The organism is Vibrio halioticoli NBRC 102217, from assembly GCF_000496695.1.
In the GTDB taxonomy this organism is placed as follows: domain Bacteria; phylum Pseudomonadota; class Gammaproteobacteria; order Enterobacterales; family Vibrionaceae; genus Vibrio; species Vibrio halioticoli.
In genome coordinates this window covers 1-48,719 of the sequence record NZ_BAUJ01000040.1, presented here as the reverse complement: position 1 = coordinate 48,719, position 48,719 = coordinate 1, and the positions used below count along the sequence as shown (strand labels likewise).

Here is a 48,719-nt window from a genome sequence, read left to right as displayed (position 1 = left end):
CGAAGGCATGGACATCACGCCGCCATCGGTTGCTTTAACCGATAACAACGGCGAAGAAGTGATCAACGGTGAAACTGAAACTGCAACTATCAGCGGATACTTAGGTGAAGGTGGTAAAGCGCTAGAGTCACTCATTATAACGGACAGTAGTAACAATCAAATCGTTATCCAAGCTTCCCAGATATCATTAAATGATATGGGGTATTACACTGTGACCAATATTGACGTCGCTGGTTTAGATGAAGGTGTATTAACCGTTACAGCAAACAGTATCGATATTGATGGAAACAAAGCAACAACCACAGACACGGCCTTGATGACTATCAATGATGCCCCGACAGCGAGCAGCGGGTCAGTGAGTTGTCTGGAAGATAGTGCTGTTATATTTCAATGGGCTGATTTCGGAGCAAATGATGCGGACACTTCGCAAGACAGCCTGTCAGTTGTGGTTAAATCATTGCCTCTCGATGGCGTGCTTCAAATTTACATCGAAGGAGAATGGTCTGATGTCAGCGTTGGCGATTCGATATTAAGTACCAAGATTGTTGCAGGAGAATTTAGATTTGTTCCGGATGAGAATGAATCGGGCGATGACGATTTTGATGTGTCTGGCCTTGGCAATCTCAAATCAGATTACGCGTCGTTTTTATTTTCTGTCAGTGATGGCGATAAAGAAAGCAGCACAGAGAGTTTATCGATTGATATTGCCGCTGTAGCGGATATGCCGAATCTGTTAGTGGCGAACGACAAAACTGAAGCGTCTATTGATTTTCAGGATACAGATCTAGGAAGACGCAATTGGAGTTCAAATATCGATATAAGTGATGTGTTTGGTGAAAATACATTAGGGACTTGGTATGCCAACGACGACAACAAAGTTGAAATCGGTAAAGAGTCCGTTTACCGCAAAGGGGCGAGCAAAACTAATTTGGTAATGGAGATCGAAGGAGATAGAGGTGATAACTCTATATTTACCGATATTCAGGTCACAGAAGGGCGTTATTACAGTTTCACCTTTGATGTTGCTGCGCGTCGTTGGGCTAACGGTGACAGCGATTTAGATGTCATTTGGGTAAAACTGGATGAACAAGGCCAACCAGTTATGGAGCAAGCCGTAACCTTGTATGAATTTAGGCCAACAGATAACAGTTGGGAAAGAGATATTCAGCTCTCATTACCCTCCGATAGTGAAGGTAGTTACCGCCTATTACTTCAATCGACAGACTCTAATAGCTATGGTGCATTGATTGATAACCTTATTTTAGAATCGAGTGATGCCTTTGGTGAGGTAGATACTTTCGTTGAACTATGGGATATCAGCGCAAGCTTAAACGATACTGATGGTAGTGAATCACTCACTGTTGAATTAAGCGGTCTGGTAGAAGGGACGCTAATAAAAGATGATTTAGGTAACTCTTATCTTGTTGGTAGTGACGGTAAGGCCGATGTATCGGGTTTTGAACTATCGAGTTTAAAAGCAAACGTACCTGAAGCGGGACATTATTCAGTTGAGGTGACCGCAACCGCAACTGAAAATAGCAACGGTGATAGCGCGAGCAAGTCCATCGTTTTACCATTGGTTATTTATTCTGAGCCCGTTTTAGACCCAGAAGACGGTGACGATGGTGACAATGACAATGATAATAACGGAGCATGGGGATTAACCCCAAAAAATGGCTTGTCTGTGACCGAAGGACAAATCAGTGGCCCAATAGCAATTAAACTTCTGGAAGGGGGAACAGTAAGGCTTGCCTCTGGCGCATCACTTACATTTACGTTTGCCTTGATTGGGTTTAGTGAAGGGCTAACAGCGCAAGATTTTGAGTTAAACCTTAGTACTTCAGCTGATTACACCTACAACTCTTTGGTAAATAGTGATGGCGAGATAGAAGTCACCGTACAAAATGTATCTGGCTCTGAAATCGTGGTGGGCCGCGGAAATTCTGATGACGGCTTACTTTCTATTGAAGTAGCCGCAAGCGCAGATAGTCAGATTGAAGATGAAGAGACGTTTACTTTGCATCTTGTTGAGGCAAGTATTGGCTCGCCGAAAGAGTCACAAGATGAAATTGATGTGACCATTATTGATGGCCCAGTGATTGCACAAAATAGAGTGTTTACTGATTCTGTTAATGAAATCATGGCAGGCTTAGGTGATGATATTTTGCAAGGCACATCAGAGCAAGACAACTTCATTTGGAAAAGTGAGATACTCGATAATAGTACCGACCTAATCCAAGATTTTTCGGTCGGTGAAGACGGTATTGTGCTCAATGGTATTTTAGAGCCAACTCAAAGCGACAGTATTGATGAACTACTCAATAAAATTGAGGTTAATGTGGTAGGAGATGATGTCACTTTAGGTATAGATCATGAAGGTGGCACACAAACTATCGTCATTCAGGATGCAAGAGAGCAGCTTGGAGATTCAATTGCCAATAATGGCAGTTTTGATGCGTCAGAGATCTTAAATCAGCTGATTGTAAAAGCGAATGACATGTAATGATTGAAAATAAAGGCCTGCACTTTTTATCAGGAGCAGGCCTTTAATTTTATGCGTTAAACGACTTTTGCCGCGAAACCTTTCAGGTATAAACCTTCCGGGTAAGCCGTATCAAACAAGTGATCGCTTGCTTGAGTAAAGGATTCCACAAATTTCACTTCACGACCGGCATCTAGCGCAGCATCGGCAATAATTTTTTGGAATAAACCTGACTCCATTAGCCCTGAGCAAGAATAAGTCAGCAAAGTGCCACCAGGTTTGAGTATTTGGATAGCCAGCATATTGAGATCTTTATAACCACGAGCGCCACTGGTTAGGTTGCTCTTCGAGCTAACCATTTTCGGTGGGTCCATGATAACTACGTCAAACTGAGTACCTTGGTCACGATATTCACGCAGTATTTTAAATACATCTGCATTCAGAAATACCGCTTTTTTGATGTTAAAGCCATTGAGCTCTGCATTTTGTTTTGCGATATCAAGTGCCGGTTGTGATACGTCCACATTGATAACACGCTCAGCGCCTGCTTTAAGCGCGTATAGACCAAACCCGCCAGTGTACGAGAAGCAGTTTAAAACTTGCTTACCTTTAACGTATTTCATTGAGTGTTGACGGCTGTCACGTTGATCAAGATAAAAGCCTGTCTTATGACCTGTTTTAATATCAACTTGAATTTTAACGCCATTTTCTTCAATCACGATAGGTTCGTTAGGCTCAGTGCCATGCAATAGCCCGGTAGTTTCTTCTAAGCCTTCTTTTTTACGCACGGCAACATCGGAGCGCTCGTAAATAGAGCACTCAGGGAAGCAGTGTTTGAGCGCTTCAACAATGTGTTGTTTTTGTTTTTCTGCGCCCGCGCTTAAAAGCTGACAAACCAAGTAATCTTGATATTTATCTATGGTTACGCCGGGCATTGAGTCTGACTCAGCGGCAATCAAGCGGTAGCCAGTCAGCGCACCTTGGGCGATGCATTCTTCTCTTAGCATTTGCGCTTGTTGAATGCGCTCAATAAAGAATGCCGTGTCGATCTCTTTTTTGGTAAAGCTCCAAATGCGAGCGCGGATTTGCGAGTTAGGAGAGTAGGCGGCTTTTGCTAACCATTGACCATTGTGTGCAAACACATCTACCGTATCACCCAGTTGTGGATCGCCGGTAACCGTTTCAATACCTCTAGAAAAAATCCAAGGGTGACGACGACGGACAGATTTGTCTCGGCCTTTCGCTAGTTTGATAGATGCGCTCATAAAAATGTAAGTCTCAAAGAAAATTTTGTGACATTGTCGTGTAACAACTCAGTAAAAGCAAATTAGAAACGATTATACTTGTCATCATTGCAAATAAGTTTGTTTTACCTGTCTATTTCACCAGTCTGTTTAACAGAAGCAAGGAGCAGTTATGTCATCAGTTTGCCGAAAATTTCTAGTCTCAGGCACAGTGCAAATGGTTGGTTTTCGTTATCACACCGCCCATCAAGGTTTAAAGCTTGGTTTAACGGGATATGCGAAGAATTTAAATGATGGCAGTGTGGAAGTGTTCGCGTGCGGCGCAAAGGAGCAAGTCGAGCAGTTGGCACAGTGGTTAAAAGTAGGGCCAAGAACGGCCTCAGTGGAAAGTTGCATCGCATCTGAGGCAGAATTTAAGCATTACGCAGGCTTTGATATTTTATAGGTGCTCAATACAAAGTACCTATAAAACAAAATCACGGCCAAGCACTCTTACAAACATTTTGCAGGTTTAGGTAAACCCGCCAGTTTAGTTGCTTGCTTCGCTGGGCCTTGTTTAAACAGTTTGAAAAGGTATTTACTGTTGCCTTTTTCTGGGCCGTGCGCCTTTTCGATGGCTTTGACGAGCATGCGCACCGCAGGCGAGGTATTAAATTCTAAGTAGAAGTCTCGCACAAAGTGTACAACCTCTAGATGCGCAGGGGTAAGCTCAATGCCTTCTTGCTCTGCTAAAATCGCAATCATGCCTTCTTCCCAATCTTTAAAATTAAGTAGATAGCCTTGAGCGTCTGTTTCTATGTTTTTGCCGTTGAATTCAAACATAGCCTGTTCCTAAGTGATACATCATTGCTTGAATTATCATTAAAAAACAAAAAGCCCGCAACTAGTGCGGGCTTAATAAGGTAAAGATTAATCAATATTAATCGTTATTCATGATACCTAGGATACTAAGTAGGCTGATGAATAGGTTGTAGATTGAAACGTATAGGGTGATTGTAGCTGAGATGTAGTTAGTCTCACCACCGCGAACGATTTGCTGTGTTGTTAGCAAGATTGCACCGGTTGAGAACAGTACAAACATACCGCTCATTGCTAGGTGAATCATTGGCATTTGTAGGAAGATGTTCGCGACCATACCGATTAGAAGAACCACAAAACCAGCCATTAATAGGCCACCTAGGAAAGATAGGTCACGTTTGGTAGTTAGTGCGTAAGCTGATGCGCTCATAAAGGCCAGTGCTGTGCCGCCAAGTGCGGTCACAATGGTGTCACCCATACCTGCACCAATGTACATGTTTAGGATTGGACCTGTGGTATAGCCTAAGAAGCCAGTGAATAGGAAAGTAAAAACTAAGCCCATGCTGTTGTTACGGTTCTTCTCAGTTAAGAACAGTAAGCCATAGAAACCAACAAGCATGATGATTAGGCCAGGACGGGGTAGGTTCATAGCCATAGAAACGCCCGCTACTACAGCAGACCAAAGCAATGTTAGTGATAACAAGAAATAGGTGTTACGCAAAACCTTGTTGGTTTGCAACACACTTTCTTGGGTGCGAGTGCGTGATACCAATGGACTGTTCATAGTGTTCCTCAAAAGACCTTTAAATAATTAGTATATATATGTGGCGAAAAGTTCAATTTTTCAAGTACAGCGTTCGCCTACGCCACCTGATAGTAAGCAAATTGTGTGTCTGAGTGAACCGCAAAATGTAACTAACGGTAAACAGCACGTTCATTCCATGTAAAAAAGGGTAGCAGTGCTACCCTTTATTTTACGTCAAATATTGGGTTAATGGTGCAATATTTGCGATAAGAAGTTCTGAGTGCGATCTGACTGCGGGTTTTCAAAGAAATCGATTGGATTATTTTCTTCAATGATTTCACCCGCATCCATAAAGATCACTCTATCGGCAACCTCTTTGGCAAAGCCCATTTCATGGGTCACACACAGCATAGTCATCCCTTCATCGGCCAGCTCAACCATTACATCCAGCACTTCACGTACCATTTCAGGGTCGAGCGCCGAGGTCGGCTCATCAAACAGCATCACTTGAGGGTTCATACACAAAGAGCGTGCAATCGCCACACGTTGCTGTTGTCCACCGGACAATTGGCCTGGGTATTTATCCGCTTGATCTGGGATCTTAACGCGCTCTAAATATTTCATCGCTACAGCATCAGCTTCTTCTTTAGGCATTTTTTTCACCCAAATAGGCGCAAGAGTGCAGTTTTCTAGCACGGTTAGGTGCGGGAATAAGTTGAAGTGCTGAAAACACATACCCACTTCTCGGCGAACGGCTTCGATGTTTTTAAGATCTTCAGTCAGCTCTGTGCCAGAGACAAAAATATGGCCTTTTTGATGCTCTTCCAAACGGTTAATACAACGAATCATCGTCGATTTACCTGAGCCAGAAGGGCCACAAATTACGATCTTTTCGCCTTTTTTAACACTTAGGTTGATGTTTTTTAGCACGTGAAACTCACCGTACCACTTGTTCATGTCCTCTAATTGGATCATGTAATCTTGTTGTTGCGTCATAATACGTCCTTGATAATTATCGTTTGTGACCGGTGTGAAGTTTGTTCTCTAGCCATATCGAATACCTCGACATGCCAAAACAAAATACCCAGAACACTAACGCGACAAATACATAACTTTCGATAGAAAAACCTAGCCATTCAGGGTCAGTATTCGCTGATTGACCAATACCCAGTACATCAAACATACCGATAATGAGTACTAAACTGGTGTCTTTAAATAAACCAATAAAAGTATTCACAATCGATGGAATGGTGATTTTAAGCGCTTGTGGAAGAATGATTAAACGCATTTTCTTCCAATATGAGAGCCCTAACGCGTCTGCGGCTTCATATTGCCCGCTTGGGATTGCTTGCAAGCCGCCGCGAACCACTTCTGCCATGTAAGCGGCGCTAAATAGCACCACACCCACCAGCGCGCGAATGAGCTTATCGGTTTGCATACCTTCTGAAAGAAACAGCGGCAGCATAACTGAAGCCATGAAGAGTACGGTAATCAATGGAACACCACGCCACACTTCGATGTATACCGTACACATACTGCGTATGATAGGCATTTCTGAGCGGCGACCTAGGGCTAACATTACCCCGATAGGCAGCGAAACCACGATACCGACTAACGCGATAATTAATGTGACTAACAAGCCACCCCATTTATGCGTTTCGACGACTTCTAAGCCAAATACACCACCATACAGCAAAGCGGCAATCATAAACGGGTAGATATTGACAAAAAATAGCCAAATCCATGTGCGCTTCGGGGTCTTTTCATACATTAACGCGGCAATGAAAATCGCCAATGTGGCGTAAAATAGGCGCGGGCGCCACAATTCAGCTTCTGGGTAAAACCCATACATGAATTGTTCCCAGCGAACACTAATAAACACCCAACATGCACCTGCACTAGTACAATCATCGCGGGTTGTACCAATCCAATCGGCATTAATAAACGCCCAACTTATTGTCTGACTGATTAGAAGAAACGCAAGGTAGCCCAAAATAATAGAAACAATCGAATTTATTGGCGTACTAAACAGATTTTTCTTCATCCACCCAACGACACCAACAGAATTTGACGGTGGTGGCAGATCTGGCTGAAACTGATGTGTACTCATATTATCTCTCCACCAATGCAACTTTCTTGTTGTAGATATTCATCACAAGAGAAGTGAGCAAACTCAAGGTGAGGTAAACCCCCATCGTCATTGCAATAATCTCTATCGCTTGTCCAGTTTGGTTTAACGTAGTTCCGGCAAATACCGATACTAAATCAGGATAACCAATGGCCATTGCGAGCGAGGAGTTTTTGGTCAAGTTCAAATATTGACTGGTTAACGGCGGAATAATGATGCGCAGTGCTTGAGGAATGACCACTAAGCGCAAGGTGCGACTGCGAGGTAAACCTAATGACATTGCCGCTTCTGTTTGCCCATGACTAACAGCGTTAATACCTGAGCGTACAATCTCCGCAATAAATGAGGCGGTATAAATACTCAGCGCCAACGTTAATGCGGCTAGTTCAGGGATAATGCTAATACCACCACTGAAGTTAAACCCTTTTAATTCCGGGAACTCTGCTGTGATAGGCATACCTGTCATAAAGTAGGTAATAGCGGATAGACCAACGATTAGAGCAAGGGAGATACGACCAACAGGTGTTTGTTGTCCGGTGAGTTTCTGTTTGTTTTTTGCCCAAATAGCAATCACAACTGAGGCTATAACGGCCAAGGCAAAGGCTGCGACAACCAATGAGCTGCCTTCATTAAACACGGGCGCTGGGAAAAATAGGCCGCGTACGTTTAAAAAGACGGCTTCGCCCAAGCTTAAACTTTGACGTGGAGAAGGCAGTGCCTGCAATACTGCAAAATACCAGAAGAAAATTTGCAGTAATAATGGGATATTACGGAACACTTCGATGTAAATTGCGGCTAGGCGACTGACTAACCAGTTGCTAGACAAGCGGGCGATACCCATGATGAAACCAAGAATGGTTGCAAATAGAATACCTAGGACAGACACCAATGCTGTGTTTAAAAGTCCGACGATGAAGGTGCGCCCGTAACTGAAGGTTTCATCATATTCGACAAGATGAAGACCAATACCAAATCCGGCTTCTTTGGAGAGAAAGTCGAATCCGGTTGCAATGCCACGTGCATCGAGGTTGCTCAAAGCATTGTTGACAATAGTATAGAAAAACCAAACTAGACCTAATACTGCGATAACCTGAAAGGCAATAGCACGAAAGGTCGGGTTATATAGAAGATTTGAGCTCTTTTTTCCTGAACTGGGTTCAGCTGGAGTTATTTTTGGTGGGGTCATACAACTAACCTTTAATTAAATCCATTTAAACAAAAGGGCGGCGAGGCCACCCTTAGGTTACAAAGACAGGATTAGCGCATTGGAGGCGCGTACATAAAGCCACCTGCATTCCATAGTGCATTTACACCACGAGTAATTTGTAGAGGTGAACCTGTACCCACAGTGCGCTCAAAACTCTCACCGTAGTTACCCACTTGTTTAATCACTTGGTAGCCCCAGTCGTCTTTAAGACCTAATGCAGTACCTTTTGGTCCATCAACACCTAGAATACGTTTTACGTTTGGATCTGATGATTTCAACATTTCATCGGCATTTTTCGAAGTGATGCCATATTCTTCGGCATTGATCATCGCATTTAGCGTCCACTTCGCCACGTTAAACCACTTGTCGTCACCTTGACGAACCACAGGGCCTAGAGGTTCTTTGGAGATAATTTCTGGTAATACGATTGCTGAAGAAGGGTCTTTAAGATTTAGGCGCAGTGCGTAAAGTCCAGATTGGTCCGTGGTAAGAACGTCACAGCGACCAGCGTCGAAACCTGCCGATGTTTGTGCGGCTGTATCAAATACCACTGGTTTGTATTTCATGCCACTAGCGCGGAAGTAATCGGCAAGGTTTAGCTCGGTTGTTGTACCTGATTGAACACAAACAGCGGCACCATCAAGCTCTTTCGCACTCATTACACCAAGGTCTTTTTTCACCATAAAGCCTTGTCCATCGTAGTAGTTTACGCCGACGAAGTTCAGACCCAGTGCGGTATCACGATGTTGAGTCCACGTAGTGTTACGAGACAGCACATCAATTTCACCAGATTGTAGGGCAGTGAAACGCTCTTTTGCGGTTAGAGGAACGTATTTCACTTTTGTTTTGTCACCAAGCACTGCAGCTGCCAATGCTTGACAATATTCAACATCAATCCCTTCCCATTGTCCCTTCGAGTTAGGGTTAGAAAAGCCTGGTAGGCCAGTACTCACGCCACAGGTGAGTGAGCCAGATGCTAAAACTTTGTCTAGCGTGCTATCGGCTGCTGAGGCTGAAGTGGCCATTACAGCAGTTGAAGCAGCTACTACGGAAGCTAGAATTGTGAGTTTATTCGCCATCTATTTGTTTCCTTTCTGTATAGTCCATGGGTGGTGATACATGATTCATCGTAGTTTGCACCTTTACATTGAATGTAAAATCGATTGTATGAATCACCAAATTGGGGCATATTTTCCTTGTCCTAATACAAAGTAGTTTAGGTTTCTAAGTATCTCAATTAATTGCAAATTATGAGTTACACCTAATTAACTACTCTAGAATGACTAAATGTTGCCAGTTTGTAAATAGTGCAACATTGCTTAACTTTGGTTAATCAGTTGGATTACATGTGAAATTCAAATAAACTAGTTGTTATTACTGTTTAATCTTCAATGCCTAGCTCGATAAGCTGACATTTAATGAATATCAGAGTAATCGCCTAATAAGAAAATTTCACGGGTAATGTATTGCACCAATTTAGTGAATTAGCTACGGATGATTGTTGTTAACAAAAAGGAAGAAAATGCGTTATTTCCCTCTATATTATGATTTGCTTCATAAGCCTGTACTTGTGGTTGGTGGTGGGGAAGTCGCCAGTCGAAAAATTGAAAGTCTGTTGAAGGCTGGAGCGTATGTCTCTGTGGTTTCCCCAAGGTTAGACCCGTTTTTATCATCATTGGCACAAGATAAGAAAATCAGTTGGATCAAAGGCTTTTATCAAGAACATTTAATCGATGAGTTTGTGCAAATTTGGGCGACCACAGATAACCCTGAACTTAATCATCGTGTACATCGTGACGCCAAATTAGCCGGTATTATGGTTAATGTTGTAGATGACACTGAGCATTGCGATTTTATTACCCCTTCAATGATCACTCGCGGACGAATACAAGTTGCCTTCTCTAGTGGCGGTGGATCTCCGGTTCTTATTCGTAACTTAAGACGCACCTTTGAAGCTGTACTGCCACAAAACCTGGGTTTATTGGCTGATTTCGCCACCAGTAAACGCAACGATATCAAATCCAAATTATCTGATGTCACTCAAAGACGTTTGTTTTGGGAATGCTTTTTTGAAGATAAAAGGGTGAAGGCGGCAACCTCGACTCATTCACTGCAGTCATGTTATGAACAAATGCTCGACGAGGATAATTTTGAACCTGCTTATTCGGTCACTTGGATTGAAACAGGCAAAGACTTTGAAATGCTAACCTTAAAAGCACTGCGCCTAATGCAGGCATCAGAAATGGTCTTGTATCATCAATCTATAGATACTGTATATATAGACAGTTGTCGTCGTGATGCGCAGCGTGAGAGTTGGAAAGAGGTGTCGGAGCTCAAAGTCTTGTTAGAAAAAGAGCAAAAAAATAACAGTGCGGTAGTGGTGTTATTGCCGTCTATGAGCAAAGCTTTACAGTCCGAATTATCATTGTGCTGCGGGACTGTTGACGTTCTCTCTTATGCACGTCAGCCGTTAGAACAAAAGTAAGTTTATTGTTGCACTGTTAACTATAAAAATAATCAATCGAGGAAAATATGTCATCGTTTAAAACTCGTTGTCCATCGTGTCATGGTTTAAACCGCGTTCCAACAGAGCGAGTCTCTGAGAGCCCAAAGTGCGGAAAATGCCAAACCCAACTGCTTGACGGGGCACCGATTGAAGGCACCAGTGATAATTTTGCCACGCTGATCAATAGTAAAGTGCCCGTTGTAGTGGATTTCTGGGCACCGTGGTGCAATCCATGTGTCGGCTTTGCGCCTGTGTTCTCTGCGGTTGCATCTGAGCGTGCAGGGCAATTGCGCTTTGTTAAAATTGATACTGAATCTCAGCAAGCATTGGGCGCACAATATGGGATTCGCAGTATTCCTACGGTCATGGTGTTTAAAGAAGGCAAGGTGCTGGATTCAGTTAACGGCGCTTTACCGAAATCTCAATTTGAGCAGTGGTTGAATCAAGCTATCAATAATTGAATAAACAATAATTGAATAAAAACGTCGTAACAGATACAAAAAATAGCAGGCATAAAAAACGAGGGATTAATTGCCCTCGTTTTTCTTTTAAAGCGCAGTAAATTTTAGAGCTAGTCTCTAAAGTTTTCGTATTGGAAAGGTTGTCCCAAATCTGAGCTTTTAATTAATGCGATAGCCGATTGTAAATCATCACGCTTTTTACCCGTGATACGCACTTTTTCGCCTTGAATACTGGCTTGTACTTTCAACTTAGCATCTTTGATGGTTTTCACTAATTTCTTAGCCATCTCTTTATCAATACCTTGTTTAAAGAGAACCGTTTGATACCAGTTTTTACCTGATGCATCAGGTTTTTGCGCATCCATAGTGTTCACGTCAACACTGCGTTTAGTCAAATTACCGCGTAAAATGTCACGCATTTGTTTTAATTGAAAGTCTGCTTCAGCGCTAAGTTTTACGGTTTCGTCTTTAAATTCAAAACTGGCTTTAACACCTCTAAAATCAAAACGGGTAGCGATTTCACGGTTTGCGTTTTCTACCGCATGGCGAATGTCGACTGTTTCGACTTCGGAAACAATGTCAAATGAAGGCATCTAATTCTCCTTAAAGTTGTGTTTTAACAGCGTCTGCTAGAATATCAAGCATTTCAATTGTGTGCTCCCAACCCAAACAAGGGTCGGTAATAGATTTGCCGTATTGCAATGCGTTTAGGTCGTCCATTGGTTGATTGCCTTCTTCGATGAAGCTCTCAGCCATGATACCTGCCACATATTGACTGCCAGATTTAATTTGCGAGGCAATCTCTTTGGCAACGTCTAATTGTTTACGGTGCTGTTTTTGGCAGTTAGCGTGGCTAAAGTCAACGATTAGACGTTGCGGTAAGCCCACTTCGCCGAGTGCATGACACGCTTTTTCTATTGACGCCTGATCAAAGTTAGGGCCAGTGTCACCGCCACGTAGGATAATGTGTCCGTGTGGGTTGCCCGATGTGCGGTACACCGTCATACGGCCATTTTTATCTGGCGAATAGAAGTAATGTGATGCTTTTGAAGCACGCACGGCGTCAATGGCAATTTTTACACTACCGTTAGTGCCGTTTTTAAAGCCTACCGGGCATGATAGAGCCGACGCCATTTCTCGGTGAATTTGTGATTCAGTAGTACGAGCGCCAATAGCGCCCCACGAGATAAGATCGGTAATGTATTGGCCTGTTACCATATCCAAAAATTCAGTGGCGGTAGGTAGGCCAAGATTATTAATATCAACCAACAGTTGACGCGCTTTATGCAAGCCAGCTTCAAGGGCATATGAGCCATCCAAATTTGGATCAGTAATTAAACCTTTCCAACCTATGATGGTACGCGGCTTTTCAAAGTAGGTACGCATCACAATAAACAGCTGATCTTTATACTGGTCTTGCAGCGCGGCAAGTCTACGAGCGTAATCAAGCGCAGCTTCAGTATCATGAATTGAACATGGTCCAACAATAACCAGACATCGTTTGTCTTCACCATCTAAAATACGTTCAATTTGCTGACGGGATTCTCTAATTGAAACAGCAAGCTCTGGTGTCAGAGGGTGTAGGTTAGATAATTCTGCAGGCGTTGGCATTGGCCCAAGAGGTTGGGTGCGCAATTCATCGGTTTTGAATGACATAGTTTTAAATCTTCTTCTTTCGAAATTGTGCTAAAGATAGCGGAATTATGAGCTGGAATAAACTTCAACCTTTAAAATCAATAAAATTAGCCTGCATTAATAAATAACTGCTCATTATTTACCCTTAAAACAGGGCTATTTACGTTTTTGTGCACTCGTTAAGCGAATAGAGCATGAATCGATCATTTTCTTGGCAGATTTTATCAATTGGCTATTTGAAACATTAAACGGTGGTGGTATTTTGATTCTAATAACAACTAGAGTCTAGGTAGGACGCAAATGCCAAATTCGGAATTACTTTTGGGCAACTCGCTGCAACAACGCAATGAAGGTGCTGAGCACGTATTACTGTCAATCGGTGATGTCATTCAAGAACGAATGTTTTTTCACCCGGCACTGATTGGTAGTGACTTAACGTTAAGTGATGCTGACCAAATGGCACTGGATGCTGTAGTTAATGGACAAGATCTGACAGAGTTTTATCAAGAAGTGCTGAATGAAACGGCGACTGAACTTGAATTAGCTCAATACAAACGTGTTCGCGTACAACTGAGTAACTGTGACAGCAGTTCTTTTTCGGCACTTATCGCAGGCAGTTTGGAAGAGTGTGAAACTAACCCTATGTTAGGAGCACGTGGCGTTTCTCGTTACGCATCGGATTTTTACAAGCCAAGTTTTGCTTTGGAATGTCAGTTTATTAAAGCGCTGCGTGAGAAAGAGATTAACGTAGAAGTGGTTGTGCCATTTGTGCGCAGTCTAAGTGATGCGGCTAAGGTTATCGACCGATTAGCAGAGCAAGGTCTTCCTCGTGGACTCAATGGCTTAAAAGTGCTGTTTGGCGCTGATACACCATCGGCGGTACTTCTTTCTGAACGTTTACTGAAATACTTTGATGGTGTGTGTGTGGATTTAGCTTCATTGACACAACTGACTTTAGGCATTGATCGTAACAACGAAGCAGTTTCTACTGGCTACAATGTGCAAAATGAAGCTGTATTGGAGCTGTTAGGTCAAGTATTAACTCAAGCTAATACAGCACGTAAATCTTCAATTGTACTGACTGAAGCGCTTGCAGAAGATATTAAGCTACAAGACTTTTTACTTGAATTCCCGCAATGTGACATTATCAACGTCGACTAATCACTTAAAACAGTACATGTGTAGCATGGGCCGATGATTTGTGTGAGTAAATCATTGGCCATATTCTTAACTGTGTTCTAATCAATAAAGTCCAGAAAAGGCTTTGTATTGTGTAACTAAGGCAATACAATCGTCGCGATATCGACTAATACGAGTAAAAAAATGATAAAAATTGGCCAACTTAACGCACTTACAATTACCCAAATCACTGATTTTGGCGTTTTTCTAGACGCATTTGATTATGGGAGTGTACTACTTCCTAAAAAACAACTCAGTGACGAGCCTGAAGTTGGTCAATCTATTAACGTGTTCCTGTACTTTGATTCAGATAACGCATTGTGCGCTACCCGCGAAAAACCAATTGCACAAGTGGGCGAGTGGGGTTTGATGGAAATCACCAGTATCAACAGCACTGGCGCATTCGTAAACTGGGGCATTGAGAAAAAAGATCTACTGATCCCTTACAGCGAACAGCGTGCCCGCTTCAATGAAGGTCAAACTATCTTAGTGTACGTTTATACCGATAATGCAAGTGGCCGTATCGTAGGCACCACTAAATTCAACAAGTGGTTAGATAAAACGCCGCAACATTATAAATCAAATCAACAAGTTGAACTGCTTATCGCTGAACGTAGTGATTTAGGCTACAAAGCGATTATTAACGGTGAGCATTGGGGCATGATCTTTAGCTCTGACGTGATTGGTAAACTGTTTATCGGTAAACGCCTAAAAGGTTACATCAAACAAGTACGTGAAGACGGCAAAATTGATTTATCGCTACAAAAAATTGGCGTGGCTAAGATGGATGATCTTAGTGAGAAAATTTTAGACTTGCTGGATAAGAAAGACGGTTTCTTGCCACTAAATGATAAGTCGACACCTGACGCTATCTTTAAAGTGTTTCGCACCAGTAAAGGTACGTTTAAGAAAACTATTGGTGGTCTGTACAAAGCAGGGCATATCACTATTGAAGCTGACGGTATTCACCGCGTTAAATAAGCGCATAGAATTAAATTGAAAGCAAAAAAATAGCCTAGGTTATCCTCACCTAGGCTTAGGGGAATGGCTCTGCTTTAGAGCCTGCGCTAATCGCACTATTGCACTAAGTTTAGTACACCGAGCGCGTCTTGCCATAACGCAAAGTCGCTCTCGGCACTAATTGATAGCATCTACCTGAATTAGAAAAGATTATTATCTCTTACCATTTCTCGTGGCAATCCATTTTTAACTCTATTGCCCACCCATTTGCCTAAACCTATTGTGACATTGTCATAACGCACTAAGATTTCGCCCTTGCCAGCACTTTGTAATGGACGAATGTCTCGACCCATATACCATTCACGTGCTTCTTCTAAGGTTAAATCGATAGCGTTTGTCTCGTTATGCTCACTCATGGCGACTACGCCTTGATGTTGCCAGCGATAGCCTTTCTTATGAGCTTCGGCAAGTTTAATGCCTATACGTTGAAAACGCATTTGACCTAATAAGGGTTCAATTAATTTTGGGAATAGCCATACTTCGTTGTCACGTTGCCAAAGTGAAAAACTACTTGGGATAGTAATGCCTAGTGTAGTGGATAACGATTTGGTTACGGCGTCACATTCTTTTGCTGATAACAATTGGAAAGGAAACTTACCTAAACGTTTTTTAACGGCAGGGGCAGTGACTGAAGCTGTCTTTTTAAATCGGGCAATAAAGAAGCCTTCGCAATCATAAACTTGCGGGTAAACGTGCAGATAACCTTCTTCGGTAGCAGAGAGCTCGGCTCCATCAAATAACTGTTGTAACGGCTCTACTTCAATGCAATCGGCAAAGGTGTCTAATAGATGCTGCACTACTTGTTGGTTCTCTTGCAGGTTTAAAGTACAAGTTGAATAGACCAAGGTTCCGTTAGGTTTTAGCGCGTGAAAGGCACTTTCGATCAGATCTTTTTGGGTGCTAGCAATTTCTTCCACCGAGGATAAACTCCAGTTTTTCATTGCATCCGCGTCTTTTCTTAATGAGCCTTCGCCTGAGCAGGGAGCGTCCAGTAAAATTGCATCAAAGGTTTCAGGAAGCCAAGAGCCAAACACGCGAGCATCAAAGTTGGTCATCGCCATGTTGCCGACGCCGCAACGCATCAAGTTGCCAAATAAAATCTTTACGCGGCTAGCGGAAAACTCGTTGGCAATCACTAAGCCATCTTTACCAATATGGCTAGCAATTTGTGTGGTTTTCGAACCAGGAGCGGCCGCCATATCCAGTACGCGAAATTCATCATTGACGTCAAGTTGCTCAAATAAGGCGGTAACGGGCATCATTGAGCTAGCTTCTTGAATGTAAAATAACCCCGCAAGATGCTGACTGGTGTTACCCAGTGAGGTGGAAGATTCATCCACATCGTCAAGCCAAAAACCCTCAGCACACCAAGGAATCGGTGTCAGTGTCCAACCCATTTCAGTGGCTTGTTGTTTAAATTCTTCAACCGATATTTTTAAGGTATTCACTCGAATACTGCGCTTTAAAGGGCGTCTGCAAGCCTCAAGCAGTTCGTCTAACTTAAGGTGACTAGGCATTTGTTGCGCGATAAGTTCAATAAACTCATCTGGGATATATACGTTCTGATGCAAGGTGGAATTCCTGTTGAGGGGAGCGAGCAAGGGAAGTGTAGCAATGCTGACGATGGGATGAAAGCGTTAAAGAGTGGCCTTTAACGCTTTATACGGATTGGGTTGAGCGCTGTTAATTCTGCGTTAGTGCGGCTTAGGAATAACAGTGCGCCATTCTAACCATTCAGGCTCTGCGGTTGCGTATAGATAAAAAGAGCGTTCAGGCTTGGCAATAGCCGACAAAGACGATGCTTCGGGGGTCGTAAATGCAATGCCGCCTTTTAATAGACTTTCTACTGTGCCCGCCTTTACTTTTGCGCCGCTAAGCCCGACCGAAATATCTAAGCCTGAAACATTCCAAAATAGGGAGTTTTCTCGAATCAAATACGCATAATCTTTATCGATATCTATACTGATGATCACTCGGTCGGCCAAATCGCCAAGGCGAACATCACTGACTAATCCCACTGGAATTTCGCGATATAAAATTGGAGTATTCGGCGCAATGGAGCCTTTGACTTTACTTTGTAGATAAAAACGAACCGTTTGTTTACCGGGTTTTTGCTGATAGAGGGTAAATTGACTTTGTCGCTGCGTACTGTGCGCAGGTTTCACTTCGATACTTGGTATTATTGCGCTGGCTAAATTCTTCACCCCAGACAAGCTAACCTCGGGGCTCACCACCCAAAAGGTAGAGCCTTTGACCGCAACTTTATTAACGTATTTAGGATAGATGCGGGCTAGCACCTCTACGCCTTGTTTATCAAAAAGGGGAGAAACCACGGTGACTTCGCCCACATCGACCCCTTGATACTTAATTTTACTGCCGTGCGTGATTGAAGCGTTTTCAGTAGCGTTTAAGCGAATAACTTTACCAAAGTGACGCGCTGCATCCTGATCCGGGTACAGCTTGTAGTGCTTACTGAGTTTATTTTCAACACCTGCAATGCTGTCAAAGGCAATGCCACCTTGCATAAGCCGTGCTAGAGGGGCAGCCTTCACTGACACCCCCGTTAATCCTGCTTCAATTTCCACCCCTGAATGGTTCCAAAATACGGTATCGGCTTTTATTAAATGTCGATATTGACTATCCAGTTTAATCGAGACTTCCATGCCGGAATGTCCAAGCTCATAATCGAGCACTTGCCCAACAACTAAGTTGCGATAGAACACTGGACTGCCAACGTTAACCGGAGGCAGTTCACTTGAAATAAGGGATAGGATTTGATGACCCGATGCACTATCAAGCGCCAACTGGGCTAACGATTCATTGTCATACAGGGCGTAGCTAGAATTAATCGATGGCTTGCCGTCTTCAATAAAGCTAATACTGCCAGCCAGTAAGTGTTGGATAGGTGGAATATCCACATTTAATGCGCCTGCGTCCAAACTCGCCGAGACGCCACTTGAGAAGTAAAAACGATTTTTAGAGCGAATCAAATCGCGATACTTAGCATCAATTAGGACGTTAATTTTAACGCCTTCTTTTTGTAGTTGTGACGACGTAACGTGTCCGACTTGAATACCTCGATATAGCACAGCAGAGCCGCTATTGAGACCGAAACTGTGTTTTGCCATTAATGACAGCGCTACATTACTGCTGTCTTGCACGTTCAGTTCATCTTGTTTAACGGCTTTAAAAGCGCGAGAGGCTTCACCTTCACCGGGTAACAAGGTGAGAAAGTTGCCGGTGACAAAGTTGCCTAGGTTGTCGATGCCACTAAGGGAAAGGGAGGCCTCTTCTAACAAAAACTGTGAGCCAGAATTTAAAAGGTCGTGATAAGCCGGTTCTATAGTGGCTTGCGCGACGATATCGGCGCGGTCTTTGCTTAATCTGATGTTAGTGATTTGACCAATTTCAATGCCGCGATAAATCAACGGTGCGCCTGACGGGTTGATGTTGTTGTCATCTGGCAGGGTAATCGAGATGGGAATGCCTCGTCCTGCGGTGGCAAGATCTGGATAGAGCCTGAATTCAGTATCCGAGTCCACTTTGTGTCCGCGAGCAGGTGAATCGACCGCTATGCCTCCGCCAATAAGGGCAGCTAAACTTTCGACGCTGACATCAACGCCATCAAAACCCACCTTGGCATTAATACCTGAGACATTCCAAAAGCGGCTTTCACTGGTAATTATGTGTTCATACTCTTCATCAATCAGCGCACGTAAAATGACAGACTTGCCTTCTTGATCAAGGTTAAAACTGTAGATCTCACCAATTGGGATTTTTCTAAATAAGATTTTAGAGCCGACATTGACCGAGCCTAAATCTTTACTGCGCAAGGTCAGTCGCAAACCTTCTATATTGCCACTGTGTAAATCTTGTGGCGCTTTTGGCAGAGCGTTGTAAGAGAGCGGCACTTTATTAAACCCAGTAGTCGCACTTTGTATAGCGATGTAATTGCCCGACACTAACGCATCTAACCCCGACACACCGGAAAGACTAGCGGTAGGTTTTACTAGCCAAAACTTAGTGTCTTCACCTAACAACTGTTTAGCATTGGGGTAGAGCTCGGCATCAACGTAAATACCATCCAGATTTGGCGCTAATTCCAGTTTTCTGACCATGCCCACTTCTAAACCTTGGAAGCGCAGTGTGGTACGCCCGGCAATTAAGCCTTGCGCGTTAGAAAAGTGAATACGGATATGTTGCCCTGATTCGCTAATGCTTTTGTACATTAGCCATCCGCCCAATAGTAAGGCAATGATGGGCAGCGCCCAAAGCGGTGAGAGTCCCGTTGAACGCTTAACTTTAGGAGACGGCAACGAAGAGTGGGTTGGCTCGGTCATGAAAAAGTATCACCAGTTGAATTAGATTGAGTTGAGTGGGTATCGTTATGGTTTTTCCATATCAATTTTGGATTTAATGCATCGGTTGCGAGCATGGTAAAAATGACGACAACACCAAAGGCTACTGCGCCATAACCTGGGGTAAAGTTCAATATTTGTCCGCGATCCACTAGTGTAAGCATAATAGACATCACAAAAAGGTCGACCATTGACCACTTTCCTATCCATTTAACGATGTAAAACAGCACCATACGTTGCTTGTGAAATACGCTGCGTTTGAAATGGATGCATAACAATAAATATAAGATCCCTAATATCTTAGCCACAGGCACTAGAATACTGGCGACAAAGATAATGATGGCAATCACCAACATGTCGTTATTAACCAGTGAAATAACGCCGGAATAAATGGTGTCTTCAAGCCTTGCACCATTGGCAAACAATATCGAGATGGGAATGACATTTGCAGGGATCAACGCGATGGTCGCGACAATTAAGAATGCCCAAGTGGCCTGTAGCGAGCGACTTTCATTAAATGCAATGGGGTGGTGGCAGCGAATGCAGCGCTTACCCACTTGTTGCACTAAGTGACATTGAGGGCAGTCTTGTAAATGATCGCTGATAGCGTCAATTTGTATTTTGGGTAGATTAGGGCGCGTAATACGCAAAGTCTGATCAAAGGATTGCCAATATTTTCTAGGGCTTACGCGTATCACTAAGGCAAGGCATACCAATTGTAATACGCCTAAAACCGGTAGCGATAAGCCAAATATCAGGTCGCTATAGTCGGTAAGTTTAAAGCAGCAAATGGCGATGCTGACGATATATACGTCAATCATCATCCAGTGCTTTAAATGATAAACACCGAACATACTCCAGCGCATTAACGAATAAAGTTTGAATTTAAGTGCAATGTTGGCAGCTACAACGCAGATACACAGGGTTATGGGCACCAGAAAACTGCAAAATAACACTAACAATGCGACAAAGGTAAATCCTTCATCCACCAGTAATACAACGCCTTCTAATAAGGTGGCATCAATGTGTTCACCAAACAAACGTATGGATAAGAAGGGAAAGAAAATCACTGGAATAAAAAGCAGTAAGCCGACTATCGCCAGTGCGACATCACCTGAGCATGTGTGACGATGACCGCGATAAAGTTGGGTGTCACAACGTGGGCAGTAAGCATTTTGATTATCGGCTATATGAGGGGCAGCCACCGTCATGCCACAACCCTGACAAAGTCTTAATTGCGAACTTGAATACTGTTCATCGTGCTGGATTGGTGAGTGCTTAGAATAGCTCATTGCAGATTTAGTCACTTACTTTCGTTGAAGGTTTATTGTTATAGTCAGTTTAGATTCAGCGATTAATGAGTTACAGTTTGCAGTATATACGCAATCTCTAAAGTTAAGTTTAAGAGAAAAGCGTATACAAAGGTTTGGTTACAATTTCAAAATAGGTGATTAAGTGAATATTAAAGACTACCAAAGGGTTATACAACAGGTTGAAGCGTTAATTGGCGATGAAACAAATATAATTGCTAATCTTGCGAACATCAGCGCTGTACTTAATATGGAATTGTCCGATATTAATTGGGTAGGCTTTTATCTTAAAGAAAACGACCAGTTAGTCTTAGGTCCATTTCAAGGCAATCCGGCCTGCATTCGCATAGAATGGGGTAAAGGGGTATGTGGTACTGCTGCAGCCACCAATACTGTGCAACGTATTGAAGATGTACACGCATTTGAAGGTCATATTGCGTGTGATGCGGCGAGTAATTCAGAGATTGTTATCCCATTTTCAATTGATGGTGAGGTGTACGGCGTATTGGACATCGATAGCCCTAAACACGGTCGATTTAGCGAAATTGATGAGCAAGGCCTAGTTTTGTTGATGGATATGGTCGAAAAATTGCTCAATAAAGCAATTAACTCTAAGTAAAATAACACTCGGGAGTGGTTTTTACTTGGCATCTCTTTATAATAGCGCAGAATATTATTGAGAATCTCGCGCACAAAGTCGCGTTTAATCAGGAACCCGCATGGAAAACACCGAAAAATTAAAAACCAGCAAAGAAGTGATTGCGTACATTGCTGAATGCTTCCCTAAGTGCTTTACTTTAGAAGGTGAAGCTAAACCTCTGAAAATTGGTATTTTTCAAGATTTAGCAGAACGTTTAAGTGAAGATGCGAAAGTGAGCAAGACTCAACTTAGAGCAGCGCTAAGACAATACACTTCTTCTTGGCGTTACCTTCATGGCGTCAAAACTGGTGCGGTACGTGTTGACCTAGATGGCAACGACTGTGGCGTACTAGAACAAGAACATGTGGATCATGCGCAACAAGCTCTTGCTGAAAGCAAAGCTCGCGTAGCAGCTCGCAGAAAAGAGCAAGCTGATAAAGCTCGTGAAGAGCAAAAAGCAAAACGTGCTCAAGCTAAAAAAGCCGCGCCAGCTCGTAAACCTAAACCACGAGTTGAGCAAGCGAAGAAAGCCCCAGTTGAAACACGTACATTGAACAACGATGAAATCACTGTTGGTAACAATGTAAATGTGAATATGGGTAAAGGCAACATGGCTGCGACCATCGTTGAAGTCAACAAGGATGATGTGCGAGTGCAACTCAATAATGGCCTACAAATGGTCGTTAAGGCGGAGCATCTTCGCGCCTAAAAGGAGCTTATCCTGCGAATGAAAATGCGTTCAAAGATTACGCTGATTGCAGCTAGCGTTATGCTAGCTGCGTCTGCACAGGCTGTTGAAGCTAAACTGTCGGTAAAAGATTTACCGGTTCTCACCCCTGAGCTTCAACACCAAACGGCTGCAAAACGAGTTACTTCTCGTTTTACTCGTTCTCACTACAAGCAATTTAAGCTTGATGACCAATTTTCAGCGGAGATATTTGATCGATATCTCAACATGCTAGATTTTAGTCGTAACCTCTTTACTCAATCAGAAGTCGACGGTTTCAAAACTGAACGTACCCAACTTGATGAAGCTCTCGTTGCCGGTGATAACACTATTGCTTTTGAGCTTTATAATATTGCGATGCGTAAACGCTTTGAACGTTATAGCTATGCTCTCTCTTTGCTCGACCACGAAATTAAGTTTGATGTGGATGAATCGATAGAGTTAGACCGCAGCAAAGAAGCTTGGCCTGTTGATGAAAAAGAAATTAACGACCTGTGGCGTAAACGCGTTAAATACGATGCGTTAAACTTGGCGCTGACAGATAAAAAATGGCCTGAGATCAAAGAGATACTGACTAAGCGTTATAACAACGCCATGAAACGAATCTCTCAATCTCACAGTGAAGATGTCTTTCAGCTGTATATGAACGCCTTCGCTCGCCAAGTCGACCCTCACACTAGCTATTTATCACCTCGCAACGCAGACTCATTCCAAGCGGAAATGAACCTTTCTTTAGAAGGGATTGGCGCTGTATTACAAATGACCGATGACTACACTGTTATTCGCTCACTTGTCGCTGGTGGACCTGCTGCAAAAAGTAAAGAATTGCACGATGGCGATCGCATTATTGGCGTAGGTCAAGAAGGCAAAGAGATTGTCGATGTAATCGGTTGGCGTTTAGATGACGTTGTCGAATTGATCAAAGGTCCAAAAGGCACCAAAGTCATTTTGCAGATTTTGCCTGAAGGTAAAGATGCGAAAAGCCGTGAAGTGACCATTGTTCGTGACAAAGTTCGCTTGGAAGATCGCGCAGTTAAATCTGAAGTGATTGAAAAAGACGGCAAAAAGTTTGGTGTACTTGAAGTACCTAGCTTCTATGTTGGTTTATCTAAAGATACCGATAAACTGATTACGGAACTCAAAGCCAAAAACGTTGATGGCATCATTGTTGATCTGCGTAACAACGGCGGCGGTGCGTTAACCGAAGCAACTGCGTTATCTGGCCTGTTTATTACTAGTGGCCCTGTGGTGCAAGTTCGTGACAGCTATGGCCGCATTAATGTGAATTCTGATAATGATAATCTGATCAGTTATGACGGGCCGATGACGGTACTGATTAACCGCTACAGTGCATCCGCCTCTGAAATCTTTGCCGCTGCTATGCAAGATTATGGCCGCGCCATTATTCTGGGTGAGAATTCCTTTGGTAAAGGTACAGTGCAGCAGCACCGCTCGTTAAATCATATTTATGATTTGTTCGACAATGAGTTAGGGTATGTGCAATACACTATCCAGAAATTCTATCGAATTAACGGTGGCAGTACCCAAAACAAAGGTGTGATCCCAGATATTCAATATCCAACACCGATTGATCCTGCTGAAACGGGCGAGAGCGTTGAAGACAATGCATTGCCATGGGACAGTATTGAACCCGCTAAATACAACACAATGACTGACGACACAGCTCTTGTTAAGCAGTTGACTGCACAACATGAACAACGTGTGCAAAAAGACATTGAGTTTGGTTTCATTAAAGAAGACATCGCTCGTTATAAAGAAGATAAAGATTCTAATGAACTGTCTTTAAACTTGAAGACACGCCAACAAGAATCGGATAAACGAGACCAAGAGCGTTTACAGCGAATCAACACTCGCCAGAAATCCCTTGGTGAAAAAGCCTTTAAGTCTTTAGACGATGTTCCAAAGGACTATAAAGCGCCAGATGCTTATCTTGATGAGTCAGTTGCTGTCATGGTAGATATGTTGTCGGATACAGCAAACTAATTCGTGTTTAACGGGTAGTACAACGTAAAATTAAAAAGTGGCTTTAGGCCACTTTTTTTGTGTCTGTGAATTATGCGATGCACAAATTCAGTGTGAGAGAGATCAAATTTTTCGCATATTTTCCTAACTCGCTCTAAGCTTATTAAGTGAACGCAAGTTGGGGATTGTGATGAAAAAATTATTATTGGTGTTAATCATGATGCTGTTGCTGCCGTTTAAGGTCAGTGCTGATAACAACCCAGAAGCCAGTTTCGATTATCCGTTTATCCTTGGTGAGTGGTATATCTCTAATACTGAACCCGATTCTAACCAAGAAGACTTTTTGGCGATTCGTTTGCGTTTAAGCTCTAATTATTCGTTTTCTATTGATATTCAAAAGCGAGATTATTCAGTAGAGCATTGGCAAGGCACGTATAACGCCAGTAATGACAGCATTATTTTGGGTTTAGATACACCAACGCCACAAGTTTATGCCTATACGACTACACACAACCGTCTCAATTTAAATGGCATTACGTTTTACAAAGCATTATCAACGCCATTAGCGGGGGTATGGTCGAGTCAAACATTATCCGGTGATGATTTACTGGCCAGTAATGTGCAAAAACTGGATCTTGTTTTACAGCCAGATTTTGTGTTCATGTCACGATCCAGTGGTATTGATGGTCAAGAGTCGATAAAGCGGGGCATTTATTATATTGAAGACGAGCATATTGTTTTGCTCTACGAAAACGGCGAAACCCAATCCAGTTACAATCTGCAAGATGACATCTTAACGTTGTCGGGGGCGGGTACAGATATGTATGCTGAGCTGGCAAGGGTGCGTTAATTAAAGTGAGCCCGTTGATTTTCGTTTACTCTGAATCACCATCACTCGTAACCTAGCGTAATAGCATATATAAAGGTGCTGCTCGGTCTAGGCATTGCGCTTTGGTGGTGCGATTACAAAGGGCTTAGATTTAAAGTTTGTAGCTGTTATTTGTAAGCTGGGAGTGTTGGCAAACTCATTTCTGCCCCGAAACCGTTTAGGGCAATTACTCTAGACCAGCCGTGGAACAATACGTATTCTAAAGTGTTTGTTAATCCTGTACTTAATAGTGAAAAGAGCGCATAACAAACGCTTCAATTCGATTCGTAACGCCTGGCACTTTTGGTGTGAATGTTGGTTTTTGTTTACGGTGGCCAATTGATGTTTCGTGGTGCGTTACTTACAACTTAAGCGGGCGTTGATGTTTTCTAGTTGATGCGATCCATTGCAGCCTTGTATACTTTTCCTTTGTCACGTTTTCCCACAGAAATTACGGTAACCGTAACTACAGAATCATTTACTTCATAAACTAACCGATAACCTGCTTGTCTAAGCTTAATTTTATATAATTCGTTACTGCCAGATAACTTGGCGCTTTCGATATGTGGATTAATTAAAATATCGGTTAACTTTTTTTTAAACTGTGATTGAATCGTCGCACCTAACTTTTTCCATTCTTTAAGTGCTGACTTTTTAAACTCTAACTCATAGGTCATTTAAACTAACCTTTACACTAGCTTCATTTTTACGTTGTTCAACAATGGAAAGTAGCTCTAAATCTTCAATATGATCCATTAAAAACTCATAAGTCTCTGCTGGTACGCAATAAAATGCAGGTTCATTTCTATTTAAAACCGCAATGGCTTCTCCGTGAGCACTCAATGCGACTTTCATAGGGTTTGCTTTAAGCTCGCTAATACTTGCAGCTGCTTCAGTTAATATTCTCGTTGTCATGCTTTACTCAGTACGTTTAAGTGGTCTTTAGTTAGGGCTAGTATAAACGGCGAAACATAACAAGTCACTAAAGCAGGACAATTAACAGTGGGTTTTTGCTCCTGTGTTGCTTATTTTAACCAACTATTATTTGCCTCTTAGTGAGTAATGCCGATCAGGTAAGAAATTTTTCAGATCATTTGAGCGATCCTTAAATTGCTTCAAAATCCAATATTAGGAAACTAATATCGAATTTTTTTATGTCTCTAGAATGCCAACTAGCCACTACCTTTAAGTCATGTAATACCTTCCATCAGTTTGACAGATACTCTGATATTCTTAGTCAAGAGCTTATTCAGCAAGGCTTTGAGAAAGCAGGTGTAGCAACGGTTCGAAGACGACGGTTACCTCTGGAGGCCGTGCTTTGGTCTGTTGTTGGTATGAGCCTTTTTCGTCAGCAATCAGTATGGGACATAGCTAACCAACTCGATATTGTCCTACCAAACAAACAGCGCTTTGTTGCTCTAAGTGCTGTCGTTCAAGCAAGGCAGCGGCTTGGCGAAGAAGGGTTAAACAAGTCTTTAAGACGATGGCAGCTCAAAGCTACAAAACTTCTAGCTTTGAAAAATGATGAGGATTAAATTTGCTTGCCGTTGACGGCGTTATGACATGCCGCCTAGTGAGCGAACGATGGTAATGCGAGAGCTTAATTCTATGGGAATAAATGACATGACTTTGTTCCCAGATTTTGATGGTTTGTGTCAGCATTTGAAAGAAGTGCACTTTACAAGCCAGCAACGAATGATACCGCCGCCACCGGTGCATGAAACCAAGGCATAACAACAATTAAACAGGGACTAAAACGCTCGGCATTATTGCTTTGAAGCAAAATTTTATGCTAATCGTTTTAGCCCGTTAATTGGACGTTGATATAACCCTGTTCTTGCCCAATAATGTGCACCACCACACGCTTCAACGCCAATAGACCGTTATATATACTGGGGTAACAATTTGGTCGACATTAATGCAGTACGACCAAATACAAGTAGAGCAGTTTAGTAATTTAAATGATTAGGCGAGTAAAGTGCTTGAGTTGAGTTCGCATATAACAATCGACTATGGCACGGTTTGCCTTACTCGAAGTAATCCGTAAATTAGCTGATTCACTAACACAGAATTGCCCAATAACGTGCTGGATTTTTGTGCCGAAGAGTACGTGATAGAACAAATTTTTGTCCCAGAAAAACGCCTCAATGTGTCTGAAGTTCGTGACTATACATTAAGGCGTTTGAGTTACGTTTGCTAGGTTAAAGCAACAGGAAAACACAATGGTTTGCCGCTCGGTGCCTTTTTAATGTCATTGTTAACAGTGTGGTTAATGGTTTTTTAACCGCAAATTAGCGTAATTTCGGCTAAAGATCGAAGATAAATACATCAAATGTAAATCTTTGTGTCAGAGATTTGTGAATACCGCATCAGAATACTTGTAATTGTGCTGATAAAAATAGAATCTAAGCTATTAAGAACCCCCAATTCAAAGGAAGTACGAATGCAAGATACAGCTTCTGCTCAGCCTGTAGCCAAATATCGTAAAGATTACACAGCGCCTTCTCATACTATCAGCACGCTTGACTTGCTGTTTAAATTGCACAACACCGAAACTTTGGTGACAGCAACCTCGCAAGTGACTGCCAACCAAGGTGCAACTGAACTTGCATTAGTCGGCGAGCAACTTTCATTACAAGCGGTATTAGTCGATGGCAATGCTTGGTCTGACTATGTACGTACTGATGAAGGTTTGACTATTTCAAACCTGCCACAATCCTTTGAACTGACAATTACCACACAAGTGGATCCTTCAGCGAATACTGCACTGGAAGGTTTGTACTTGTCTGACGGCGCATTTTGTACTCAGTGTGAGGCAGAAGGCTTTAGACGTATTACTTACTTCTTAGATAGACCTGACGTTCTGGCTAAATACACCACAACGATTGAAGCTGACAAACAAGAGTTTCCTTTCTTACTCAGTAACGGTAACAAAGTGGCGCAGGGCGATCTTGAAAATGGTCGTCACTGGGTTAAATGGCAAGACCCGCATCCAAAACCAAGCTACTTGTTTGCATTGGTTGCCGGTGACTTCGATCAACTAACGGATACCTTTACCACGTGTTCTGGTCGTGAAGTAGCCCTTGAGATTTTTGTGGATAAAGGCAACGTCGAACGTGCACATCATGCAATGCTCAGCCTTAAAAACTCAATGAAATGGGACGAAGAGCGCTTTGGCCTTGAATACGATCTTGATATCTACATGATTGTAGCGGTTGATTTCTTCAACATGGGCGCAATGGAAAACAAAGGCCTTAACGTCTTTAACTCTAAATTCGTACTTGCGGATCAATCTACTGCCACTGACAAGGATTACCTTGGCATTGAAGCTGTGATTGGTCACGAATACTTCCATAACTGGACGGGTAACCGCGTCACTTGTCGCGATTGGTTCCAGCTTAGCCTTAAAGAAGGTCTAACTGTATTTAGAGATCAAGAATTTTCAAGTGATCTCGGTTCTCGCTCTGTAAACCGTATTAACAATGTACGCATTATTCGTGGTCCACAGTTTGCTGAAGATGCAAGCCCAATGTCGCATCCTATTCGCCCTGAAAAAGTGATTGAGATGAACAACTTCTACACTTTGACTGTGTATGAAAAAGGCAGTGAAGTGATTCGCATGATTCACACACTTCTAGGCGAGCAAGCGTTCCAAGCGGGCATTAAATTGTACTTTGAACGCCATGATGGCACAGCTGCAACTTGTGATGACTTTGTGGCGGCAATGCAAGATGCATCTGGCGTTGACTTAAGCCAATTCAAATTGTGGTACAGCCAATCAGGCACGCCAACAGTAACTGTGACTGATTCGTATGATGCGCAAGCTAAAACTTACACATTAGACATTGCTCAGCACACGGCGCCAACCGCCACTCAGCAAGAGAAACAAGCTCTGCACATTCCGTTTGATGTAGAACTGTACCGTAATGATGGTAGCGTTATCACACCTATCATTGGCGGCAAAGAACATTCAACATTGCTGCATGTGACGAAAGACTCACAACGTTTTGTGTTTGAACAAGTCGACGAAGCGCCAACACCATCGTTGTTACGTGAATTTACCGCTCCTGTGAAACTTGAGTATCAATATACTGAGCAGCAATTAGTCTTGCTAATGAAGTGTGCAACCAACGAAGTTTCTCGCTGGGATGCAGGCCAAACCTTAATGTCACAGTATATTAAAGAAGCAATTACCAATGGCACTGAAATTAAGTTGTCTGCTGAAGTGCTTAACTCGTTTAGAGCATTACTTACAGATACCAGCCTTGATAGCGCTTTTGTTGCTGAAGCATTAACTCTACCACCTCATAGCGAAGTTAGCGGTTGGTTTGATGTGATTGATGTTGATGCAATTTCAAAAGCATTAACTGAGTTGAAACTGGCATTGGCAACAGGCCTTGAAAGTGAACTGTTGAACACTTACCAATCCTTTAGCAGCGAAAGCTATGACATTTCACATCCAAGCATTGCTAAGCGTTCATTGCGCAATACTTGCTTGAGCTACTTGTCGTATCTCCCAGCACATCAAGAGTTAGCCAAAGCACAGTTTGAAGCTAGCGATAACATGACCGACACTATGGGCGCACTGTCTGCAGCAAACCAAAGTGATCTTACTTGTCGTGAAACGTTAATGGATGCGTACAGCGAACGTTGGGCACATGACGGTTTAGTGATGGATAAATGGTTTATGTTGCAAGGGACTAAGCCGAGTCTTGATGCGCTAGCCGGTGTTAAAGCGTCGATGAACCACAGCGCCTTTAGCATGCAAAACCCTAACCGTGTACGTAACTTGATTGGCGCATTCTTCGCCAACCCATATGGCTTGCACGCTATTGATGGCAGTGGCTATCGTTTTGCCGGTGAGATGCTGCAAAAACTCAACAGCAGTAACCCGCAAGTGGCGTCACGCTTGATTGACCCTTTACTTAAATTTGCTCGTTACGATGACACTCGTAAAGCAATGATGCGTAAAGAGCTAGAGATTTTGCGTGACACGCCAGATCTAGCGAAAGATCTATTTGAAAAAGTAGAAGCCGCACTAAAGTAATAGGGCATAAATGTTTAGATGAAATAGATTTTTAGATTGCATGAGTCGATGAATATTCATGGCTAAAATCTTGACACTAGCACTTAACATTCTCATTGTTATGAAACCAAAGGCTTAGCATCACGCTAAGCCTTTTTTTGTTCTATATTCAAGGGAAAGATGTCCTTATTAACATCATCATCACATATCTAACATTTTTAGAGATAAGCACTTTATTTTAATCACTAAGATGAAATAAAAACCCTACAATGGCGTCAATAAGCAGCGATTTGTGCTTATCCCTAGTGAAACAGATACTTAGTTCTACCTATATAACAATATACATAACAATAAAAAATATTAGATGGAGTTTGCCCCATGAATGCACGTGAACCCTTAGTTCCTATATTGCTCGAAAAAGTCTATCAACTGATCAAAGACAAAGTGGATCCTAGCCATCAACAGGTTGTGACCAAACTGGCGCAACATTTGTTCAGTCATATTTCTCATGACGATCTTGCCTCTCGAAACGAATCTGATTTATACGGCGCTGTGGTGAGTTTGTGGCAACATTTAAAAGAGAAGGGCTTAGACGAACTATCGGTAAAAGTGTTTAATCCTTCCCTCAGTCGCAATGGCTGGCAATCAACGCACACCATTGTCGAAATCATCGTCCCTGACATGGCTTTCCTTGTCGACTCACTGAAAATGACACTGTCACGTATGGGGTTATCTAGCCATATCATGTTGCATGGACCTGCGAAGTTGCACCTGCAAAACGGCAAAGTGTTTGATATTAATAACAAAGAGTTAGAAGGTAAGCTGCAATCGGTTTTCCACATCGAGGTAGACCGATTATCAAGTCAATCTCAAATGGATGAATTGCAGGCCGAAATAGCCAGCGTGATGAAGGATACCCATTCGGTAGTCAGCGATTGGCAACCGATGAGTGAAGTGCTTAAAAAAGTGGTCACTCAAGTGAAGGGGCTTGAAAAAATCAAGGGCATTGATAAAAAGCACGTTGCAGAATCGTTGGAGTTTTTAAACTGGCTTGGCGATCATAACTTCACCTTGATGGGTTATAAAGAGTATCGCTTAATCGGTGATAATGATGAGCTAACATTACAACCCACTGAAGAACCAGGCTTAGGTTTGTTCTCTGATACCCGTCGTGTGCGGGCGACCAAGCTGACCAATTTTTCAGAGTCGGCACGCGAAGAAGCGACCAAGCCTTATATCCTTATACTCACCAAAGGCAATCGTCCATCTCGTATTCATCGACCGGCTTACAATGATTACGTTGGTATTAAAACCTTTGATAAAAAAGGTAATGTGATTGGTGAACATCGATTCACCGGTCTTTATACCTCAGCGGTGTATAACCAAAGCGTGGAACGTATTCCTCTTGTGCGAAACAAAGTGGCACGTATTTTACAAGGCAGCGGCTTCTTACCCGGTTCGTATTCGTTTAAAGCGTTGCATAATATTTTAGAAACTTATCCTCGTGATGAATTATTGCAAGCCAGTGAAGATGAACTGCTGCATATCGGGATGGGCGTGGTGCAAATGCAAGACCGCGATATGATTCGCTTGTTTGTGCGCAAAGACCCGTTTGGACGTTTTTTGAGTGCCATGGTGTATGTGACAAAAGAGCGTTACAACACAGAACTTCGTCGGCAAACTCAGCGCATTTTCAAACGCGCTTTTCATACCGACCAAGAGGTTGAATTCACCACCTATTTTTCTGAAAGCCCATTAGCCCGAACCCATTATATTGTGCGAGTCGATGATCAAGATCTTGATTATGATGTGAAAAGCATAGAGCAAGATCTAATGGAAGCATCTTCTACTTGGGGAGATCGTCTTAAACAAGCGATCGTATCAAGTCTAGGTGAAAGCCAGGGACTGCCATTAGCAAAAGGGTACATGGAAGCATTTCCTCGTTCGTATCAAGAAGCGGTCTTACCAAATGCGGCCGTGGCAGATATTGAACGTCTACAACAATTGAGTGAATCAAATCCTTTAGGGATGCTGTTCTATCGTCCTCAAGAAGAGTTGATGGATTCAAAAGTGGTTCACTTAAAGCTCTACCATAAAGACTCACCAATACATCTCTCCGATGTTATGCCTATGCTGGAAAACTTTGATTTGCGCATTATTGGCGAGTCGCCTTATCAAGTGGAAACCAAAAGCGGGCAAACGTATTGGATTTTAGATTTTTCTATGTTGCACAAAGGCAACACCGTTGTTGATTTCAATAAGGTGCGCGATCGTTTTCAGCAAGCCTTTGCCGGAGTGTGGCAAGGTCAGTTAGAAAACGATGGTTTCAACCGATTGATTCTGGGGGCTGGATTAACGGGCGTTGAAACAACGATTTTACGTGCCTATGCAAAATATATGCGTCAAGTGGGTTTTCCGTTTAGCCAACAATACATAGGCGATACGTTAGCCGCGCATCCGAAACTGGCTAACTTTCTGGTGAGCTTGTTTGAAAAACGTTTCTTGCCAAGCAATCAAGGTGATGAAGCTTCACAACTGAAAGTGGTGGAGAAAATCAATGCGCAACTTGAAAAAGTTGAAAGCCTTGATGACGATAGAATTGTGCGTCGTTATGTTGAGATGATTCGCGCTACGCTGCGCACCAACTACTACCAGTTAACCGAGCAAGGGGAATGCAAACCTTGCTTAGCATTAAAGTTGAGACCGAAAAATATTCCTGAAATACCTAAGCCGGTGCCTGAGTTTGAAATGTTTGTTTATGCGCCCGATGTGGAAGGCGTGCATCTTCGCGGCGGTAAAGTGGCTCGAGGCGGATTACGTTGGTCAGACAGGCAAGAGGATTTTCGCACCGAAGTGCTTGGCTTGGTTAAAGCACAGCAAGTGAAAAATACGGTGATTTTGCCTGTGGGCGCAAAAGGCGGCTTTGTGTGTAAGAAGCAGCACTTGATGACAGGTCGAGATGAGATTTTTGCCGAAGGTCAGCGTTGTTATCGCAAGTTTATTAGTTCGCTATTAGATGTCGCCGATAATATTGTTGAGGGCGAATTGGTTCCGCCGGCAAATGTTGTGCGCCACGATGAAGACGACTCTTATTTAGTGGTGGCCGCCGATAAAGGTACGGCAACCTTCTCTGATATTGCGAACAGCGTTTCCCAACAATACAACTTCTGGCTTGGTGATGCGTTCGCCTCTGGCGGATCAAATGGTTACGATCATAAAGTGATGGGCATTACCGCCAAAGGTGGTTGGGAGTCAGTAAAACGTCATTTCCGAGAACTAGGCATTAATTGTCAAACCACCAATTTTACCGTTGTAGGTGTGGGGGATATGGCTGGAGATGTATTTGGCAATGGCATGTTGCTGTCTAAACATATTTTACTGCAAGCGGCATTTAACCACTTACACATCTTTATCGATCCAAATCCAGATGCAGCAACGTCTTTCGCTGAGCGTGAGCGTTTGTTCAATACGCCACGTACAGGTTGGGATGATTACGATAAGGCGTTGATTTCTAAAGGCGGAGGCGTGTTCTCGCGCAAAGCTAAATCTGTGACCCTGTCACCTGAAATCAAAGCTATGCTAGACATAGAGGCTGATGTATTAGCGCCCAACGACTTGATCAAGCATCTTTTGAGGATGCAAGTTGACTTGTTATGGAACGGCGGCATCGGCACTTATGTCAAATCCAGTAAAGAAAGCCATGCCGATGTTGGGGATCGCGCCAACGACATTTTGCGCATTAATGGCAATCAGTTGCGGGCGAAAGTGGTCGGCGAAGGAGGCAACTTAGGCTTAACTCAGCTTGGACGTATTGAATTTGCCTTAAATGGCGGGTACGTCAATACCGACTTTATTGATAATGTGGGTGGCGTGGATAGCTCCGACAACGAAGTTAATATTAAGATCTTGCTTAATGGTTTAGTACAAAACAGTGACCTGACGTTAAAACAGCGCAATGAAATTCTCGATTCAATGGAGGCGGACGTGTCAGAGATTGTTCTGCATCATGCCTATTGTCAGTCAGAATCAATCTCTGTCACTGAAGAGCAAGGCATTGTGGGGATGAAAGAGCAGATGCGCTTTATCCATACCATGGAAAAAGCCGGGCATCTTGACCGTCAACTTGAATACATTCCCGACGATGAACAACTGCAAGAGCGTGAAAAGCAGGGTATTGGTTTATCAAGACCAGAGCTCTCAGTGCTGGTGGCGTATGGTAAAATGCTGTTAAAAGAACAGCTTGCCACTGACGCTATCGCCCAAGATGCGTATCACGCCAAACAGTTAGTGCAATACTTCCCTGATAGGTTACGCCGTAACTATAAATCTAGCATGGACTCACACCCACTGCGCACCGAGATCATTGCTACCGCATTAGCCAATGATATTGTCAATGAAATGGGATGCAACTTTGTGACTCGTCTGCAAGAAGAGACGGGCGCCAATGTAGTGGATATCGCCAACGCATTTGTGGCTTCTAAAGAGCTATTCAAATTCTCAGAAGTATTTAGCAGCATTCGCGAGCACGACAATCGCATAGACGCTAGCTTGCAATATCAACTGATGATTGTGATTCGCCGCACATTACGCCGTCTCACCCGTTGGATGCTAAGAAATCGTTCTCACAATAGCAGCGTCAAAGAATTGGTGGATCGTTTTAGATCCGATGTAGATGTTATCGTGGCTAAGTTAGATCAATTCTTAGTTCCCGATGAAGTCTTGCAACATCAAACGGTGGCCGATGAATGGATAGCGCAAGGCGTCGATAAAAAACTGGCCAATTATCTGGCGAGGTTGTCTAGCCTGTATTGTTGTTACGATATTTCTCTGGCCGCGAAAGAATGCGCAACGAGCATTGAGCGCACCGCTAAAATGTACTTCTACCTAGGGGATCGCTTATCTCTGCATTGGTTCTTAGATCAGATCAATAATAAGGTGGTGGATAACAATTGGCAGGCACTTGCGAGAGCGGCCTTTAGAGAAGATCTTGACTGGCAACAGCGTCAACTTACTGTGCAAGTGCTTAACTGTGGTTGTGGTGATAATCCGCCAGATGAAGAGGCCACTATTGATAATTGGATCAGCAATAACCAGTTAGCATTGCAGCGTTGGGAGAACACCTTAAACGAGTTCAAAGTGGGGAATGTGCATGAATTTGCTAAATTTTCTGTCGCATTAAGAGAGTTGATGCTTTTAAACTTGAATTGTGAAGCAACAAAGTAAATAATACAGCCCCGTTTACACGGGGCTTTTTTTATCGGAGGCACAATGCTCTACCGTCTTGCCAGAACTGGCTTATTTCAATTCAACGCCGAAAAGGCGCACGATCTTGCGATCAACTATTTACCTAAATTAACAGGTACACCGTTAGATCTGTTTTATCGTCAAAAATTACCAAATCGTCCAGTCGAATGTATGGGCCTAACGTTTAAAAACCCTGTTGGCTTAGCCGCGGGTCTTGATAAGAATGCGGAATGTATTGAAGCATTTGATGCAATGGGTTTTGGCTGCGTAGAAGTAGGGACGGTAACGCCACGTCCTCAACCTGGCAACGATAAACCTCGTATGTTCCGTTTGCTAGAAGCTGAAGGCATTATCAACCGTATGGGTTTCAATAACCTAGGTGTAGATGCTTTAGTGGAAAATGTGAAGAAGGCAAAATTTGATTGTATTCTTGGCATTAACATCGGCAAGAACAAAGACACGCCTATCGAAGAGGGTAACAGCGATTACCTAATTTGTATGGAAAAGGTCTATCAGTACGCTGATTACATTGCGGTAAATATTTCTTCACCGAATACTCCGGATCTGCGTACGCTACAATACGGCGATGCACTGGATTCACTGCTAGGTGATTTAAAAGCCAAGCAAAAAGAGTTGCATGAGTTACGTGGTAATTATGTACCGCTTGCGTTAAAAATTGCACCTGATCTGACTGACGATGAAATCGTGCAGATTTGTGATTCTTTGCGCAAACATGCTATCGATGGTGTTATTGCAACGAACACAACACTGGATCGTAGTATTGTTGAAGGCATGAAGCATGCAGAAGAAACCGGCGGTTTAAGCGGTCGTCCTCTGCAACTGCGCAGTACTGAAGTGGTTGCGAAACTTTATCAGGAACTGGGTGAAGATATTCCGATCATCGGTGTTGGTGGTATCGATTCTTTTGTGTCTGCAAAAGAAAAACTGCAAGCAGGCGCAAAATTGGTTCAAGTCTACTCAGGCTTTATTTTCCATGGACCAAACTTAGTGCGCGATATCGTGAAAAACCTGTAATCAAGTTGCAGTAAAACCAATTGTTTAGTGTAAAAAAAGGGGAGTCATTTCCCCTTTTTTTTTCGTTTTCTGTTAGTAGAATTATCAGAAAGTAACGTGGACCCCGTAAAACAGGGATGGTGTAGCGTCTTACTTAAACTGAGTTTAAAGACAGGACAGGGTTATGCTTAAGCTAAACGATACATGGAATTGGTACTACGATGAGGAGCAATCCTCGCTAATGCTTGAGATAAGTGAAGAGATGGTATTTCGCTCTAACTTACCTCGTAAAGTGCTTATTGAATCAGCTTTTAAACCACAAAAATTTTCTGTTGAAGATGCGGACATCTACCATGTCTTCCAAGACTCCGTAAAAGGCCTTCCACTTTCTATCCCTCGCCAAGCTGAGCTGGTACTCAAAGCCGTTGCCGTTAAACGCTTCCATAAGCCTGTACAGCCTAAAAGCTGGTTTTTTGATACTCAGTCCAATGGCTATCAACCCCAAGAGGGGGAGGTTGTAGAGCTGCAGAACGAATACAATACGGGTTACTTTATGGTTGTTGAAAGCTCAGATACTGCCAGTATTGTGGTCTCTGTGAATAGTGATGATTTCTATCTATCGGGCAGCAAGCACCTTTCATTCTGTCAACCCATCAAAGTGATGCACGACCGTATGCGCTCAGCAAATGCGCTGTTCTTCCAAGCACAGATACAGATGGTGTCTTAATCGTTAGCGTCATACAACTTAAATTTATATAGAAAGGCCGTTTTAGTTCTCACTAAAACGGCCTTTTTGTTACCTGTTACTTTTCTATTTCCTTCTTTTTTGAATCCATATCCTGCGCTGTAGTGGTGTGATTGACGACGCGTCTGAGTCACACATTCTTAATGTTTACCTGAATTAAACATCGTTAGTGTGACATCAGGTGTTGCAAGCGCACATTTTTTACATTCTTTTTTCCGTTTCACTGTCTTAATTTTGCGCAAAAGTAGGTAGATTTCCCTATATATTTCCCTGTTTCTTTTATTTTGTAAGTAACTTTCAGTCCTTTTAGGGCGCTGGTGTAGACCAATTTTAGCTTGAATAAGTATTCACTATCGCCAGTGAGCCTATAAATAGGTACTCATTTGGTTAAGGATGAAAAGGGAGTAATTCATGATGTAGAAAGTTAACCAACAGTTAGCTTTGCTGTAGAAATGAACAAATAGAGGGTTTTGATAGAGAAATTTCGGAATTTAAAACTATTACAGTTTATAATTAACGCCATTTTATTAGCAGCTTAGTGATTAACATGCATCAATACCTTGCCGTAACGGCCAATGGCTTAGAAAATCTATTGGTAGAAGAACTTAATAAATTGGGAATTGAAAACCCAAAACCCGTACAAGCGGGCGTGCGGTTTGAGGCAAATCTAGAACAGATCTATAGAGCGTGTTTGTCTTGCCGCACCGCATCGCGATTTGTACGAATTCTGTCTGAGTTTAAGTGTCAAGATGACATGGATTTATACTTATCATGTATGTCGATTCGTTGGCAGAACCACTTTGATGCAGGCAAATCTATTATTGTTGATTTCAACGGCACCAATGGCCAGATCCGCAATAGTCAATATGGTGCGATGAAGGTTAAGGATGCAATTGTGGATACCTTCACTAAAGCAAACCTACCTCGCCCTGAGATCAGTAAAGATCGTCCAGATCTTCGCATTCATGTTCGTTTACACAGAGACGACGCGATACTGGGCATTGATATGGTTGGTCAAGGTCTTAACCAACGTGGTTACCGCACCGAAGCGGGTCGCGCACCGTTGCGTGAAACTCTTGCTGCTTCTATTGTCATGCGTAGCGGTTGGGATACTCAGTCGCCGCTTATCGATCCTATGTGTGGTTCTGGCACCTTATTAATTGAAGCTGTAATGCTGGCCGCTAACGTTGCTCCAGGGCATGCGCGCACGAATTGGAGTCTGGAGAATCTTAAAGACTTCGATTACGGATTGTGGACTGAAGTGAAATCTGAGGCGAAAGTGGTCGGCCGCCGTGGTATTAACAAATTTGAAGTTCCCGTGATTGGTTACGATAACGACCCACGAGTGTTGGAAACGGCTAAGAAAAACGCAGTACGTGCCGGTATTGACGGCTTGATTGATTTTAGACTTGGTGATGCGACTCGTATTACTGCCCCTAAAGACGCAGGGACAGGCTCTATTATTTGTAACCCTCCTTACGGTGAGCGACTAAGCACAGAGCCTGGTTTGATTGCACTGTATTCCGAGTTTGGTGCCCAATTAAAAGCTGAGTTTGGCGGTTGGAATGCGTCTATTTTCTCAAGTTCTGACGAGCTATTAAGTTGCCTACGCATGCGTGCGGACAAACAATATAAAGTAAACAACGGTGCATTAAACTGTTTACAAAAGAACTACGGCATTTCAGATAAGCCAAGAGCAGCTGGAAACGGCAGTGACTCACAGCCTACACAAGCTGTTGTAGCGCCTGATTTTGCTAACCGTCTGAAGAAGAACATCGCTAAAATTGGTAAATGGGCGAAACGCGAGCAACTCGACTGCTACCGCATCTATGATGCGGACTTGCCTGATTACAATGTGGCTATCGATGTGTATCCCGGTCATCTAGTAATTCAAGAATACGCTGCGCCAAAGACTATAGATCCTGAGACTGCAAAACGTCGTCTTACTGACATCATTCGCGCTAGCATTCAAGTGACTGGCGTGGAAGCGAACAACGTGGTACTGAAGGTTCGTCAAAGACAAAAGGGCACCAATCAATATCAAAAATTAGCGCAAAAATCGCATCAGATGGAAGTGTCTGAATATGGCGTTAATCTTAAAGTAAACCTGTTTGATTATTTAGATACCGGTCTGTTTTTGGATCACAAATTGACCCGTCGTAAAATTGGTCAAATGGCGGCAGGTTGTGATTTCTTAAATCTATTTGCTTATACGGGCAGTGCTACTGTACATGCAGCGGTTGGCGGCGCTAAGTCGACCACCACTATTGATATGTCGAACACTTACCTTGATTGGGCTAAAGAAAACTTAGCCATCAACGGCATTAAGGGTAAGCAACACGAGTTTATCCAAGCGGATTGTTTACAATGGCTTGAAAAAGCAACGGGTCAATATGATTTGATCTTTATCGACCCACCGACGTTTTCTAATTCAAAACGTATGAAGCAAACCTTTGATATTCAACGCGACCATATTCAGCTTATGACTCACCTAAAACGCTTGTTGCGTCCACAGGGCACTATTGTGTTCTCCAACAATAAACGTCAGTTTAAAATGGATATGCAAGGGCTAGCGGAACTGGGTTTACAAGCACAGAATATTTCTGACAAAACATTACCTTTGGATTTTGCCCGCAATAAGCACATCCACAACTGCTGGTTAGTATCACTGGTGGGCGATACTGAGTGAAAGTAACTCTTTACAGTACCGAAGGGTGCCATCTTTGTGAGCAAGCGCATAGCTTGCTTAATCAAGTTGGCATTGAACCTCAGACTATCGATATTGCGTTTGATGACGCACTGTTTGCGCGTTACGGTGTCACGATACCTGTGGTTCAATATAATAACCAAGAACTTAACTGGCCCTTCGATTTACAACAATTACAACAATGGTTAGACAATAATGGCATTACTTACCATTCATAATGGTCAATTGGCTTTCGGTGATATCCCTCTGTTGGATAACGCTGATTTTCAGCTACAAGAGAACGAACGCGTTTGTCTCGTGGGACGCAACGGCGCCGGTAAATCCACCTTAATGAAGGTGATTGCAGGCAACGTGCAAATGGACGATGGCAATATGCAGATAACCCAAGATGTGGTTATCTCTCGCTTAGAACAAGATCCACCGCGTAATCAAGAAGGCACCGTCTATGAATACGTGTCTGAAGGTTTAGCTGAAATCGGTAAACAGCTTAAGATCTACCAAGATCTGTTGGATCTGGTGGCGGAAGACCCAAGCGAAAAAAACATTAACCGTTTATCTAAGGTTCAAGAAACCCTTGATCATAGCGGTGCATGGCGTTTTAAAAGCCGCATTACCAATGTCTTGGAAGCCTTAGCGCTAGATCCTCACACTTTATTGACGGATTTATCGGGTGGGTGGCAACGTAAAGCGGCGTTAGCGCGCGCTTTGGTGTGCGATCCTGATGTATTGCTGCTTGATGAGCCAACCAACCACCTTGATGTGACCACCATTGAATGGCTAGAAACCTTTTTGAAAGATTTCCGCGGTTCAATCATCTTTATTTCGCACGATAGAAGCTTTATTCAATCAATGGCGACTCGTATTGTTGATCTTGATAGAGGGAAACTTTCGTCATTCCCAGGTAACTATCAGCAATACTTAATTGATAAAGAAGAAGCGATTCGCGTTGAAGAAGCGCAAAACGCCGAATTTGATAAAAAGCTTGCTCAAGAAGAGACTTGGATACGTCAAGGCATCAAAGCACGCCGTACTCGTAACGAAGGCCGCGTTAGAGCACTGAAACAATTACGTCGTGAGCGTAAAGATCGCATTGAAGTGCAGGGCAAGGCTAACATACAGATCGATGATGGTACGCGCAGCGGCAAAATTGTCTTTGAAGCTGAGAACATTAGTTATGCCATTGATGGTAAAACGATTATTAACGACTTTAGTTTCTCAGTGATGCGTGGCGATAAGGTTGCACTCATTGGACCTAACGGTTGTGGTAAGAGTACTTTGCTTAAACTGATGCTTGGCGACATTAAACCGGATTCAGGACGTTTGCATTGTGGTACTAAGCTGGAAATTGCTTATTTTGACCAATACCGTGAAGCGCTTGACCCAGAAAAAACCGTAATTGATAACTTAGCTGACGGCAAACAAGAGGTTACTGTGGGCGGGCGTGAGCGTCATGCGCTCAGCTACTTACAAGATTTCCTATTCTCACCAAGACGTGCGCGTTCTCCGGTAAAAGCCTTGTCTGGTGGTGAGAAAAACCGTCTGTTATTGGCGCGAATTTTCCTTAAATCGAACAATTTATTGGTTTTAGATGAACCAACCAACGATTTAGATATCGAAACATTGGAACTTTTAGAAGATTTACTTGCCAACTATCAGGGTACTTTACTTTTAGTGAGTCACGACCGTGAGTTTGTCGACAATACAGTCATGGCAAGTTGGATTTTTGAAGGTAATGGTCGTATCGAGGAGTTCGTTGGCGGTTACCATGATGCGCAGCAGCAGCGCGCTCAAGTGAAAGCCTCTCGTCAGGAATTTGTGGCAAGCAAAAGTGACGTAGTGGTTACAGATAAAGCAACTAAGAAATCAAGTAGTAAACCAAGTCGCAATAACAGCAAAAAGTTGTCGTATAAGTTGCTACGTGAGTTAGAATCGCTACCACAACTTCTAGAACAACTTGAAGAACACATTGAAAGCCTACAGGAACGAGTCAATGACTCCACTTTTTTCTCTCTTCCTGTAGAGGAAACACAGCCTGTGCTTGAGGAGTTAGCTTCCAAGGAGCAGGAACTAGAAATAGCATTTGAGCGCTGGGAAGAGCTTGAAGCAATGCAGCAGGAATAACAGATTTTGAACCGTAGTCGTATCTTTAAACTTACAGCCGTAGCCAGTTTGGTTATGGCTTCGTATGGCGCTAATGCCAACCTTTATAATGTTGTGCAGGTGACTGTTCCAGCTAATCTTGGCGCTGAATCTTATGCCAGCGCAATAGACGAGAACGGCAATGTGGCTGGCGATACCCGAGACGGTACTGACGGCATTCCTTACCGTGACGAAGCGCCTTTTGGGGTGGATAACACTTTCACTTATCAGAACTGGACCGATCTAGAAAGTTATTGTTACCGCGAGTTAGGCTACAACAGTTGTGAGAACTGGGCCGAACGTGAATGGCATGGCATCAATAATAAAGGTGGTTTAGAGCGCGAGCGTGATGCGTTTTATCAAAGTAACTATCAAGCCAATGCGAAAGGCTTTTCAACCGTTTATACTAGCAATACCGATGCTGCAGCGAACGCTACCACGTCAGGAACCTCTACTCAGTTATTCACCACCGAGCCTTCATCTACCTACCAACCTGGTGGTGGTACGTGGGTGGCTAACTCTAATAATGTTGTGGTCAACAAATTCAGTGTTGATGGCGATGTTATGGGCACGACCAGCAGTGGTTATTACGACTTCGGCAATTACGGTTTAGCATTTAGAGAACGCGGTTTTGTGGGCGATAGCATATTACTTCCAGCGGTAACCAATAACGGCAAGCCTGTTAGTGACATTGTCACTAAAATGGGCCGTACTATGGCATTTGATTCATTTACTTATGATAGTAAGACCTATGTAGTCGGCAGTGCGTCAGTTACGCCATTTGATTATAACGATGGTGGTAAAGACTTTGATGGTCGTGATGTAGGCCGCTGCATGCCTGGTGGTACAGCGATCGATGATCCTGGTGCGGAGAGTTATTGTCAGAACTTTGCGTTCTCTACCAAAGGGTTTGTTTGGGATGTATCTACGCCAGACAAAGGTGTTGCGGTCAGTAGTTGGGTTAATATGACTGCGGCTGAAGAGGATTCAGGAATTCGCGATGCTAAGTCTTATATGTCTAGTGTTCGCGGCGCCGTAGTACCAGATAACACTCTAATTGCAAATGAAGACGGCACCGATCCTGAAGAAACTAAATATAACGGCAAGCCTGTTTTAGTGGGTTACAACACGGATCGTGATGATAACAACCTAATGATGCAAGCTGCGATTTTTGTTCCTGATGAAGACAGTGGTGACTTTGATATCACGCAATCTGAAGCGTGGAAAACCGTATTTATTAACGGCGCTAAAGTGAAAAGCGGCAGTGATTTCATCTATTCCAATACCAAAGCGACCGATATCAATAACAACTTGCTTGTGATTGGTGAATCAAAACGCAGCGGTTATATTCCGGAAAACGGTGCTGCAGCCAACCGAATGTTTATCGCTGATGCCAGTCAAGACACGCCTACGGCGACATACTTTGCCGATACCGGAGAGTCAATTTTCTTTAGAGGCTCTGGTGGTGAAGCGCAAGCGGTAAATAACTACAATGAAATCGTAGGTACTATCGATGCAGAAACAGCGCGTGAATACGGCGGTAAACAGCGTAGACACCGTGGGTTTATTAACCCTTATGATTTTAATGGCACCCATGACGCTCGTCGTAAATTGTTTGAAAACCGCGCTTGGTGGTTAGATGATTTAACCAACGACGAAGTTGTGGATGGCACCAATAACCATTACCGCATCATAGCGGCATCAGATATTAACGACAAAGGTGAGATTTCAGCCACCGCTTTATATTGCGCCGGTGGTTACGACAATACCGGACATAATGCTTATTGTGGTGAAGGGAAAGGTGTTGAAACCATTGTTGCAGTTAAATTAGAGCCTACCGTTGATCTTAATGATGATACCGCAACTGCAACTATTACTCCGCGTAGCGTAGCTGAAGAGCAGATCTCTCGCCAAGGTGGTAGTTTAGGACCTTGGATGATTGGATTATTGGGATTATTAAGCTTGCGTCGTCGCGTTAAGCAGTAGCGTTACGTCAGATTTTAAGATAAATATCGAAGGACAATATCACAAATTTGATATTGTCCTTTTTTTGACCTTGAGAAAAGCTCGTTTTTGAACGAATCTTATATAGGGTGCATTGCATACACACATTGTGTATGACAATAAATCGTTTCGTAATTCAACAGCCGTTTGTTGTTCAAAGAAACCATCCACCCATTTGTTTATCGAAAGGTTAGAGGATTTAACTATGAAGAGACAAAAACGCGACCGTCTTGAGAGAGCACAGTCCCAAGGTTACAAAGCGGGGCTTAATGGTCGCTCAAGTGATACTTGCCCATATCAACAGACAGACGCTAAATCACAATGGTTGGGAGGTTGGAGAGACGCGAAAGGTGACCTAGAGTCCGGTCTTTATAAATAACCTGAAGAGCAGACCCCGTTTGGGGTTTGTTTTTACAACTCTAATGCACTATAACTAAATTTCTATAAACAAAAAATATCCAACTTCAACTACTTACGGTAACCATACGATTCAATAGGGCTAAAAACAAAAAAGCCACGATATAAATCGTGGCTTCAAAACGTTCTCTTTTTTAAAGAGATTAAAACTTAGAAGTGTCTTTGAATAGACCCACTTTAAGGTCTTTTGCAACGTAGATTTCTTTGCCATCTACCAGAACACGACCGTCAGCCATGCCCATAACCAGTTTACGGTTAACAACACGCTTCATGTGAATTTCGTACGTTACTTTTTTCGCTGTTGGCAACACTTGACCAGTGAATTTAACTTCACCAACACCCAGTGCGCGTCCTTTACCTTCACCACCAATCCAGCCAAGGAAGAAACCAACCAATTGCCACATAGCGTCAAGCCCAAGACAACCAGGCATTACTGGGTCACCAGGGAAGTGGCAATCGAAAAACCATAGGTCTGGAGTAATATCTAATTCTGCAGTAATAAGACCTTTGCCAAACTCACCTTCGGTTTGTGACATTTTAGTCACACGGTCCATCATCAGCATATTAGGCGCAGGTAATTGTGGACCTTGAGGGCCAAATAGTTCACCACGGCTTGATGCTAATAGGTCGTCACGATCATATGAGTTTGCGATATCGCAAGGTTTTTGTTGCATTGTATTGAGTCTCCAGATTTTTTGAACCTGCATCTTATGTGATGCAGTATGGTACTTACAACTCCGATCAGTCTCTAAACAGCGTTCTTTTTAAGCGTTCAAGCAAACTTTCGCCTAAATCATGCTGATTGAGCCTGTCGATGCGTTCTGCAATTTTGTTGAGAATCGTATCTTCGCAGTCGCCGCTAAATTGTTGTCCGGTGATAATAGGCAGAGCTTGATGTACGTCCTCTACGCTCCAAATATGGAACTTGCCTTGTTTTATCGCCTCAACTACGTCTTTATGTAAGGATAGATGACGTAGATTCGATTTGGGTAAGATAACACCTTGCTCGCCCGTTAACCCTTGGTGAGCGCACACATAGAAGAAACCTTCAATTTTTTCATTAAGTCCGCCGACAGCTTGCACACGGCCAAACTGATCAACTGCGCCGGTCACAGCGATATTTTGCTTAATTTCATAACCTGATAACGCACTGACAAATGCACACAGCTCTGCCAAGGAAGCACTATCTCCATCAACTTCGCTATACGATTGTTCAAATACAATTGACGCTGAATATGGCAGTGGTTCATCTAAATCCAGTGCGCTACTGAGAAATGCCTGCATAATCATCATGCCTTTGGCATGTAGATTGCCGCCGAGTTCAGCTTTGCGCTCAACGTCTGATACGTCGCCGTCACCAAAGTGAATAACACAGGAAATTCGAGCAGGTTCACCGTAAGAAACCGGGTGTCCCGGCATATCAACCACGGTCAGGCCATTAACTTGACCTACTTGTTTACCTTCGGTTTGAATCAATACCTGTCCATCGAGAATATCGTCTAGCGCTCGATTAGGCAGATACGATTCACGGTAGTAACGCGCATCTAATGCAGCATCTATATGCTTTGATTCAATGCAATCAGAAGAGGATTCAATAGAGGCTTCAATTAGTAATGATTGAATCCATGATGATGACAGTGGAACAAAATGCTGCTCTTCACAAACTCGAGCACCTGCAGTCAGGAAATGATAAATAGCGCCAGCCGACATGTCAGGCAGTCCGCCACTGTGCGCTACACTGGCCACATAACCTAAATAAGCGGCAACGGTTGTCGCATCAATACGTACATCCATTTCCACTTCAGTATACATAGTGTGTGAAGATGAGAACGCAGGGTCTAAATAATCAAGATCAGCTAGTTGACTGCGATCGCCAACCACCACAACTCTTACTGAGCTAGTAAAACGTTGATCTGGTGCATAACCCATTTTGCTAGTGTTGATCCGTGACACAGCTTCGCCCGCTAGCAATGAACGAATAGCAAGTAGAGTAGTGGGTTGTACCAACAGAGCGTTTGCTGAGATAAGTAGGTAACCATTGTGTTGCTGCTCAAGCAAACCTATGGTCGATTGCACCTCACCAGAGCTTGTTACAATGTAACTACCAAGTAATTCTTCTGCTGCAAGAGTTTCACTGTGTAATACAGGTAATTCTGTCAATGAAGACAGTACCGATGTGATTTCCTTACGTGATAAAACAGTATCTGAACTGTTGATAGCCAGCAATGGGGCTTTTTGTCCGAGAACAACAAATCGTTTTAACGTGGCCGCTAAGCGTGGCTGCAATGCAATAAAAGGCGTTTCAGTGTATTGAAACAATCTACGACTTGAGTCTATATCGTGTTGAGGTGTAGCGAGTCGCCAATCTATGGATTTCATAAATGCTTACTAAAATATACTATGGCGCTAGTATACCTAAGGTAATAAAAGATAACCCGAAAAATAGTGCTTTCGCGCTTTATTGAAGGTCAATTTTACGACACGTTGCATCATTTTGTGCTTTATCACAAATATCAGAAGTCATCGCATTGTCAAAATCGTCGTCTAGGGTTACGCTGTCACCGTATGCCTTTAAATGAATGGACTTAACTTTAGACTCATGAAATATCAACAGCTAGAAAACCTAGAATGTGGTTGGAAATGGAACTACTTGGTCAAAAAATGGAAAGAAGGAGAAACAATCACTCGCCATATTGACAGTAGTGCTGATGCTGCCGCAGTTGAACTACTGCGCGCAATTGAACACGAACCGGTTCAAGTTTTAGAGTGGATTGATAAACATATGTCCATCGAGCTTGATAATAAGCTCAAACAAGCCATTCGAGCTAAGCGAAAGCGTCATTTTAACGCTGAGCAAGTTCATACACGCAAGAAATCCATCGATTTAGACTACCGCGTTTGGGAAAAACTCTCTTATAGAGCTAACGAATTAGGCTGCACCTTATCAGATGCCATCGAATACTTGCTCAGCGAAGCCCAACGCAGCGAAAAAGCCAACGAGAAAGTGAATCTCCTTAAAGAAGATCTCAATAAACTCTTAGCCGACTAATCATTATCTATTAAGTAGGAGATAAGCATGTTGTACGTCATTTTAGTTGCGGCCGCATTAATTTTTGCGATCATTCTTTACGACAAACCTAAAATGAAATTGGTCTTTAAAGACGGTGAAGTCACTTCACATTCCGGAGAAGTAGATAAAACGTTTCTGCATAGATGCAAAGACATAGCCAAACAGCATCCATTTAATGGCACAGTTAAAATCTACAAAACAAGAAAACAGTTTCGAGTGAAGTTTTCAAAAAGCGTACCGAACAAGACGCGCCACATTTTACGTAACGCATTGCCAAACTCAAAAGCTCAAACCAAAAAACGCTAGTTGAATATAAAAGAACAAAATACGAGAAGCGAATGTGCAGTATAGAGTTAAGGAAAAAATAAACACGTACTGCACAACATAGCTCAAATAGGTTCATTTCAAAGGTAGAGATAAGTCAGTAGAGATAAGTCAAAGGCAGATATAAGCTAGATAACTGATTTATAACCAATATATTCACTTTGTGTCAATCCAATTTAAAAATGTCCCTCTATTTTTCTAATTAGAAATGTCACTTTTTAAAGATTGACTATTCTTTGGTATTGGAGGATTTGAATAACTCAGGATTGGTTAGAACTGGATTAATAGCCCTGAGTTGTTCTTTTAAAGCTCGTTGTTGGGCTTTTCGTCTTGGTGATTTTTTACTTCTACTGCGTTTTTGTTGTTCATCAAAGTCATCTTGTTTTTGCTTAGCAAACTTCAGTACATTGCCTAAACGTTTGTTATCGACTATTTGAGCTTGATTTACATTTTCTAACTTATCGAAGATTTTGAAGTTAAGCTTTTTGTAGCCATAACAAATGGCAATATGTCCATCTGGATAGTCGAGTACTTTCACTGTTTCATGAACCAATCGAGCGTTTTCTTCAGTGTTTTCAATTAGGTAAACAACCTTGTCATACTGGAATGTCAGTGCATTTGAGAGCTTTCTTGTTTCTTGCCAACTAAAGATATCATCAAGTTCTTCAGAAGATTCGCGAACCTTACGGTGCATGTCTTTTGGGTAGTTTGCAGGCTTACTAAAACGGCGGTTAAAGA

The 48,719-nt window shown here is 42.8% G+C and carries 39 protein-coding genes and 1 pseudogene; 23 read left to right on the top strand and 17 right to left on the bottom strand.

Features of this window, described 5'->3' with window-relative positions; all coding sequences use genetic code 11:
- Positions 1–2,503, top strand: a 2,503-nt coding sequence (locus tag VHA01S_RS18495; protein ID WP_023404702.1) for a hypothetical protein, incomplete at its 5' end; no start/stop codon positions are given.
- A gap of 56 nt (positions 2,504–2,559) precedes the next feature.
- On the opposite strand, the gene VHA01S_RS12315 is transcribed toward VHA01S_RS18495, so the two are convergent.
- On the bottom strand, positions 2,560–3,747 hold the full coding sequence (locus VHA01S_RS12315; RefSeq protein WP_023404701.1) for a class I SAM-dependent methyltransferase: 1,188 nt from the start codon (positions 3,745–3,747) through the stop codon (positions 2,560–2,562).
- A gap of 151 nt (positions 3,748–3,898) precedes the next feature.
- Here VHA01S_RS12315 and yccX point away from each other — a divergent pair, with 151 nt between their 5' ends.
- Positions 3,899–4,171, top strand: coding sequence for an acylphosphatase (gene yccX, locus VHA01S_RS12310; RefSeq protein ID WP_023404700.1), 273 nt, complete (start codon positions 3,899–3,901; stop codon positions 4,169–4,171).
- Positions 4,172–4,218: 47 nt separating this feature from the next.
- On the opposite strand, the gene VHA01S_RS12305 is transcribed toward yccX, so the two are convergent.
- From VHA01S_RS12305 to VHA01S_RS12280, 6 genes are all read right to left on the bottom strand, one after another.
- Complete coding sequence (locus tag VHA01S_RS12305) at positions 4,219–4,548, bottom strand: TusE/DsrC/DsvC family sulfur relay protein (protein ID WP_023404699.1); 330 nt, start codon at positions 4,546–4,548, stop codon at positions 4,219–4,221.
- A 97-nt stretch (positions 4,549–4,645) separates the two neighbouring features.
- Positions 4,646–5,308, bottom strand: a complete 663-nt coding sequence (locus VHA01S_RS12300) for a Bax inhibitor-1/YccA family protein (protein ID WP_021713143.1) — start codon at positions 5,306–5,308, stop codon at positions 4,646–4,648.
- A 207-nt stretch (positions 5,309–5,515) separates the two neighbouring features.
- Positions 5,516–6,265 carry an amino acid ABC transporter ATP-binding protein gene (locus VHA01S_RS12295; RefSeq protein WP_023404698.1) on the bottom strand — a complete coding sequence of 250 codons (750 nt, stop codon included), beginning with the start codon at positions 6,263–6,265 and terminating at the stop codon, positions 5,516–5,518.
- Positions 6,266–6,281: 16 nt separating this feature from the next.
- On the bottom strand, positions 6,282–7,379 hold the full coding sequence (locus tag VHA01S_RS12290) for an amino acid ABC transporter permease (RefSeq protein WP_023404697.1): 1,098 nt from the start codon (positions 7,377–7,379) through the stop codon (positions 6,282–6,284).
- A 1-nt stretch (position 7,380) separates the two neighbouring features.
- The gene (locus VHA01S_RS12285) at positions 7,381–8,583 is read right to left on the bottom strand and encodes an amino acid ABC transporter permease (protein ID WP_023404696.1); all 1,203 of its coding nucleotides are present in this window, start codon (positions 8,581–8,583) and stop codon (positions 7,381–7,383) included.
- Between the two features lie 71 nt (positions 8,584–8,654).
- Positions 8,655–9,683: an amino acid ABC transporter substrate-binding protein gene (locus tag VHA01S_RS12280; protein WP_023404695.1), complete on the bottom strand. Its 1,029-nt coding sequence runs from the start codon at positions 9,681–9,683 to the stop codon at positions 8,655–8,657.
- A gap of 443 nt (positions 9,684–10,126) precedes the next feature.
- On the opposite strand from VHA01S_RS12280, the gene VHA01S_RS12275 reads away from it, so the two are divergent.
- A complete protein-coding gene (locus VHA01S_RS12275) occupies positions 10,127–11,089 on the top strand; it encodes a precorrin-2 dehydrogenase/sirohydrochlorin ferrochelatase family protein (protein WP_023404694.1) in 963 nt (320 codons plus the stop codon).
- Positions 11,090–11,136: 47 nt separating this feature from the next.
- Complete coding sequence (gene trxC / locus VHA01S_RS12270; RefSeq protein ID WP_023404693.1) at positions 11,137–11,571, top strand: thioredoxin TrxC; 435 nt, start codon at positions 11,137–11,139, stop codon at positions 11,569–11,571.
- Between the two features lie 110 nt (positions 11,572–11,681).
- On the opposite strand, the gene VHA01S_RS12265 is transcribed toward trxC, so the two are convergent.
- Positions 11,682–12,164, bottom strand: a complete 483-nt coding sequence (locus tag VHA01S_RS12265; RefSeq protein ID WP_023404692.1) for a YajQ family cyclic di-GMP-binding protein — start codon at positions 12,162–12,164, stop codon at positions 11,682–11,684.
- A gap of 10 nt (positions 12,165–12,174) precedes the next feature.
- Positions 12,175–13,227, bottom strand: coding sequence for a 3-deoxy-7-phosphoheptulonate synthase (locus tag VHA01S_RS12260; RefSeq protein WP_023404691.1), 1,053 nt, complete (start codon positions 13,225–13,227; stop codon positions 12,175–12,177).
- Positions 13,228–13,506: 279 nt separating this feature from the next.
- Between VHA01S_RS12260 and VHA01S_RS12255 the strand changes: the two genes are divergently transcribed.
- Together VHA01S_RS12255 and VHA01S_RS12250 are read left to right on the top strand one after the other, a co-directional pair.
- Positions 13,507–14,367, top strand: coding sequence for a putative PEP-binding protein (locus tag VHA01S_RS12255; protein WP_023404690.1), 861 nt, complete (start codon positions 13,507–13,509; stop codon positions 14,365–14,367).
- A 162-nt stretch (positions 14,368–14,529) separates the two neighbouring features.
- Positions 14,530–15,366 (top strand): CvfB family protein, encoded by an 837-nt coding sequence (locus VHA01S_RS12250; protein WP_023404689.1) that lies wholly within the window; start codon positions 14,530–14,532, stop codon positions 15,364–15,366.
- Positions 15,367–15,545: 179 nt separating this feature from the next.
- Here VHA01S_RS12250 and rsmF read toward each other — a convergent pair whose 3' ends face one another.
- The 3 genes from rsmF to VHA01S_RS12235 all read right to left on the bottom strand — a co-directional run bounded on the left by rsmF (position 15,546) and on the right by VHA01S_RS12235 (position 21,055).
- Positions 15,546–16,976 (bottom strand): 16S rRNA (cytosine(1407)-C(5))-methyltransferase RsmF, encoded by a 1,431-nt coding sequence (gene rsmF / locus VHA01S_RS12245; protein WP_023404688.1) that lies wholly within the window; start codon positions 16,974–16,976, stop codon positions 15,546–15,548.
- Positions 16,977–17,099: 123 nt separating this feature from the next.
- Complete coding sequence (locus tag VHA01S_RS12240; protein ID WP_023404687.1) at positions 17,100–19,745, bottom strand: MlaD family protein; 2,646 nt, start codon at positions 19,743–19,745, stop codon at positions 17,100–17,102.
- A complete protein-coding gene (locus VHA01S_RS12235) occupies positions 19,742–21,055 on the bottom strand; it encodes a paraquat-inducible protein A (RefSeq protein ID WP_052029619.1) in 1,314 nt (437 codons plus the stop codon). The genes VHA01S_RS12240 and VHA01S_RS12235 overlap by 4 nt, the downstream gene beginning before the upstream one ends.
- A gap of 163 nt (positions 21,056–21,218) precedes the next feature.
- On the opposite strand from VHA01S_RS12235, the gene msrC reads away from it, so the two are divergent.
- The 4 genes from msrC to VHA01S_RS12215 all read left to right on the top strand — a co-directional run bounded on the left by msrC (position 21,219) and on the right by VHA01S_RS12215 (position 25,273).
- The gene (gene msrC / locus VHA01S_RS12230; RefSeq protein WP_023404685.1) at positions 21,219–21,692 is read left to right on the top strand and encodes a free L-methionine (R)-S-oxide reductase MsrC; all 474 of its coding nucleotides are present in this window, start codon (positions 21,219–21,221) and stop codon (positions 21,690–21,692) included.
- 100 nt (positions 21,693–21,792) lie between these two features.
- On the top strand, positions 21,793–22,422 hold the full coding sequence (proQ, locus tag VHA01S_RS12225; RefSeq protein ID WP_023404684.1) for an RNA chaperone ProQ: 630 nt from the start codon (positions 21,793–21,795) through the stop codon (positions 22,420–22,422).
- An 18-nt stretch (positions 22,423–22,440) separates the two neighbouring features.
- Positions 22,441–24,444, top strand: coding sequence for a carboxy terminal-processing peptidase (gene prc, locus VHA01S_RS12220; protein WP_023404683.1), 2,004 nt, complete (start codon positions 22,441–22,443; stop codon positions 24,442–24,444).
- A 169-nt stretch (positions 24,445–24,613) separates the two neighbouring features.
- Positions 24,614–25,273, top strand: coding sequence for a hypothetical protein (locus tag VHA01S_RS12215; RefSeq protein ID WP_023404682.1), 660 nt, complete (start codon positions 24,614–24,616; stop codon positions 25,271–25,273).
- 407 nt (positions 25,274–25,680) lie between these two features.
- Here VHA01S_RS12215 and VHA01S_RS12210 read toward each other — a convergent pair whose 3' ends face one another.
- Both VHA01S_RS12210 and VHA01S_RS12205 read right to left on the bottom strand, forming a co-directional pair.
- Entirely contained in the window at positions 25,681–25,968 is a 288-nt protein-coding gene (locus tag VHA01S_RS12210) for a type II toxin-antitoxin system RelE family toxin (protein WP_023404681.1), read from the bottom strand.
- On the bottom strand, positions 25,958–26,206 hold the full coding sequence (locus tag VHA01S_RS12205; protein ID WP_023404680.1) for a type II toxin-antitoxin system Phd/YefM family antitoxin: 249 nt from the start codon (positions 26,204–26,206) through the stop codon (positions 25,958–25,960). Before VHA01S_RS12205 ends, VHA01S_RS12210 begins: the two co-directional genes overlap by 11 nt.
- Positions 26,207–26,445: 239 nt before the next feature.
- On the opposite strand from VHA01S_RS12205, the gene VHA01S_RS12200 reads away from it, so the two are divergent.
- The 11 genes from VHA01S_RS12200 (at position 26,446) to rmf (ending at position 44,549) form a co-directional block, all read left to right on the top strand.
- Entirely contained in the window at positions 26,446–26,826 is a 381-nt protein-coding gene (locus VHA01S_RS12200; protein WP_023404679.1) for a transposase domain-containing protein, read from the top strand.
- A 28-nt stretch (positions 26,827–26,854) separates the two neighbouring features.
- Positions 26,855–27,025 carry a hypothetical protein gene (locus VHA01S_RS18165; RefSeq protein WP_217995352.1) on the top strand — a complete coding sequence of 57 codons (171 nt, stop codon included), beginning with the start codon at positions 26,855–26,857 and terminating at the stop codon, positions 27,023–27,025.
- A 709-nt stretch (positions 27,026–27,734) separates the two neighbouring features.
- The gene (gene pepN, locus VHA01S_RS12195) at positions 27,735–30,338 is read left to right on the top strand and encodes an aminopeptidase N (protein ID WP_023404678.1); all 2,604 of its coding nucleotides are present in this window, start codon (positions 27,735–27,737) and stop codon (positions 30,336–30,338) included.
- 357 nt (positions 30,339–30,695) lie between these two features.
- On the top strand, positions 30,696–35,540 hold the full coding sequence (locus VHA01S_RS12190; RefSeq protein WP_023404677.1) for an NAD-glutamate dehydrogenase: 4,845 nt from the start codon (positions 30,696–30,698) through the stop codon (positions 35,538–35,540).
- A 45-nt stretch (positions 35,541–35,585) separates the two neighbouring features.
- Entirely contained in the window at positions 35,586–36,596 is a 1,011-nt protein-coding gene (gene pyrD / locus VHA01S_RS12185; protein ID WP_021715082.1) for a quinone-dependent dihydroorotate dehydrogenase, read from the top strand.
- Between the two features lie 163 nt (positions 36,597–36,759).
- Positions 36,760–37,302, top strand: coding sequence for a cell division protein ZapC (locus VHA01S_RS12180; RefSeq protein ID WP_023404676.1), 543 nt, complete (start codon positions 36,760–36,762; stop codon positions 37,300–37,302).
- 565 nt (positions 37,303–37,867) lie between these two features.
- Entirely contained in the window at positions 37,868–40,009 is a 2,142-nt protein-coding gene (gene rlmKL, locus VHA01S_RS12175; RefSeq protein ID WP_023404675.1) for a bifunctional 23S rRNA (guanine(2069)-N(7))-methyltransferase RlmK/23S rRNA (guanine(2445)-N(2))-methyltransferase RlmL, read from the top strand.
- Positions 40,006–40,245, top strand: a complete 240-nt coding sequence (locus VHA01S_RS12170) for a glutaredoxin family protein (protein WP_023404674.1) — start codon at positions 40,006–40,008, stop codon at positions 40,243–40,245. The genes rlmKL and VHA01S_RS12170 overlap by 4 nt, the downstream gene beginning before the upstream one ends.
- Entirely contained in the window at positions 40,223–42,148 is a 1,926-nt protein-coding gene (locus VHA01S_RS12165; protein ID WP_023404673.1) for an ABC transporter ATP-binding protein, read from the top strand. Before VHA01S_RS12170 ends, VHA01S_RS12165 begins: the two co-directional genes overlap by 23 nt.
- A 6-nt stretch (positions 42,149–42,154) precedes the next feature.
- Positions 42,155–44,152, top strand: a complete 1,998-nt coding sequence (locus tag VHA01S_RS12160) for a DUF3466 family protein (protein ID WP_023404672.1) — start codon at positions 42,155–42,157, stop codon at positions 44,150–44,152.
- Positions 44,153–44,375: 223 nt separating this feature from the next.
- Entirely contained in the window at positions 44,376–44,549 is a 174-nt protein-coding gene (gene rmf / locus VHA01S_RS12155) for a ribosome modulation factor (RefSeq protein WP_023404671.1), read from the top strand.
- Between the two features lie 181 nt (positions 44,550–44,730).
- Here the strand turns inward: rmf and fabA are convergent, their stop codons facing one another.
- A complete protein-coding gene (gene fabA / locus VHA01S_RS12150) occupies positions 44,731–45,261 on the bottom strand; it encodes a bifunctional 3-hydroxydecanoyl-ACP dehydratase/trans-2-decenoyl-ACP isomerase (protein WP_021715089.1) in 531 nt (176 codons plus the stop codon).
- A 67-nt stretch (positions 45,262–45,328) separates the two neighbouring features.
- Positions 45,329–46,966 carry a S16 family serine protease gene (locus VHA01S_RS12145; RefSeq protein WP_023404670.1) on the bottom strand — a complete coding sequence of 546 codons (1,638 nt, stop codon included), beginning with the start codon at positions 46,964–46,966 and terminating at the stop codon, positions 45,329–45,331.
- A gap of 220 nt (positions 46,967–47,186) precedes the next feature.
- Between VHA01S_RS12145 and matP the strand changes: the two genes are divergently transcribed.
- Both matP and VHA01S_RS12135 read left to right on the top strand, forming a co-directional pair.
- Entirely contained in the window at positions 47,187–47,636 is a 450-nt protein-coding gene (gene matP, locus VHA01S_RS12140; protein WP_023404668.1) for a macrodomain Ter protein MatP, read from the top strand.
- 27 nt (positions 47,637–47,663) lie between these two features.
- Positions 47,664–47,963, top strand: a complete 300-nt coding sequence (locus tag VHA01S_RS12135; RefSeq protein WP_023404667.1) for a DUF3634 family protein — start codon at positions 47,664–47,666, stop codon at positions 47,961–47,963.
- A 247-nt stretch (positions 47,964–48,210) separates the two neighbouring features.
- Here VHA01S_RS12135 and VHA01S_RS18490 read toward each other — a convergent pair.
- Positions 48,211–48,719 (bottom strand): annotated as a pseudogene (locus VHA01S_RS18490) (ISNCY family transposase); the annotation flags it as partial.

Bases quoted from the DNA above. Each gene is read 5' to 3' on its own strand.
- VHA01S_RS12315 (WP_023404701.1), bottom strand. From the start codon at position 3,747: ATGAGCGCATCTATCAAACTAGCGAAAGGCCGAGACAAATCTGTCCGT.
- yccX (WP_023404700.1), top strand. From the start codon at position 3,899: ATGTCATCAGTTTGCCGAAAATTTCTAGTCTCAGGCACAGTGCAAATG.
- VHA01S_RS12305 (WP_023404699.1), bottom strand. From the start codon at position 4,548: ATGTTTGAATTCAACGGCAAAAACATAGAAACAGACGCTCAAGGCTAT.
- VHA01S_RS12300 (WP_021713143.1), bottom strand. From the start codon at position 5,308: ATGAACAGTCCATTGGTATCACGCACTCGCACCCAAGAAAGTGTGTTG.
- VHA01S_RS12295 (WP_023404698.1), bottom strand. From the start codon at position 6,265: ATGACGCAACAACAAGATTACATGATCCAATTAGAGGACATGAACAAG.
- VHA01S_RS12290 (WP_023404697.1), bottom strand. From the start codon at position 7,379: ATGAGTACACATCAGTTTCAGCCAGATCTGCCACCACCGTCAAATTCT.
- VHA01S_RS12285 (WP_023404696.1), bottom strand. From the start codon at position 8,583: ATGACCCCACCAAAAATAACTCCAGCTGAACCCAGTTCAGGAAAAAAG.
- VHA01S_RS12280 (WP_023404695.1), bottom strand. From the start codon at position 9,683: ATGGCGAATAAACTCACAATTCTAGCTTCCGTAGTAGCTGCTTCAACT.
- VHA01S_RS12275 (WP_023404694.1), top strand. From the start codon at position 10,127: ATGCGTTATTTCCCTCTATATTATGATTTGCTTCATAAGCCTGTACTT.
- trxC (WP_023404693.1), top strand. From the start codon at position 11,137: ATGTCATCGTTTAAAACTCGTTGTCCATCGTGTCATGGTTTAAACCGC.
- VHA01S_RS12265 (WP_023404692.1), bottom strand. From the start codon at position 12,164: ATGCCTTCATTTGACATTGTTTCCGAAGTCGAAACAGTCGACATTCGC.
- VHA01S_RS12260 (WP_023404691.1), bottom strand. From the start codon at position 13,227: ATGTCATTCAAAACCGATGAATTGCGCACCCAACCTCTTGGGCCAATG.
- VHA01S_RS12255 (WP_023404690.1), top strand. From the start codon at position 13,507: ATGCCAAATTCGGAATTACTTTTGGGCAACTCGCTGCAACAACGCAAT.
- VHA01S_RS12250 (WP_023404689.1), top strand. From the start codon at position 14,530: ATGATAAAAATTGGCCAACTTAACGCACTTACAATTACCCAAATCACT.
- VHA01S_RS12240 (WP_023404687.1), bottom strand. From the start codon at position 19,745: ATGACCGAGCCAACCCACTCTTCGTTGCCGTCTCCTAAAGTTAAGCGT.
- VHA01S_RS12235 (WP_052029619.1), bottom strand. From the start codon at position 21,055: ATGAGCTATTCTAAGCACTCACCAATCCAGCACGATGAACAGTATTCA.
- proQ (WP_023404684.1), top strand. From the start codon at position 21,793: ATGGAAAACACCGAAAAATTAAAAACCAGCAAAGAAGTGATTGCGTAC.
- prc (WP_023404683.1), top strand. From the start codon at position 22,441: ATGAAAATGCGTTCAAAGATTACGCTGATTGCAGCTAGCGTTATGCTA.
- VHA01S_RS12215 (WP_023404682.1), top strand. From the start codon at position 24,614: ATGAAAAAATTATTATTGGTGTTAATCATGATGCTGTTGCTGCCGTTT.
- VHA01S_RS12210 (WP_023404681.1), bottom strand. From the start codon at position 25,968: ATGACCTATGAGTTAGAGTTTAAAAAGTCAGCACTTAAAGAATGGAAA.
- VHA01S_RS12205 (WP_023404680.1), bottom strand. From the start codon at position 26,206: ATGACAACGAGAATATTAACTGAAGCAGCTGCAAGTATTAGCGAGCTT.
- VHA01S_RS12200 (WP_023404679.1), top strand. From the start codon at position 26,446: ATGTCTCTAGAATGCCAACTAGCCACTACCTTTAAGTCATGTAATACC.
- VHA01S_RS18165 (WP_217995352.1), top strand. From the start codon at position 26,855: ATGCCGCCTAGTGAGCGAACGATGGTAATGCGAGAGCTTAATTCTATG.
- pepN (WP_023404678.1), top strand. From the start codon at position 27,735: ATGCAAGATACAGCTTCTGCTCAGCCTGTAGCCAAATATCGTAAAGAT.
- VHA01S_RS12190 (WP_023404677.1), top strand. From the start codon at position 30,696: ATGAATGCACGTGAACCCTTAGTTCCTATATTGCTCGAAAAAGTCTAT.
- pyrD (WP_021715082.1), top strand. From the start codon at position 35,586: ATGCTCTACCGTCTTGCCAGAACTGGCTTATTTCAATTCAACGCCGAA.
- VHA01S_RS12180 (WP_023404676.1), top strand. From the start codon at position 36,760: ATGCTTAAGCTAAACGATACATGGAATTGGTACTACGATGAGGAGCAA.
- rlmKL (WP_023404675.1), top strand. From the start codon at position 37,868: ATGCATCAATACCTTGCCGTAACGGCCAATGGCTTAGAAAATCTATTG.
- VHA01S_RS12165 (WP_023404673.1), top strand. From the start codon at position 40,223: ATGGCATTACTTACCATTCATAATGGTCAATTGGCTTTCGGTGATATC.
- rmf (WP_023404671.1), top strand. From the start codon at position 44,376: ATGAAGAGACAAAAACGCGACCGTCTTGAGAGAGCACAGTCCCAAGGT.
- fabA (WP_021715089.1), bottom strand. From the start codon at position 45,261: ATGCAACAAAAACCTTGCGATATCGCAAACTCATATGATCGTGACGAC.
- VHA01S_RS12145 (WP_023404670.1), bottom strand. From the start codon at position 46,966: ATGAAATCCATAGATTGGCGACTCGCTACACCTCAACACGATATAGAC.
- matP (WP_023404668.1), top strand. From the start codon at position 47,187: ATGAAATATCAACAGCTAGAAAACCTAGAATGTGGTTGGAAATGGAAC.
- VHA01S_RS12135 (WP_023404667.1), top strand. From the start codon at position 47,664: ATGTTGTACGTCATTTTAGTTGCGGCCGCATTAATTTTTGCGATCATT.